This is a genomic window from Haloglomus salinum (assembly GCF_024298825.1).
GTDB lineage: Archaea > Halobacteriota > Halobacteria > Halobacteriales > Haloarculaceae > Haloglomus > Haloglomus salinum.
In genome coordinates, this window is the sequence record NZ_CP101153.1 from 3808406 (window position 1) to 3866076 (window position 57671).

Genomic DNA, 57671 nt, shown 5'->3' on the forward strand with positions numbered 1-57671 from the left:
CACGCACCGAGTGTTCGTCGAGGGGGAACTCCCGAAGCCAGTTGCGGACCGCGGCCGGGCCGCCGTCGGCCAGGCGCTCCAGCAGGTCGCGCTGGAACCCCAGAATCTCCCGCCCGAGGTCGTACGAGAGCGGCAGGCGCTCGGAGAACCAGGAGGGGACCGTCGGCCGCGCGCCCGTCGGGTCGACGTACACCTTCGACCCGCGCCGGTAGGCGTACTCGTAGTTCGACCCGCCGAGGACGAACACGTCGCCGGATTCGAGGGTGTCGAGGTACGACTCGTCCAGCTGCCCGACCCACTCGTCGCCACCGCGGACGAACACGTCGCAGGTAAAGGAGTCCGGGATGGTCCCGATGTTGGTCATGTAGATGACCCGTGCCATCCGGCCCCGCTTGCCCACGAGTGGCGTGCCCGGCGCGTACGCCTCGTAGTGGTGCTCGCCGCCGGGCGCATCGTTCGTGTCGCGCCACACCTTCGCGTAGACGTTCTTCGCCTCCAGGCCCTCGTAATCCGCCGTGAGATACCGGAACAGCTGCTCGAACGCGGCGTCCGAGAGGTTCCGATACGGGTACGCGCTCGTGAGAATCTCGCGCACCTCGGCCTCCGGGCGTGGCCCGTTGATGGCCATCCCGTACACCTGCTGGGCGGCCACGTCCTGGGCGTCCTCCGGGACGAACACCCTGTCGACGAACCCCTCCTCGGCCTTCTTGAGCATCACCGCACACTCGACGAGTTCGTCGCGGTCCAGCGCCACGACGCGGCCGGTGACGGTCTCGCCGAGCTGGTGCCCCGCGCGGCCGACGCGCTGGAGCAGCGACGCGACCGATTTGGGCGAGCCGACCTGCACCACGAGGTCGATGTGGGGCATGTCGATGCCGAGTTCCAGCGAGGTGCTCGTGGTGACCACGTCCACGTCGCCGGACTTGAGCAGCCCCTCGACACGCTCGCGCTCGTCCTTCGAGAGCGAGCCGTGGTGGCAGCCCGAGTTGCTCTCGTCGTAACCGTCGTAGTTCTCGCGCAGGTTGTGGAGCACGCGCTCGGCGCCCGACCGCGTGTTCGTGAACACGAGCGTGTTGGTCGCTCCCTGTATCCACTCGTGGAGCTGGTCGTAGAACCGGTCGTTGACGACCGACGGGTGTGTGTCGATGAGGTCGTCGGTGGGACAGTGGAGTTCGATGTCGAAGTCGCGGACGAACCGCGCGTCGACGAGTTCGTAGTCGCGGAACTCGGGCGCACGGCCGGCGCCCTCGTCCTCGCCCGCGGTCCCGTCCTCGTCGGTACCCCCGTCCGCGTCCGGGTCGCCGGGCGTCTCACAGCCCACCAGGAACTCAGCCATCTTCGACAGCGGCTCGACAGTCGCCGAACAGCCGATGCGGGTCGGTGACTCCTCGGCCATCGCCTCCAGTCGCTCCAGCGAGACGGCCATGTGGGTGCCGCGCTTGTTGTCGGCCAGCGAGTGGATCTCGTCGACGATGACGTACTCGACGGTCTCCAGCTTCCGCTTGAACTTCGGCGAGTTCAGCAGGATGGCCAGCGTCTCCGGCGTCGTGTTCAGGATGTGGGGTGTCGTCTCCAGCATCTTCTGCCGGTCGCTGTCGGAGGTGTCGCCGTGGCGGATGGCGTGCCGGAGGTCCACGTCGGCGTGACCGTTCGCGTCGAGCTTGTCGGTGATGGCGTCGATGGGTTCGGCGAGGTTCCGGTGGATGTCGTTCGCGAGCGACTTCAGCGGCGAGAGGTAGAGGCAGTAGACGGAGTTGTCGAGGTCGTCGGTCTTCGCGCGGCCGAAGAGGTCGTTGTAGATGGCCGCGAAGCTGGCCATCGTCTTCCCGCTTCCCGTCGGCGCACAGACCAGCGTGTTCTCCCCCTCGTCGACGAGTGGAATGGCCTCCTTCTGCGGCGGCGTGAAGAACCCGCCGTTGCCCGGGACGTACTCGCCGAAGGTCTCGGCCCACCACTCCCGGACCTCCGGCTCCAGCCGGGCCAGCACGTCGGCGTCGTCGATGTCGACGGTCGTCGGGTCGAACGGGAGGTCGTCGTGACACGCGCCCAGCAGCTCGCGACCCTCGCCCGACAGGTCGTCGCCGTGGCTCCCCATCCGTGACTCGACGGAGGGCCGGCAGGATGTTAAGGGGTCGCCTCCCGCGGTGGAACTGGTCCCGTCGAGGTGATGCGCTGCCGATGACGCGGGCGTTCGGGGCCGGATTCAAGAGGCTTCGCCGTGGCTACCCGCCATGACCCACGCCGAACGTGCCTCGCGGTGGGCACGCCGGTTCGTCCTGGCGGGTGCCGCGTGGCTCGCCGTCTGGCAGGTTGCCGAGCTGGCCGGTACCACCCGGCGAGCGGCCGTCACGCTCGGGCTGCTCGGGTTCGTCCTGCACACCGTCTTCGGGAAGGCGTACGCGCTGGTGCCGCCCTACTTCGACCGCGACCTCGCGACGACGCGGCTCATGCCGGTCCACCTCGTCTGCTCGGTGGCGGGGACCCTGTTACTGGCCGGCGCGGCGTCCGGAGTGGGCCGGGCGGTCCTCCCGACACCCGCCGTCGAGCTGCTGGCGCTCGCGGGCGCCGCGCTCTGGACGGTCGGCGTGGCCGTCTTCCTCGGGACGCTGGGCTGGACCGTCCGGGGCAACCTCCTCGGCGGCGAGACGGGCACCGGCGAGGTGAACGCGGAGCGCCGACCCGTCGACCGGGCCGCGAACCTCGCGGTGCCGGTCGCGGTGGGCTACCTCGCACTGGGCTCGTACGCGCTGCTGGCGGCCCATGCGCCGCTCCCGACGCTGCTGGACGGCTACGCGCCCCGTGCGTCGCACCTGCTCGGGGCCGGGTTCGCCACCCTCACGCTGTTCGCCGTCGGCTTCCGGCTCCTCCCGCGCTTCCTCGTGGCCCACCCGCCGCGGGTACTCGTCACGGTCGTCCTCCCGGCCGGGGCCATCGGACCGGCACTGCTCGCCGTCGGCCTCCCCGCCGGGCCGGTGTTCCGCCTCGGCGCGGCGGCCGAGGCGATTGCCGTCATCGGGTTCGCGACGGCGCTCGGCGTGACCTTCGCGCGCTCGGACCGGCACCGCGTCGGCCTCGATGCCGTCCTCGTGGCGGTGGCGCTGGGGTCGCTCGCTGCGTTCCTCGGGCTCACGTTCGCGGTCGAGCCCCCGACGGCCGAACTCGTGACGGCTCACCGCCGCCTGAACCTGCTCGGCTTCCTCGGGCTCGCCATCGTCGGCGCGAGCTACCAGTTCTACCCGCCGACCGTCGGGAGTTTCAGGGGCGCCAGTGACCGGACGGCGCTGGCCGTCATCGGCCTCGTCGCGGGTGGCCTGCTGGTCGAGGTCGCTGGCCTGCTCGGTGGGGCGACGTACCTCGTCACGGGTGGCCGTCTCGCCGCCACGCTCGGGGCCACTGTCCACCTCGGGTTGCTGGTCGCCCTGTTCCGCGAACGGTTCGGCTGAGGGCCGTGTCGCCGCCCGCTCCGAAACCCACTAACCCCGCCCCCACCCAGCGATGCCAATGACCGACGGTATCGACGACCCCGGGGACGTCCTCGGCCGTTACGAGCCCCTCGTGGACGATGTCGAGGCGTTCCGCGCGGCGTGTGCCCGGCCGCTCCCGGCGGTCGTCAGAGTGAACGAGATCAAGGCCACGCCCGACGAGGTCCGGGCCGGCTTCGAGGAGGAGGGTATCGCCTACGAAACTGTCGACTGGCACGACGGGCTCCTCCGACTCCCGGACGGCGACCCCGGCCACTCGTGGGCGTACGTCCACGGCTGGGTGTACGGGCAGGAGGAGGTCTCGGCCGTGCCGGCACTCGTCCTCGACCCGGAGCCCGGCGAGCGGGTGTTCGACCCCTGCGCGGCGCCCGGGAGCAAGACCACGCAGCTGTCGGCGCTGATGGAGGATACGGGCCTGCTGGTCGCCAACGACTCGAACCTCGGGCGGCTCTCGGCGCTGCGCTCGAACGCCGAGCGCTGCGGCGTCTCGAACGTCGCCGTCACGAACGCCGACGCCCGGAACTTCTCGCTGAAACCGTTCTCCGAGGGCGACGAGGACGACCCCTTCGACCGCGCCCTCGTCGACGTGCCCTGCTCCTGTGAGGGCACCATCCGGAAGAACCCGGACACGCTGGCCGGGTGGACCCTCGACCACGTCGAGGGCGTGGCCGGCGTCCAGAAGGGCATCCTCGAACGTGCCATCGAGATGACGGCCCCCGGCGGCACGGTGGTCTACTCCACCTGTACGTTCGCCCCCGAGGAGAACGAGGCCGTCCTCGACCACGCACTCCGGAACAGCGACTGTGAACTGGTCGAGGTCGACCTGCCGCTCGAATCGCGCCCCGGCGTCACCGAGTGGGAGGGTGAGGAGTACGACCCGGCCGTCGAACGCGCGCGCCGCATCTACCCGCACCACAACGACACGGGCGGGTTCTTCTGTGCCAAACTGGAGGTGACGACATGAGCGACGACGGCGCGGCTGGTGATGACGCGCCCGCGGAGAACCAGCCCCACCAGTTCGAGCGCCTCCCCGCGACCGCTGCCGAGCGAGACGTGCCCGAGCGCGCCACGCGGGAGGGCGTCGTGGAGTTCTGGGCGGAGCGCTACGGCGTCGACCCGTCTGTCTGGGAGGGCTACACCTTCTGGGAGAAGGGTGCGGGCAAGGTCTGGGCGTTCGCGGACGACCTCCCCTCACCCGTCGAGGTGGAGGCGCTCGGGATGACGTTCCTCCGGACCGGCGGCGAGCACTGGAAGCCGACGACAGACGCCGTCCAGCGCTTCGGCCGCCACGCGACGGCCGACGACACGGTCATCGACCTCTCCCGGGAGCAGGCGACCCGGTTCCTCGCCGGCGAGGACCAGGAACTCGACTGGGACGGGGACTGGGGCTACCTCGTCGTGCGCCACGAGTACGGTGGCGGGTCCGTGACTGGAGCGGTGCCGGACCGGGCCGACGGCCCCCGCCCGGAACCGATCGGCGTGGGGCTGTTCCTGCACGGCGAGTTGCGCTCGCAGGTGCCGAAGGGACGACGGCGGGAGCTCTGACCGGAGTTCGAAGACGGCTCGGCGACCCGGGTCGACTGTCGAGGGGCGCTACGAGCCAGAATCTCCCATACCTTGACCCCATCCAGATGCATTATCCAGCATGTGTGATATATACCAGCCAATACTCTGAAACCAACCGCAATAACAAGGTGCCTAGTACGAACGTCAAATAATTTTCAATGCCGGGGGACGAACGGGAAGTCGTGACCGCTACTCGTACCTCCACCACCGCCGCACCCGGAACCGGACCACGGGAGCGACGACGGCCTCGAATCGTCACGCCCGACAGGTACTGTCGCTGCCCGCGCCCGCCGAGCGTCGCGGACTCCCCCGCAGGATGCCGGGCGGTCCCCGGGGGGGCGGACTGAGATGGCGAACCGGAACGTCGGCTCCGACGGGGCCGGGACCGGCCGTAACCGAGGTGGACCGGTTGCGGTCTGCTGGCGCTGTCGGGACGCGTCGGAGGAGTTCCGGGAGGTCGACCATCCCGACCCGGCTATCGACGGCCGGGTACAGGTCTGTGCGACGGGCTGCTGGCTCCCGGAATCGGCCACCTATCGCTGCCACGAGTGCGACGAGAACCTGCCCCGCGACCGCATCCGCCTCGTACGGGACCCGACACGGGCCGACCTCCGGCCGGAGTGTCTCGCGTGCAACCGGGGCGTGCTCCGCGGAACCGGGTCGGACTGACACGGGACCTGGCGGCCCCGTGTGAGTCCCCGTAGACCAGCTCCCGCCCCATATCCCCTCAACCGATGTATTTTCAGCACCTGTTCCCACGATTTAATAAATGACAGAACTATTCCCCACATATTCCGCGACGATATGAGCTATCTGTCGGTGGCCTGCTCTCCGTCCTCGACCGCCTCCAGCGTCTCGTGGACCGTGTCGCTCGCACGCGTGCTCAGCAGGAGGTACGCCGCCCCGGTCGCGGTGGCGTGGGTGACCCGTCGTGCGACCCAGCGGCGGACCCGGAACCGGGAACAGAGGCCGACGGCGTTGCGCCAGGCGCTGGACCGGCACTCGTCGATGGTGAAGATGGCGAGTCGCTCGTCGGCCCGGCCCATCGACTCGTCCACGTGTTCGAGACCCGGGGCGTACGCCTCGGCGAGGAGGTCCTGGATGTCGTCGACGATGGTCCGGAGGACGTCCGTCACGGCGCGGTGGTCCTCGAGTTTCGCGGTCCGGTCGGCCTCGATGCCCACGTCGGCGAGCGCGAACGCGAGGTCGTAGTTGATGTGAGCGTTCACACCCAGCAGTGCGTCCTGGATGACGAGTGAGTCGGGTGCGGCGGCGGAGTCGAAGGCGAGCTGCCACGGGTCGGCGACGGCCGCCAGGTCTCCACGCTCGTAGTCGTGGGCGGCCTGGCGATACCGGTTCGCGAACGCGACGAGGTAGTCGGCCACCCAGTCCGGGTCCTCGAACTCGTCGCGCTCGATGCGGGCCGCGACGGCTTCCGTCGTCCGAGCGTACACGGCGAGGAAGACCGCGCGGTCGTCCTCACGGGTCGCGAAGACGCGCTGTAGGTCGGTGAGGCGGCGCTCCGACTCCGCGACGGAGTCGTACGGCTCCGCCACCAGGTCCAGAACCTCCTGGTCCCCCGCTGACCCGCCGCTCGTCCCCGGGCGCCCCTCACGGACGCGCTTGCCCACGGCCGTGGCCTGTTTGCGCCACGCCCGACGCGGGCGAGTGTCCGGCTGCATGGCGGTGGGTACCACACCGGTGGGCATAACTCTCACCCGACATCCGGCACTGCCGGCTCACTTCTCCCGGACGGTGCCGCCGGAGAGCCCCTCCCACTCGACGCGGTAGCCTAGCCGCGAGAGCACCGTACTCGTGTCGTCCAGGCCGTACTCGTCGAGCACGCGCTCAGCGTCGTCGAGGGCCATCCCCGCTTCGACACGGTCACCGACGGCCGCCAGCACCGCGGGCCGGACGAGCGTCCGGCCGACACGCTCGTGCTCGGGGAACGCCTTCGTCTCGACCGCGTCTGCCCCAACGCCGTGGCGTTCGGCGAGGTGTTCGAGCGTGATGGCGTCGTCCTCAGGTACCAGTTCATCGGGCAGGTCCGCAGCCGCGTCCGCCACGAGGTCGTCCTCGTACCGTCGGAGGGCATCGACCACGTCCTTCACCCGGACGCTGTCGCGGTAGGGGATGGCGCCGTCGGTCAGCTCCGCGACCGCCTCGCCGACGCCGAGCGACTCGTCGACCGCGACCAGCATCGTCACGTCCTCCAGCGTCTCGAGCCGCGAGAGCTTCTTCTCGACGTACTCCGGGGTCCAGAAGCCCATGATCTCGAAGAAGACGCGGAAGTCCGCGTGCCGGTAGTCGAACGCGAAGTCCGGGATGACGACGTGTGCACCGCTGGCGAGCGGTTCTGGCTCGCGGGCCAGCTCCCAGTCGAGGTCGAGCGACGCGAACCGGGTGGCGAAGTCGCGCTCGACGCCAGAATCGTACGTCGGTTCGACGACGGGCTCGGTCCCCGGCACCGAGACGTCCGCGTCGGTCAGTACCAGTTGACGCTCGGTGCCGCGGTCGTCGACGGTCGCCTCGAGGCGCCACTCGGGCGCTGCCGCGACCGTCCGCAGGAGGCGGGCGAACCGGGTGCCGTAGCGGCGCGAGCGCGAGAAGGGGGCGCTCGGACCAGTGACGACCACCTCGCGGTCGCCCGGGCCGGCGTCGCGCTCGCCTGCATCGACGCGGCGCACCTCGTACATCAGCCGGAGGCGCTTGACCGCGGAGACGAGTTCCTTCGGCTCGACCGAGCGCACCCGCACCTCGACGGCGTCGAACAGCGCGGTCTGTGCCAGCGAGAGGTCGTACTGTGTGACGAGGGATTCGGGGTCGTAGCGCGAGTCGAACGTCGCGAGGACCTGCCGGGATTCGAGGTCGGCATACAGCGAGTCGGCCACGGCGCCGGGTGCAGCGTCGAGCCTCTCGGCCGCCCGCACGAGTGCGCTCTCACGCTCGCCCTCGGTGACGACACCCTCCGCCTCCGCAGCCTCGAAGGCGGCTGCCCGAGCGCGGCGCGGCTCGACTGGCGCTCGCGTCTCGAAGGTCGCCTCACGCTCCAGGAGCTTCGCGAAGCCACGCACGAGTTTGAAGTCGCTCGCCGACCGCTCCAGGTCCGTCAGCGCCGCGTCCAGCGCCGCTCGCTCCTCGTCGACGTGTCCCTGGTAGACCCCGATGACACGAGCCGCCAGCGCCCGGGCGTCGGCGTCGTCGCCGACGAACCGGGGGTGATAGCCGCCCCCGGCTCGCGAGACACGGAGCAGGTCCTTCGTCAGCATCCGGCCGAGTGCTCGGCGAGCGAGCGGTTAAGGGCTCCGTCGCTCGACCGAACCATCGGAATCGGCACCAGCCATGCTAGAGATTTACAGTCTCCCGGGAGGAGTGGCCGGACATGAGCCCACACACGGTCTCGGTCGGCATCCCCATCGCCGGTACCGTCGTCGGGATGGTCATCATGATCCTCGGCGTGCTGCAGGGGGGTATCAACCCGACCCTCCTCGCGGGGACGCTGGTGATGATGGGCGGTATCGGCTATCTGGCCCGCGACCTCATCATCCTCGAGGCGGAGACCGAGCCCGAGAGCCACCACTGAGCCACGGCGGCCGTGAATCCATCGTGTCCGGCCGACGCGCCCCCGGGAACCAGTTAAGTGCCTGCGTGACGCGGGGCCACGATATGCACAGCGGAGGGCGGCGATGAACCAGGACGGCGCGAGCCTCGACCGCGACCGCCTGCAGCGGGCCGTCCACGACTCCCCGGCGGCCGAGGTGGCGACGGCGGCCGGCGACCGGCCCCGAACTTACCCACTGACACCGTTCTACGACCCGGACCGCGAGTCCGTGGTCGTCACCTCCCCGCCGGCGTACGCGGGCAAGGTCGACACCGTCCGTGAGAACCCCAGGCTGTCGGTCCTGTTCTACGGCGCCGAGGAGCCGTTCGTGCTGTACGGGCGTGGCACCGTCCACGACGACGACCTGGAGGCGAACGCGGAGTACGTCCAGGACCTCATCCGGGCCGAGCCCCCGTCGGAGAAGCGCGAGGGGTTCACGAAGACCTCGTCGTTGCTCGACTCCCGCGTCGGGCGGTTCCTCTTCGGCTGGTACGCGCTGCGGCTGGTCGTGGAGGTGGAGCCGGTACGCGTCGAACCACTCGCGAACGCGACGGCCGGCTCGTTACCGGCCTGGCCCGAGCAGGGCGTCGACGCCGGGGAGGCCGCATCCTACGACCGCCTCGCGCTCACCGTCGTCGACGCGGACGGCTGGCCGACGACCCGGACGGTCCGCGATGTCGAGCACCGTGGCGCGGACGCCGTGGTGCTGGACACACCCCTCGCCGTCGAGGACGGTCAGCCCGCGTCCCTCCTCTGCCACTGGCACACGCCGGACCTGTCGAAACTCGGGCAGCGGCTCTTCCGGGGGCGCGTCTCAACCGCCGAGGGGGGGACCCGCGTCCGATTCGAACCCGGCAGCTCAACATCGATGCGGAACGCGACACGGCTGGACCGCCTGAGGTTCATCTGGACCGGGAAGCGCCGGACGCGAGCCTACTTCCGGCAGCAGGATGGCCCCGAAGAGTGAGTGCGCTCTCGACGGCGTTCAGACGCCGTAGATGACCGCGATGCCGAGCGTCACGACGACCGCGAGGACCAACTGCAGCGGGAGTCCGACCCGTGTGAAGTCCGTGAACCGGTAGCCGCCCGGTCCGTACACCATCAGGTTGGTCTGGTAGCCGATGGGGGTCGCGAAGGCGGCCCCGCCGGCGAACAGGACCGCCAGCAGGAACGCGAACCCGTCCGCGCCGACCTGCGAAGCGGTGTCGACGGCGACCGGTACCATCAGGACCGTCATCGCGACGGGGGTGATGAGGGCCGCGACCAGGCCGGAGACGAGGAAGACCAGCCCCAGCAGCGCGAGCGTCGGGACGTAGACGCTGACCTCCGCGAAGAGCGAGGCCACCAGTGCCGCGCCGCCGGTGCGCTGGAGCGCCATCCCGAGCGGGAGAATGCCGGCCAGCAGGAAGATGACGTTCCAGGAGACGGCGTCGTAGGCCTGGCGGGTGGAGAGGCAGTCGGTGGCGAGCATCACGAAGACGCCGGCCAGCGCCGCGATAACGATGGGGAGCAGGTCGAGCGCGGCCAGCAGGATGACGCCCACGAGCGTCCCGAGCGCGACGGGCGTCCGGGGCGAGAGCGGTTCGGGCTCCAGTTCGTCGAAATCGACGGGACGCTTCGGCTCGCGCAACAGCGCCAGGTCATCGGTGTCGGTGAGGTATCGCGCCGCGGCGGGCGTCGTCTGGAGCAACAGCGTGTCGCCGGCCCGGAGGCGGCGCTCGCGCAGGTCCTCGCGGAGCAGTCCCCCCTCGCGCTTGACCGCCAGGACGGTCGTATCCAGGCGCCGGGTGAGGATGCTCTCGCCGATGCGCGTGCCCACGAGGGCCGAGTCCGGGAGGACGACAGCCTCGACGAGTTGCCCGCGCTCGCCCAGCAGGTCCTCCTCGGTCACGACCTCGCGGGGGAACTGCCGGAGCGTGTAGCGCTCGACGAGGCGGTTCAGGTCGCGCAGCGTCGACCGGATGACCAGCGCGTCACCCGCCTCGACGATGCGGTCTGTGGTGGCGGCGATGACCCCCTCGCCCTCGCGCTCGATGCGCAGCAGGTCCGCCCGGATGTCCTCCTCGCCGTCGATGGTCTCCTGGACCTCGTGGACCGACTGCCCGACGAACGGCGAGTCCTCCCGGACCGTCACCAGCGAGAGATGGTCCTCCAGTTCGTACGCCTCCGTCAGGTCGGTGTCGGCCGCCACGCGCTCCGGGACGAGGTACCGCCCGACCGTCAGGAGGTAGGCGATGCCGACGGCGAGGACGACGACACCGAGCGGTGTGAACTCGAACATCCCGATGGGGCCGCGGTCGAGGAGTTCGACGGCGAGGTCGCTGGCGATGAGGTTGCTCGCGGTCCCGACCAGCGTGAGTTTCCCGCCCAGCATCGCCGCGAACGACAGAGGCATGAGCAGCCGCGACCGCGAGATGCCGGCCTGCTCCGCAAGGTCGGTCACCATCGGGATGAACACGGCGACGACGGGGGTGTTGTTGACGAAGCCGGCCGAGAGCCCGGTCGTGGACACCGTCGCCGCCAGCACGCGTCGCTCCTCGCCGCCCGTGATGCGGCCCAGGAACAGGCCCAGCCGCTCGACGATGCCCGTCCGCTGGACCCCCTCGCTGAGGATGTACATCGCGAGGACGGTGAGCGTCGCCGCACTCCCGAAGCCCGAGAGAGCCTCGACAGGGGAGACCTGCGTGAGCGGTTCGAGGACGGCCAGTGCCACCAGGACGCCGATAGCGGTCACGTCGGGCGGGAGCTTCTCCGAGACGAACAGCGCCAGTGCGGCGAACACGAGGCCGAACGTCACGGCCATCCCCGTCGTCACTGGCGGCAGTGCCATACGGGGTGCGCGATGCCACCCGACAAAACGGTTCGCCTCGCCCCGTCGGCCAGGTGCCGGCGGGGACGTACACTCGCGTTCACCGCCGCCGCCGCGCCACCCGCTCCTCGGCGGTCTCCTCCGTGACGAGTTCGTACAGCGTCGCCCGCCCGCCGTCCGCCTTCGGCCGCAGCACCCGCCCGAGCCGCTGGGTGAACTCCCGCTCGCTCCCGCTCCCCGAGAGCACCACCGCGACGTTCGCGTCCGGCACGTCGACGCCCTCGTCGAGGACGTTCGCGGTCACGACGCGCGAGTGGTCGCCCGCACGGAACCGCTCCAGGATCTCCCGGCGCTCGGCCGCGGCCGTCTCGTGCGTGATGGCCGGCATCAGGAACCGCTCGGAGAGCCGGTAGACGAGGTCGGTGTACGCAGTGAAGACGATGACACGGTCCTCGCGGTGGTGGTCCAGCACTCGCTCCAGTTCGCGCACCTTGTTCTCGGCGTTCATCATCACCTCGCGGGCGCGCTGTTTGGCCAGGAGCGCCTCCCGTGCCCGCGGGTCGTTGCCCGAGCGCTTGACCAGTTCCTGGTAGTCGCTACCCGAGCGCAGCTGGATGCCCGACTGCGCGAGGTAGTCCGTGAACGTGCCCTGATACTCATCGTAGCGCTCGCGTTCGTCCTCGGTGAGTTCGACCGCGACCCGCTTGATGTCGAAGTCGGCGAGGTGGTCCCCCGCGAGGTCCTCGGCCGAGAGCCGGTGGACCACAGGCCCGACCAGCTCCTCGATGACCTCGTGGGCGCCGTCGGGCCGCTCGAAGGTCGCCGTGAGCCCCATCCGGGCGGGCGCGGCGAGGAGGCGCGCGATGTCGCGGTACCCCTCGCCGCCGAGGTGGTGGACCTCGTCGAAGACGACCAGTTCGAAGTCACCGCCGAGTTCGTCCGCCCGGAGATAGGCGGAGTCGTACGTGGAGACGGTGATGTCCTCGACGCGCTGTTCACCGCCGCCGAGCCGCCCGATCGGAACATCGAACTCCGCCGCGAGTTCGCGCTCCCACTGGTCCAGCAGGTCGATGGTCGGGACGACCACGAGCGTGGGGGCCGAGCGCGCGGCGATGGCCGCGATGGCGACGACCGTCTTCCCGCTCCCGGTCGGGAGTTCGAGGACACCGCGGCAGTCCGCCTCGCGCCACGCGTCGAGCGCATCCTGCTGGTAGTCGCGGAGTTCGTAGGCCGTCGTCAGGTCCGGCAGCTCGCGCTCGGCGAGGACGGCGTCGTCGACAGCCCCGTCGTGCTCGGCGAGCGCGTCACGGAGGTCGGCGTAGCGGTGGGCGGGGGCACGCCAGGATTCCGAGCGCTCGTCGTACTCGGTGCCGGGAAGGTCAGCGACGACCGACCCGGGACCGGTGATGCGGACCGTGCCCTCGTCGAACGCCAGTCTGAGGGTCCCGGCCTCGTCGGTCACGGCCTGTTCTCCGTGACGGCACGATTTCAATCCCGTGCTACGACCATCGCGCCATGCGTCGCGTTCCATCGATGCCTCCGGGACTCCGGTGCCAGGTGGCCGGTGAAGGCCGTCACGGCTTATATGCCACCGTGACTACGGCAGCAACTACTTGACCGGACAGTCAGCGCCGATGGCTATGGAGGGAACGCCTTCCGGGACGCGACGTGCACTGCTCCGCTCGGCTACGGCCGGAACCGCGGCCGCACTCGGACTCCCGGCGCTCGGCAGCGCGGCCGCCGGAGAAGACCGGGATTCGGTCGTCCTGCTCCACGGGTACATGGACACCGGCGATACGCCGTGGTGGGATGTCCTCACGGGCTACCTCGAGGACGACGGATACGACGCCGACGAGATACATCAGATGAGTCTCGGTGACATCCCCGGGACCACGACGGATTCGCCCTCGGACTACGGCGAGGTGGTCGCGCGGGAACTCGAACGTATCTCCGACGAGGAGGGAGGACCGGTCGACGTCATCGCCCACTCGATGGGTGGACTCGACACCCGCTGGGCCATCGAGAAAGAGGGTGCGGCCGCCCACGTCGACGACCTCGTCACGCTCGGCTCCCCGCACCAGGGAACCTACGTGGCGTACGTCGGTGTCCTCACGGAGGGCGGGCGTGATATGATCCCCGGAAGTACACTTCTGGAGGAACTGAACCAGGACGGCCTCGCATCCGGGGTCAGCTACACTGCGGTCTGGTCACACGCCGACGAACTCATCGCCCCGAGTCCGTACGCGAGCATCCCGGAGTACATGCTCACCGATGCCACGGGTCGTAACATCAACTCCGGCATCCAGGAGCACATCCAGCTCCTCGTCGACCGATCGGTCTTCGACCAGTACATCGGCCACCTCGGTTGACGCGTCGGTGACGAGCTGCACGCTGCCACCGGCCCGACGCACCCGGGCTGATGTGGATATACAACCCTTATCCCCGGCCGTCGCCAACTCGTGGCTATGAGCGAGAAGGACGCCGCGACGGACGACGACGCGGCGGACACCGACGGTGCCGCCGAGGACGATACGCAGGTCGAGCCCGATGCGGACCTCGTCGAACGTGTCGAGGAGTCCGACCCGGAGACCATCGCCCGCGAAATCGCCTCGCTGCGGTCGGCCCGTCACGACGCCGAGGACGCCGCTACCGAGTACGAGGAGCGCGTCGAGGACCTGGAGGAGCAGCTCAAGCGCAAGCAGGCGGAGTTCCAGAACTTCAAGAAGCGGATGGAGCGCAAACAGGAGGAGCAGAAGGCTCGCGCGACCGAGGAACTGGTCGAGCGGTTGCTGGACGTGCGGAACAACCTCGTCCGGGCGCTGGAGCAGGACGAGGACACGGACATCCGCGGCGGCGTGCGGACGACGCTGGACCAGTTCGACCGTGTGCTCGACGCCGAGAACGTGGTCGCCATCGAGCCGGAACCGGGTGAGGAGGTCGACCCCCAGCGCCACGAGGTGCTGATGCGCGTCACGAGCGACCAGCCCGAGGGGACCGTCGACGAACTCCACCGCCCGGGCTACGAGATGGCCGAGAAGGTGCTCCAGGCCGCGCAGGTGACCGTCTCCGACGGCGCCGGCGAGTAACCAGCACGAACCGACACCCCACCTTCTGGTCGGGTACCGACCCACCAGGACCACCCTTTTGCGCTCGGCCCGAGCACGCTCGGGTGATGATGAAGCGCGGCCATGGACGGCCCCGGAGGGCGACGGAGGACGACCGACCGTGAGCGGCGTCGCTCCGCTGCGGGTGATGACGTACAACGTCCGCTACGCGACGCTGGACGACGGCCCCCGGGCGTGGGAGAACCGCCGGGACGCGGTCGCAGCCACGGTCCGTGTCCACCGGCCCGACGTACTCTGCCTGCAGGAGGTCTGGCAGGACCAGCTGCCGGACCTCCGCGAGCGGCTCCCCGACTACGAGTGGGCCACAGAGCGTCAGCAGACGGGAGAGCACACACCCGTCGGCTACCGGCCCGAACGACTGAGGGCCGAGACGGTAGAGCCGTTCGCGCTGGCGCCGGCCCCCGAGAACATCGGCGCGGTCGGGTGGGACGCCTCGGTCCCGCGGGTGGCGACGGAGGTACAGTTCCGGGACCGGGAGACGGACGAGACGTTCGACCTCGTCAACGTCCACTTCGACCACGCGGGCGCGCTGGCACGGCGCGAGAGCGCGCGCCTCGTCCGTGAACGGCTCGACGCCGCCCCGTCACTCCTCGTGGGAGACCTGAATGCCCGGCCCGCCTCCGGCCCGTACCGCTCGCTCGTCGAGACGCCGGGGCCGTTCACCGACGCCCGGCAGGCCGCGGACACGCGGTTCGGCCCCGGCGAGACGTACGTCGGCTTCGACGGCGAGGGGGTCGAGGAGGGCACCGACCACGACCCGACCCGCGACAAGCGCATCGATTACGTCCTCGTCCGCGGCTTCGACGTGGCCCTGTACGCGACGGCCGCGGACGTGGACCAGACCTGGCGCCATCCCTCCGACCACCTGCCCGTCGTGGTCGACCTGTGGGCGACAGCGGACTGACTCACATCCGGTCGGACGGCACGCTTGTGATGCACTTCTGTTTGTACGTGTCGGTCGCGGAGAATCGGCGACGGGAAAACCGCAAGAGGGCGACGGGGCTCCTGCGAGGCGAATCGACCCGATTCAGCAAGGCTTAACGGCGCCAGACTGCTACTCCCGTCCAACAATGGCGAGCAACAAGATCCTCGGCATCGACCTGGGGACCACCAACTCCGCGTTCGCAGTGATGGAGGGTGGCGACCCCGAGATCATCGCGAACGCCGAGGGCGACCGCACCACGCCCTCCGTGGTCGCGTTCACGGACGACGGGGAACGCCTCGTCGGGAAGCCCGCGAAGAACCAGGCCGTCCAGAACCCCGAACACACCATCCAGTCCATCAAGCGGCACATGGGCGAGGACGGCTACACCGTCGACATCGAGGGCGAGGAGTACACGCCCGAGCAGATATCGGCGATGATCCTCCAGAAGATCAAGCGCGACGCGGAGGACTACCTCGGCGACGAGGTCGAGAAGGCCGTCATCACGGTCCCCGCCTACTTCAGCGACCGCCAGCGCCAGGCCACGAAGGACGCCGGCGAGATCGCCGGCTTCGAGGTCGAGCGCATCATCAACGAGCCGACCGCGGCGTCGATGGCGTACGGCCTCGACGACGAGTCCGACCAGACCGTCCTCGTCTACGACCTGGGCGGGGGCACCTTCGACGTCTCCATCCTCGACCTCGGTGGTGGGGTGTACGAGGTCGTCGCCACGAACGGTGACAACGACCTCGGCGGTGACGACTGGGACCAGGCGCTCATCGACCACCTCGCCGACGAGTTCCAGGCCGAGCACGGCATCGACCTCCGCGAGGACCGGCAGGCGCTCCAGCGACTCAAGGACGCCGCCGAGGAGGCGAAGATCGAACTCTCGAACCGAAAGGAGACGACCGTCACGCTCCCGTTCATCGCGGCCGACGACGACGGCCCGAAGGACCTGGAGGAGACCATCAGCCGCGCGAAGTTCGAGTCGCTCACCAGCGACCTGCTGGAGCGGACGGTCGGCCCGACGGAGCAGGCGCTCTCGGACGCCGGCTACGACAAGGGCGACATCGACGAGGTGCTGCTGGTCGGTGGCTCCACGCGGATGCCGCAGGTCCGCGAGAAGGTCGAGGAGATGGCCGGACAGGACCCGCGCAAGTCCGTCAACCCGGACGAGGCCGTCGCGCTGGGCGCGGCCATCCAGGGCGGGGTCCTCTCGGGCGACGTGGACGACATCGTCCTGCTGGACGTGACGCCGCTGTCGCTCGGTATCGAGGTGAAGGGTGGCCTGTTCGAGCGCCTCATCGACAAGAACACCACCATCCCGACGGAGGAGTCGAAGATCTTCACGACCGCGGCGGACAACCAGACGATGGTCAACGTCCGCGTCTTCCAGGGTGAGCGCGAGATGGCCGAGGGCAACGAGCTCCTCGGCGAGTTCCAGCTCACCGGTATCCCGCCGGCCCCCGCCGGCACACCGCAAATCGAGGTGACGTTCAACATCGACGAGAACGGCATCGTCAACGTCGAGGCCGAGGACAAGGGCTCGGGCAACGCCGAGTCCATCACCATCGAGGGCGGCGCCGGCCTCTCCGACGAGCAGATCGAGGAGATGCAGGAGGAAGCCGAGGAGCACGCTGAGGAGGACCAGAAGCGCCGCGAGTTCGTCGAGACGCGCAACGAGGCCGAGTCGGCCGTCCAGCGCGCCGAGACCCTCCTCGAGGAGAACGAGGAGGAGATCGACGCCGACCTCCGGAGCGACATCGAGGCCGAGGTCGAACGTGTCGAGGACGCCCTCGACGAGTACGAGGACGTCGAGTTCGAGGCGATCGACGAGGCCACGGAGGCGCTGGAATCGGCGACAGAGAGCCTGAGCCAGGAGCTTCAGGAGATCGGCAAGCAGATGTACCAGCAGCAGGCCCAGGCCGGCGCCGGCGGTGCCGGTGCTGGCGCCGGTCCCGGCGGCGCCGGTCCCGGCGGCATGGGCGGCGGCCCTGGCGGTATGGGCGGCGGCCCCGGCGGTGCCGGCCCGGGCGCCGAGGCCGACGACGAGGAGTACGTCGACGCCGACTTCGAGGACGTGGACGAGGACGACGAAGAGTAGGACTGCTCGCGAGACGCTGCGGTAATCTGCTGTTTTTCAGCGGTATCCTGCGTAGAACTGAGATACTGAGAACTGTGGCGAGCTATTGCTCGGCCACGGGCGCGTCCGCGGCCCGGGAGAACTCGAAGCCGTCGTAGTCGTCGCTGGCGACGCGGTCGCAGATGTCGCGGTACATGTCGAGGCCGCCCGGGAACGGCGTGAACACCGCCGTCTTGCCGGGGACGTTGTCCCCCCGGTACCAGGAGTCGGCCTCCGAGAACAGCATGTTGTCCGCGAGCATGTTGGTGTTCGTGACCCACTGGGTCTCGGATGCCTCGGTCGGTTCGATGGTGTCGTGGCCGTGTTCGTCCATGTAGTCGATGCAGTCCTCGATCCACTCGACGTGCTGCTCGATGGAGAGCGGCATGTTCGTCAGGACCGAGGGGCTCTGCGGGCCGGTGATGGTGAACAGGTTGGGAAAGCCACGCGTCATCAGGCCGAGGTAGGTCCGGGGGCCGTCGGCCCACTTCTCCTCCATCGTCAGCCCGTCGCGGCCCTCGATGTCCATCGCGAGGATGGCTCCAGTCATCGCGTCGAACCCCGTCGCGAACACGATGACGTCGAGGTCGTACTCCTCGGCCGTGGTCTGGATACCACGGGGCGTGACGCGCTCGATGGGTTCGCCGTCGTCGCTGACGTCGACGAGCGAGACGTCGTCCCGGTTGTAGGTCCGGTAGTAGTCGTTGTAGTCCATCGGCGGCCGCTTCGCGCCGTACGGGTGGTCGCTCGGGACGAGCTTCTCGGCGGTCTCGGGGTCGTCGACCTTCGCGCGGATCTTCTCGCGGATGAACTCCGAGATGACCGCGTTCACCTCGGCGTTCGTGAGGACGTGGCCCGGTTCGAACGCGTGGAGGAAGCGGAAGCCGCCCTGCTCCCAGCGGTCCTCGAGCGTCTCGCGGATCTCCTCCTCGGAGAGGCTGGCGGCGGAGTAGTGTTCGTGGTCGAACGGCATCCCCAGCCGCGAGTCGCGGGCCTGCTCCCAGATATCGTCGTAGTTCGCGCGAATCTCCTCGTACTCGTCGTCCTCCAGCGGCCGGTTACGCGCCGGGACAGCGTAGTTGGGCGTCCGCTGGAACACGGTCAGGTGTTCGGCCCGTCCGCCCGTCTCGGAGATGAACTGGATGCCCGTCGACCCGGTGCCGATGACGCCGACGTGCTTGTCGGAGAAGTCGACACCCTCGTCGGGCCAGCGGGACGTGTGGTGCCACTCGCCCTCGAACTCGTCGAGGCCGTCGAAGTCCGGCTTGAACGGCTCGGAGAGACAGCCGACGCCGGTGATGAAGAAACGCGTCTCGACCACCTCGCCGTCAGCCAGTTCGACCGTCCAGGTGCCCGCGTCCTCGTCGTACGTCGCGGACCGGACCTCGCGCTCGAACTCGATGTCGCGGCGCAGGTCCAGTTCGTCGGCGACGAAGTTCAGGTACTCGAGAATCTCGGGCTGTTCCGGGTAGCGCTCGGTCCACTCCCACTGCTCCCGGATGTCGTCGCTGAACGAGTAGCAGTAGATGTGGCTCTCGCTGTCGCAGCGTGCGCCCGGATACCGGTTCCAGTACCACGTCCCGCCCACGTCCCCACCCTTCTCGAAGACGCGGACATCGTAGCCGCGTTCGCGCAGTCGATGCAGCATGTAGAGCCCCGAGAACCCCGCCCCGACGACGACGGCGTCTACGTCCGTGTTGCTCCCGGCCCGGCCCGTGCGTGCGTCCGCGTCAGACACTCTCAGTCACCGCGCGGATGACGGTGTCAGTTCGCGTTAAATCTGGTGCCTGTCTAGCGAGTGTCGACCATACCGACACGACGGGTCGCCGCCTCAGAGCGTCCACTCCCCCTCGACGATGGCGAGCGCGCGCTCGGCCTGCGCGGGGACACCCTCGCCCATCCGCTCGTACATCGGGTCGTCGACGCCGCCACGCAGGAAGCGGGCGTAGAACATCTCGCCGAGGGCGGCCATCTTGAATGCGGCCAGCGCGAGGTAGAAGCGCGGGTTCGTGAACTCGCGTCCGGAGCGAGTCTCGTACCGGTCGACGAACTCGGTGCGCGTGGGGTAGTCCTCGCCCGCGAGGAACCGTGGCGCGAACCGCTCGGAGACGACCCGTTCCTCGTCGTCCGGGTCGGGCCAGAAGTGGAGCGCGTACCCCAGGTCCGCGAGCGGGTCGCCCAGCGTGCTCATCTCCCAGTCGAACACGCCGGCGATGCGCGGGTCCGCCTCGGGTGCGAACATCACGTTGTCCAGTTTGTAGTCGCCGTGGACGAGCGCGTGGTCGGCCTCGTCGGGCGCGTGCTCGGCGAGCCAGGAGCCGACCTCGTACAGTTCGGGCACCTCGCGCTCCTCGCTGGTCGTGTCGAGGGCCCAGATGACCGCCTCCTGGAACCGCTCGACCTGCCGGTCGAGGTAGCCCTCGGGGTAGCCGAACTCGCCCGCCTCGAGGCCGACGGCGTCGTAGTCGACGTCGTGGACGGCAACCAGCGCGTCGATGAAGGCGTCCGCGAGCGCATCCCGGCGCGCGGGCGTGGCGAACCGCTCGGGTTCCTCGGTGTGGACGACGTCGCCCTCGATGCGGTCCATCACGTAGAACGGCGCGCCGAGCACGGAGTCGTCCTCGCAAGAGGCGACGGTGGGCGCGACGGGTACCTCGGTCCCCTGAAGCGCGTCGAGGATGCGGTACTCCCGGAGGACGTCGTGGGCGGTGTCGGCGGTCTCGTCCGGCGGCGGGCGTCGGACGACCAGCTCGCGGTCGCCCCACGTCACGAACAGCGTCTCGTTGGAGTAGCCGCCGCCCTCACCGGTCACCTCGAGTGTGTCGGCGGGGCCGACCTCGCGGTCGAGGAAGGACCGGAGGGGGGCCGTGTCGAGCGTCGAATCGGCCTGTTCGGACATGGCACGGAGGCGGAGTGGCGTGGGGAAATAGCTTCCCCCGGGAGCCTTCGTCGGGGCCGCGCGCTCAGTCCGCCAGCCCCTCGCGCTCGCGGAGGCTCTGTCGCCGGACCTTTCCGGTCGAGGTCCGGGGCAACTCGTCGACGAACGTGACCTCGCGCGGGTACTCGTACTTCGCCAGGCGGTCCTTCACGTGGTCCATCAGCGCCGTCCGGAGGTCGTCGCTCGCCTCGTGGCCCTCGGCCAGCATGACGAACGCCTTCGGCACCTCGCCGCGCTCCTCGTGGGGGACGCCGATGACGGCCGCGTCGGCGACGGCCTCGTGACTCGCGAGCGAGTCCTCGATCTCCTCCGGGCCGATGCGGTAGCCCGAGGAGATGATGACGTCGTCCTTGCGCGACTCGAAGTAGAAGTAGCCGTCCTCGTCGACCCGGCCGAGGTCCTCGGTCAGGAGCCAGCCGTCCCGTACCTTCGCGACGGTCTTCTCCGGTTCGTTCCAGTACTCCTTGAAGCAGACCGGGTCACCCTCGTACCGGAAGGCGATCTCGCCGACCTCTCCAGGGTCGACGGTCGGCTCGCCCGTCTCCGGGTCGACGATGGCGACCTCGTGGCCCGGCGCGGCCAGGCCCATGCTCCCGGCGCGTTTCTCGGCGAGCGACTCGTTCTCCACGACGGTCACGTTGGCCTCCGTCTGGCCGTACCCCTCGTGGACGAGCGCACCGCCGAAGGTGTCCTCGGCCCACTCCGCGACGGACTCGCCGAGCGACTCGCCGCCACTCCCGATGACCCGCAGGGAGTCCACGTCGTACCCCTCGCTGGGCACCTGCATCATGAACCGGAGCGCGGTCGGCGGGATGAACGCCATCGTGATGTCGTAGCGGTCGAGCAGGTCGAACGCCGTCGCCGGGTCGAACTCGCCGCCGTGGTAGGCCAGCACCGGCCGCCCGTAGAACAGCGCCGAGAAGACGATGTTGAACAGCGAGGCGATCCACGCCCACTCGGCCGGCGTCCAGAAGCGCGTCTCCTCGCCGAACTCGAAGTCGCCGACGGTCTGGATGCCCGGCAGGTGGCCCAGCAGGACCCGATGCGCGTGCCGGACGCCCTTCGGGTCGCCCGTCGTCCCGGAGGTGTAGATGAGCAGGGCGTCGTCCTCTGCGTCGGTCTCGACGGCCTCGTGGTCCGGGGAGCGGTCGGGCACGGCCTCGTCGTACGCGCGCTCGTCGCCCTCGGGGTCGCCGTCGACGACGAGCACGGACGTCAGGCCGATGTCGTAGTCCTCACGCGCCCGGCGGAGCGCGTCGACGTTGCTCCCGTCGACGACGCAGGCGCTGGCATCGGCGTCGGCCAGCCGGTACCCGACGCCGTCCGGACCGAACAGCGTCGAGAGCGGCACGGAGACGGCCCCGAGTTTCCACGCGGCGACGTGGGCGATGGCAGCCTCGGGCTTCTGTGGCAGGTTCACGCCGACCCGGTCACCCCGCTCGACGCCGCTGTCGGCGAGGTGGTTGGCGAGGCGACTCGCCGCGGCCTCGAACTCCGCGAAGGAGTAGGTGTCCGTCGCCCCCGACTCGTCCTCGACGAACAGCGCCGGTGCGTCGGGGGTCCGCTCGGCCCACCGGTCGCAGACGTACGCCGCCATGTTGAACCGGTCGGGCACCTCCCACTCGAACCAGTCGCGGAGCTCCTCGAAGCTCTCCCAGTCGTGCTCGTGGAGGTGGTAGCTGTCCAGCCGTTCAGTGGTTGCCATGTGGTCTGACAGCAGTGGGCGCGGCAAAGGCGTTTGCCTCGGGGCCCCAACGTCAGGTGGGTCCCTACAGCGGCTCCTCCCCCTCGACGATGCGCTTCGCTCGAGCGGCCAGCTCTGGCACGCCCTCCTCCAGCGCGGGATACAGCGGGTCGGAGGCGTCGCCCGCCCGGTAGCGGAAGTACATCGCCTCCGTGGTCGTGACAATCTTGTACGCCGCGAGGCCACGGTAGAACCGCTCGTTCGTGAACTCTTGGCCCGTGCGCTCTTCGTACCGCGCGACGAGTTCCCGACGAGTCGGGTAGTCCTCGTGTTCCATGAAGCGGGGGACCAGTCCCTCGGGGAGCGCGGGCTCCGGGTCGCCCGCGTCCCGCCAGAAGACGAGCATCCACCCGAGGTCGGCGAGCGGGTCGCCGAGCGTCGAGAGCTCCCAGTCCAGCACGCCCGTAATCTCGGGCGGCGTCCCGGGCGCGAACATCACGTTGTCCAGCTTGTAGTCGCCGTGGACGAGCGTGTGAGCGCTCTCCTCGGGGACGTTGTCGGCCAGCCACTCCCCCACCTCCCGGACGTGTGGGACCTCGCGGTCCTGCTCGGTCGTCGGGAGGAACCACTCCAGTTGCTCGGTGAACGTCTCGACCTGCCGTTCGAGGTAGCCCTCCGGGTAGCCGAACTCGCCCTCGCCGAGGCCGACGGCCTCGTGGTCGACCGCGTGGATGTCGGCCAGCGTATCGACCAGTTCCTCGCCGACGGTTCGGCGGCCCGCGGCGGTGGCGAAGCGGTCGGGTTCCTCGGTCCGGAGGACGTCCCCGTCGAGCCGCTCGAGCAGGACGAAATCACATCCCAGCACGTCGAGGTCATCGCAGGTCGCGACCACGTCGGGGACTGGGACCGCGCCGGCGACGGCGTCCATCACTCGCGCCTCCCGGAGCACGTCGTGGGCACCCTCGGCGTGGTCACCGGCGGGGGGCCGCCGGAGGACGAGGTCGCGGTCGCCCCACTCGACGAACAGCGTCTCGTTCGAGAGCCCGTCACCGTGGTACTCGACCGAGAGGTCGGTGTTCGAGTCGCTACCCAGCGTCTCGCGGCAGAAGTCGGCCAGTGCGGCCTCGTCGACGAGCGCGTCGGCGTCGGTCACGTCCGACCACCACACGACGGGTGGCCGACCGCGTCCAATGCGAGCAGTGCCATACCGCGACGTGCTGCCCCGGCCACAAATCGGTTCGGGCGAACGGTAACCGCCCGTGGGTCACCGACGAGGTGAGGCCGTTCAGTCGCCTGCATGCCGCGCCGCAGACGCGGTGTAACCGGCCGGAGCGCGTCCTGCCGGCCGTCCGACGAGGGGGCCCGCCGCCGAACGGACTCACTTGAACCGGAACGTCTCCAGGTTCTTCGGCGCGAACGTCCGCATGTTGAACTCGTGGTAGAGTGCGCTGGAGAGGTCCTGCGCGGAGGATTCGTCGCCGTGGACGCAGAGCACCTTCTCCGGGCGCGGGTTCATGGTGCGGACGAAGTTCTCCAGCCCCTGCCGGTCGGCGTGGCCGGAGAAGCCGTCGACCGTCTCGACGTCGAGGTTCAGCGTGAGTGTGTTGCCGCGGCCGCTGGAACCACGCTCGTTCATCGGAATCTCGTCCCAGCCGTTCTGGATGCGCCGACCCAGCGTTCCCTGGGCCTGGTAACCGACGAACACCATGCGGTTGTTCTCGTCGCCGCCGAGGTGGCGGAGCCAGGACATGATGGGACCACCCGTGACCATCCCCGAGGTCGAGAGGACGATGCAGGGGCCGCCGTCGGCGACATCCATCCGCTCGTCCTCGCCGCCGTCGATGTGGTTGAACTCGTCGGCGAGGAACGGGTTCTCGTCCTCGTGGAAGATGCGGTCGCGCAGGTCGTCGCGGAGGTACTCGGGGTAGGTCGTGTGGATGGCTGTCGCCTCCCAGATCATCCCGTCGAGGTGGACGGGCATCTTCGGGATGTCGCCCTTGCGCATCGCCTCCTCGAGGACGAGCATGATCTCCTGCGAGCGACCGACCGCGAACGCCGGGATGAGGACCTTCCCGTCGCGCTCGTAGGTCTCGTTGATGACGCGCTTGAGGTTGCGCTCGGAGTCCTCCTGGTCTGTCTGGTAGTCGTTGCGGCCGCCGTACGTCGACTCCAGGACGAGCGTCTCGACGCGGGGGAACTCGTTGACGGCTCCGTTGAACAGTCGGGTATCCTCGTAGTGGATGTCACCGGAGAACGCGACGTTGTAGAGGCCGTCGCCGATGTGGAAGTGCGCGATGGAGGAGCCGAGGATGTGCCCGGCGTTGTGCAGCGTGAGCTTGATGTCCGGCGCGATGTCGGTCACGTCGCCGTACTCGATGTCGATGCAGTGCTTGATGGCCTCCCGGACCATCTCGGACTCGTAGGGCGGCGTCCGGCCCTCCTTCGCGGCGACATCGAGGTAGTCCAGCGTCAGGAGGCCCATCAGGTCGCGGGTGGGCTCCGTGCAGTAGATGGGGCCGTCGTAGCCGTACTTGAACAGCAGCGGGATGAGCGCGGAGTGGTCGAGGTGCGCGTGGGTCAGGACGACTGCGTCGAGGTTCTGTGCGCCGGCACCGAGCGCCTCGGGCACCTGGAGGTACGGTACCTCGTCCTCGGCGCCGGGCTTGTCGCCACAGTCGATGAGGATGCGTGTCTCCGCGGTCGAGAGGATGAACGCGGCCCGGCCGACCTCGCGGCAGCAGCCCAGCGTCGTGATGCGGACCCACTGCTCGTCGGCCATCTCCTCACGGTGGATCTGGCGACCCACCCGTTCGAGGATGTCACGGCGGTCGTCGCGTTCCTGCTTGAGGAAGTTCCGGACGTTGGAGACGGTGGAGGACTCGATGGGCGGCGTACGGACGACCTCGGGGGTCCAGCCGACCTCTTTCGTGATCTCGCGGAGCGTGGAACCGTGCCGGCCGATGACCATGCCGGGCTTCTCGGCCTCGATGACGACCTCGCCGGTATCGGCGTGGAAGTCGAGGTCGGTGACGCCGGCCTCCTCGGGGATGATTCCCGTGATGCGCTCGCGGGCATCGTCCGGGCGCGAGAGGCTGTCCGGGTCCGGCCGGACGGTGATACGCTTGCGGAGCTTCGAGGCGAGGCTCCGGACGAGGTCGCCGTTCTCCGCGAACTTCTTGGGGTCCTGCGTGTAGATGACCAGTTCCGGACCCTCGTACTTCACGTCGGAGATCGAGATATCGCTGGGGACCTCGTCCGTGATCGTTTCCTTCAGTTCGTCGAGTTGCCGCTCTACTGCGCTCATAGATACGAGAGCGGGCTCCGGCAACTGCCACCCGAAGCTCGGGACCGACCGTGTCGGTCGTCTCCGTGCAACGACGTGTGCGACGGGATAACTATCATACCCTTGACCGGTCCGGAGCGTATCCGGACGTCTGCGGGACGTGGTGCCGGAAAACCCGCGTGTACCTGCTCCTATCGCCGACTGTTATTAAAAGCCTTCGGGACGACCAGGGAGTATGCGCGTCACACCTGCTGTCGTGGCCGACGAGCACGAGTGGGTTCGCTCGCACGAGCCCGTGGTCGACCTCGTGAACCACGTCCGTGCCGACCTCGGCACGGCGTTCGACACGAGTGTGGACCCCATCACCACCGACCAGTACCGCGCGGAGGTGGACCACGTCTTCGCCGATGGTGACGTGGCCGTCAACGTCGCGGCGCTCGTGGGACTCCTGCGTGAGCTCGACGTGGAGGGCGACTACCCGGGCTTCGTCGTGGACGAGTACCTCGGTCGCGAGCTGGCAGCGACCATCGCCAGCACGAAGGGCCGCCCGTTCTCGATGCTCGCGGAGGCCACCTTCCACGTCGCGGACGTGGGAACCCACGGGGCGCCAGACGAGGTGGCCGGGGCAGACGACCTCGATGCAGCACTCGCGGCGGGCTTCCAGACCCGGCTCCCGGGCTGGGACTGGACCGAGGGTGAGAGCCCGTTCGCCGTCGAGCGAGACGGGGAGTGACCGCGGGGACCGGACCCGGAAAGCCTATGCGCGCCGTCCCCCGACCGCTCGGCCGTGCAGGTCTCCGTCGTCCTCTGTACGCACACGCTGGAGCGCTACGAGTACCTGACCGACGCCGCCGAGAGCGTCCTCACCGGGACGTACGACGACCTCGAACTCGTCTGTGTCAGTGACGGAAACGAGGCGGTGTACGAGCGGATGCAGGAGGACTACGGCGACCACCCCAAAGTCGTCACGACCTGCCTGGACGAGAACAGCGGCCTGCTCACCGCGCGGAACCACGGCGCCGAGGTGGCGTCGGGCGACATCGTGGCCTTCCTCGACGACGACGCCATCGCCTGCGAGGCGTGGCTGGAACTGCTCGTCGATGCGTACGAGGCACACGACGCCATCGCCGTCGGCGGCCGGATGACGCCGCGCTGGGAGGCCGGCGAGCCAGCCGTCCTTCCGGAGGAGTTCTACTGGCTGGTCGGTGTCACTCACCGCGGGTTCGGGCCGGATGGCGACCCCGGCGAGCCGGGGTGGGTCCGGAACACGATGGGTTCGAACATCTCCTTCCGGGCCGAGGTGTTCGCCGAACTCGGCGGCTTCGACGTCGATATCGGCGGGCGGAAGGGCGACAACCACCTCCAGGGCGGGGAGTCGGAGCTCTGTGCCCGGCTGCGCGCCGAGTACGACCAGCGCGTCTGGTACGTCCCGGAGGCGACCGTCGAACACCGCATCTTCGAGTATCGGACGGAACCCGACTGGCTCCTCGAACGGGCGTTCTGGCAGGGCTACTCGAAGCGCGGGATGGAGCGGTTCGTCCCCGAGTCGACGGGTGCGGAGGGGGAGTTCCTCGGCGACCTGCTGGGTTCGTTCGTACCGGACCGCCTCCGGGGGCTGGTGCTCCGCCCCTCGGCGGCCGCCGCGCTCCAGTTGCTGTTCCTGTTCGTCTTTACCGGAGCCGTCGGCGCCGGCTACGGCTACGGCATCGTGAAGTGGGGCTGAACGCGGCAGGCCGCGCTCGGCCCAATCGCTAAGCCTCGCCCGCCCGGAGCGTGTCCCATGTCGTTCGAGCTCACCGCCGAGCAACAGGCCATCTGGGAGGCCGTCCGTGACTTCGGCGAGTCCGAAATCCGGCCGATTGCGCACGAGTACAACGAGGAGCAACGCTACCCCGAACAGCTCCGCCAGCAGGCCGCCGACCTGGACCTCGTGGCCCCGCACATCCCCGAGGAGTACGGTGGCGCGGGGATGGACGGCGTCGCGACGGTCATCGTCACGGAGGAGCTGTGGCGCGCCGACCCCGGCGTCGGCGGCGCCATCGCCGCCGCGGACTTCGGGACGGGCATGATTCTGGAGTACGGCGACGAGTGGATGAAGGAAGAGGTCCTGCCGCGGGTCACGGGTGGCGAGACGCCCATCGCGACCTGCATCTCGGAACCGGCCCACGGCTCGAACGTCGCCGGGATGGAGACGCGCGCCCGGAAGGACACCGCCGAGCAAAGCTCGGCGAGCCCTGCGACGGCGTCGCAGGAGGGAGACGAGTACGTCATCGACGGCGAGAAGATGTGGATAACGAACGGCACCGTCGCGGACGTCTACATCGTGATGGCCAAGACCTCGCCGGAGGACGGACACGCGGGTATCACGGCCTTCCTCACCGAGGCCGACCGCGACGGTATCGAGGCCTCGCGCATCACCAACAAGCTGGGCATCCACGCCCAGGACACCGCCGAGGTCCGATTCGACGGGCTCCGAATCCCGGCCGATAACGTCGTCGGGGAGGTGGACCGGGGGTTCTACCAGCTCATGGAGTTCTTCGCGCCGGCCCGTGCGGACGTGGCCGGGCAAGCCACGGGCGTCGCGCAGGCGGCGCTGGATGCAGCCGTCGCCTACGCCCGCGAGCGCAAGCAGTTCGACCAGCCCATCGCGGAGTTCCAGGCCATCCGACACAAGCTCGCGGAGATGGCCACCGACATCGAGGCCGCCCGGTCGCTGGCCTATCGGGCGGGGTCGGCCATCGACAGCGGCGACACGGACGAGGCGACGCGGCTCGCGTCGATGGCGAAGCTGTTCGCCTCCGAACACGCCGTCGACGTGACCGACGAGGCCATCCAGGTCCACGGGGGCGCGGGCTACGTCGACGACCACCCCGTCGAGCGCTACTACCGCGACGCCCGCGTCACGAAGATATACGACGGCACCTCCGAGATACAGAAGAACATCATCTCGGAGCAATTGCTGTGACATACCACATATCCTCCATCTTAACCAGATAGTCCGGATTTCGGTGCCGAAGAAAGGTAAGTAAGCCAGTAATATCGCCGCCACCCACGTACATACGAGTCGGAATCACCGATGCGTTTAGGCGTGTCAACGAACAACATCCGCGTATGAGATTCGTCGTAGCCGTCGATGGAACGTCCGGGAGCGACCGTGTGCTGGAACACGCGGCGTCGCTGGCGGCGGCGGCGGCGGCCGACCTGGTGCTGGTCCACGCCGTCAACCCCTCGGTGTACGAGGTGATGGACGGCCCAATCCGGGACGGGAGCAACGCCGAGGAGCGGCTCCTGCTGGAGAGTACCGAGGACGCCGAGGAACGCGGCGAGCAGCTCCTGGAGCGGGCCGCCGAGCGGATGGAAGGGGTCGACACGGAGACGGAACTGCTCTACGGCTCTCCCGCGAGCGCCATCGCCGAGTACGCCGAGGAGATCGGCGCCGACGGGGTGTTCGTCGGCCATCGCGACCTCAGCGAGGAGCAAGAGCGGGTGCTCGGCAGCGTCGCGAAGCGGCTCGTCGACAACTCCCCGGCTCCCGTGACCGTCGTTCGCTGACCCCCGCCAGCGCGTCCGTCGCCCCCGAACGACCGCGACCGGTACCGCTTTGGTGCCGGCTCCGGGACGGTCCGGCGTGCCCGAGTCGGTTCCGGACGTCTGTGTGGTCACGCATCCGCTCGCCTCGGCGGGCGAGAACGCGACCCGTAGCCTGCTCGACATCCTGAGCGCCCTGACGACGGTGTCGCTCGTCACGGCCAACCTCCCGGCCGACTCCGAGATCTGGGACCGACACGAGGTGGTCGAACTGACCGAGCGGGGCGCCGGGGACTCGCTCCCGGTCGCTGCCGCCCGCTTCCTTCGCAACCAGCTCCGGATGTGCCGAGCGATAGCCCGGCGCGACGAGGAGGTGGTGCTGTTCTTCGGAGCGACGGCGTACCTCCTCCCGATACTGTTCGCCCGGCTCCGTGGGAAGACCGTCCTGCTCCAGCCCCGCGGGGACGTACCGCTGACGCTCCGACTGAACTGGGAGCAGCGGGTTCCCTCGCCGCTCGCGCGGCTGCTGGCCGGCTCGGTCCGAGCCCTGGAGCGCCTGGACTACGCCATCGCCGACGGCGCCGTCACGTACACCGCCTCGATGGCCGCGGAGCTGGGGCTCGACCCCGACTCGCCGCGCGTCTACCCGAACGGAGCGCGCTACATCCGTGTCGGCGAGTTCCAGCCGCAGACGCCGTTCCCGGAGCGCGAGCGGCGGGTCGGCTTCCTCGGCCGGCTCGACGAGGAGAAGGGCGTCCGGGAACTCGCACAGGTGGCGAAGCGACTGCCCGACGACGTGACGTTCTCGTTCATCGGTGACGGCCGGCTCTCCGGATGGCTGGAGACCGAACTCGCCGACGAGATTGCGGCCGGCCAGGTCGAGCTGCGCGGCTGGGTTGACCACGACGACGTGCCGGCGGAGCTGTCGCGGCTCCAGTTGCTCGTGATGCCCTCCCAGCCGACGGAGGGGCTCCCGACGACCATCCTGGAGGCGCTCGCCTGCGGGACGCCCGTCTACGCCACCCCCGTCTCCGGCGTGCCTGACGTGGTCCGCGCGGACGAGACGGGCTTCCTGATGGACTCGCGCGACCCCGACGACATCGCGGCCGGCATCGAGAGCGTCCTCGCACGCGAGGACCTGGCCGACGTATCCCTGCGTGGGCGCCAGCTCATCGAGACGGAGTTCAGCCTCGACGCAGCAGTCGAGCGGTATCGGGCCATCCTGACGGCAGCTATCGACGACTGAGGGCACGTCCTGACAGCCTACTCCGCAGCCGACCGGGCCAGGTTGCCGAACTTCTCGCGGACCCGTGGCGAGACGCCCAGCAGGCAGCCCACGTACACCAGAACACCGACGAATACCAGTCCAACCGTCGCGAACTGCGAGCCCGGAACGACACGACGAAGCAGTAGCACGGCCCCGGCCATCACGCCGCTCGCGACGACCTGGCGAGCGAACTCCCGGAACGGCAGGTCTGGGACCCCCATGACCGCGACGAGGCCCCAGTAGGAGAGGACGGCGGTCACGCCCGCGGAGACGAGCGTGGCCACCGCAGCGCCGAGCCAGCCGAACGCCCAGACCAGCGAGACATTCAGCACGAGGTTCAGCCCGACGAACGCGAGGTTGACTCGGAAGGCGATTTCGGGGCGGTCGACGGCGTTGACGGCATTGAGGAACTGCTCGCCGTACACCGCCAGCAGCCGTGCGACCACTAGCAGGGCCAGCACGCCGGCGCCTTGGGAGAACTCGCCGCCGTAGATTCGCAGCACCCGCTCCCCGAGGACGACAGCGCCGAACAGCCCCGGGACGAGGAACACACCCGCGAAGACCAGCCCCTCGTTGAGGTAGTGGTGGACGCGGTCGTAGCTCTCCTCGATTCCGTCGAGTTCGCTCATCTCCGGGAACAGCGTCGACTGCACCGAAACCGCCACCAGGGCGAACAGCGAGGCCAGGTTCCACGACACCTCGTACACCCCGACCAGCGTCGGCGAGACGAACGCTGCCAGGACGATGGTGTCCATCCAGCCGAAGGCGCGGGTCTTCAGCGTTCCCAGCCAGGCGTATCGGGCGTAGGAGACGAGGCTGCGGCCACGCTCGCGGCTCGGCCGTCCCAGAGCGGCCGCCGAGAGGAGCGCTCCCACGACGACCGCCAGCAACGTGGCGACGACGTGGCCGGCGACCAGCGCTGCGACCCCCAGCCCGGCGACGATGGCGCCGACGTGGATGCCCGAGCGGACGAGCCGCTCCAGCGCCTTGATGCCGCCCGAGAGCTCGACCCGCTTCTCTCCGTTGAGCACGGAGACGACGGTGACGAGGCCGACGTTGCTGACGACGAGCGCGGCGACCAGGCCGCCGACGGAGGCACCGACGTAATCGTCGACGAGCGGCCGTGCGAGCAACAGCGCGGCCAGCAACACCGCCGCGATGCCGGCGTTCAACAGCAGTGCTGTGGCGACGGCGCCCCGCGAGTCGCCGGGCTCGCTCAGCCGCTTGGTCAGCGCGTCGCCGATGGCCGTGCTGGGGATGTTGAGCCAGAACGTCAGCGCGACGGCGGTCGCGTAGACGCCGAGTACGTCGGCTCCGCCTAGCCGCGCGATGGCGAAGGTGGCGGCGAACCCGGAGACCGAGACAGCGACCTGCGAGAGGAAGTGGAGGAACGCGGTTCGACCCAGCCGCATCTCACTCCACGTATCCGAGGTCGGACAGTTGGCGGCGCATCGCGTCGTCGAACTCCGCGTCGCGGCCCTCGCCGACGGGCTTCCCTTCGGTGGCCAGCCACTCGTCGAGTCGCGCCTCCAGTTCGGCCGCGAGTTCCGGCTCGGACTCGCTCACGTCTGTCGTCTCGCCAGGAAGCGCCAGCAACTCCGTCCGGTCCTCGCTCCGTTGGTAGCGATGGGTCTCCGTACGCAGACCGGTCAGGAGTGACTCGTGGAACCGCGAGGTGTCGAAGGTGGCGTCGTGGTCGAGGTACAGGTCGAAGTTAGCCGGGCCGCGCTGGCTGATGGCGAATTCGCGACCCTCCTCACGGAGGTCGATCCCCTGGACCCTGTCGGTGTCGGCGCCAGCCGCTTCGAGGAGCGTCCGCATCAGGTCCGTGTGCTGGACGAGGTCGTCGTCCTCGACAGCGAGGTCGTCGAGACCCGAAGCGACCAGCGGAACGTTCACGAGTGCGTCGTCGACGACGAGATTGTGGGCCAGGAGGCCGCGGTCCCCGAGCATCTCCCCGTGGTCGGCGGTGACGACGAAGACGGTCTCCCGGTCAGTGTCCAGCCCGCGCACCCGGTCGTGGAGGCGGCCGACGCACTCGTCGGTGTACGCCACCTCCGCGTCGTACATCGCGAGCAGTGCCTCCCGTTCGCGGTCGGTCAACGGGTCACCGCTCGCCACGCGGGCGTGCATGTTCCGGTGGGCGTCCATCGCGATGTCGATGGCCTCCTCGGCCGTCGCGTCGATATCGGAGGTGTACCGGTCCTGCCAGGGGAGCGGTGGCACGAACGGTCGGTGCGGTTCGTTGTAGTGGAGGTAGTAGAAGAACGGCTCCTCGCCGGCGAGGTCGTCCAGCCACCGCTTCGCGATGTCGTTCATCAGGAACGGCGTGGCGTGCTTCGCCGTGTCCGTGGTGAGTCCCGCGGAGTGGCGACGGATGTTGAGGAGGTACTTCGCGAGGGTTCGTGGCCCCGCAGCGGAGAGCAGCGTCGAGGCGGCGATCCACTCGAACCGGTCGAACCCGCGGTCCATCCCGGTCGCACCGCTCAGGTGGCCGTTCCGGGACAGACAGGCGGTTCGGTAGCCGGCGTCGCTGAACCGTTCAGCGACTGTCGGCAGCTCCGGTGGGATGGTCTCCCCGTCGACGCCGACCGTGTTGTGCGATGGGTACGTTCCCGTGAGGATACTCGCGCTGGAGGGCAACGTCCAGATACCGGCGGCGATACAGGTCGAGAACGACCGCCCCGCCCCGGCCATGTGCTGGAGGCGCGGGGTCGTGTCCCGGTCGTGGCCACCCATCGTGGTCCGGTCCTGACGGACGCTATCGAGGGTGACCCAGACGACGTTCGGCCGGCTGTCCATAGCCGGCGTTGACTGCCGGGATTACCAAACCTTTCCATCTCCGCGGCCGGTCCCGTCAGAGTCTTGCCCGCACGCGCCGGACGGCGAGCCATGACGCTCGTCGTCCTCGGGCTGGACGCCCTCGACCCGGACCTCGTCGACCCCGACGAGCACCCGAACCTCGCGCTCGACGCCCGCCGCACAATCGACACAATCGACAGCGTCGCGGGCGAACCGAGCACGCACGAGCTGTGGCCCACCATCATCACGGGACTGCGCCCGTCGGAACACGGTCTCGAACTCGAGGACGGCGTGGCGTGGGGGAACCCGCTGCTGGAGTTCGGGAGCGACGTGGCCGACCGCGTTCTGCCCGACGGTCTCCAGAGCCGCATCGGCGCCTGGCTGCTCACGAACACCGGGACCGACGCCTTCCGGACGCCGGCGACATACTACGCCGAGAACGGTCTCTCGACGGTGTTCGACGGGCGTGACGCGCTCGCCATCGGCGTCCCCAACTACGTGACCGACCCGGACGCCGAGGACCGCGAGCACCAGCTCCGGCGCAACCTCGGCGACCTGTTCGAGCGCGACCCCGATGCCGTCGGCGGGCACGTCTCCTCGGCGCCTCGCGAGTTCTACGAACAGTGCCTCGAGATGCTGATGATACGCGTCGCTCGCACGCGGCGAGGGCTCCGCAGCGGGAACCACGAACTCGTGTTCGGCTACACTAGCGGGCTGGACCTCGTCGGGCACATCGCCTACGAGGAGCCGCGCCTGCAGGACCGCTCGTACGAGGAGGCCGACGCGTTCGTCGGCGAACTCCGTGCGGACCTCGGCGAGGACGACGAACTCCTGCTCGTCTCCGACCACGGCCTGCAGGACGGGGTCCACACCCACGAGGCGATGGTCGCCGGGACCAGCGAGCGGCTGGTCGCGGACATCGACTCCGTGACGGACGTGCGGGCGGCTATCGACACCGAACTGGACGCGCACGACCATACGCCCGCCGACCCGTGGGCCGGGTCGGAGGCGAGCGAGCGCAGCGAGCAGTCCGACGTGGTGAAAGAACAGTTGGAAGACCTCGGTTACATGTAGAGTTCGACTATATCTCCACAACTCGACCCGTTATCAGAATACCGTCTGCTCCCGTACGATAGCTACGCGTATCCGAGGTCCTCCAGCCGCTGCTGAACGTCGTCGTCGACGCTTTCGGTTTCAGTCGTGACACCCGCATCGGCGAGGCCGTCGAACGCGGCAGTCACACGTTCGACCCCCTCCTCGGCTATCGGATACGAGGTGATTGCATCGCGAACGACTGTCTCCACAGCCGAGGACCGCCAGGTCGCCCACTTGTGAACGGCCCCGTCATCACCGTCCTCGTAGAAGACCCGAGTCTCTGCCTCGTACGGGGAGAGGTCGTCACAGTAGTGCTCCGCGTTGCGGCGCATCCGTTCGTTCAGGCCCGACCCGGCAGCCAGCACGGGGCCGGTATCGTCGGCGAGCGGGTCGCCATCGGCGCCACGGAGCGTGGCCTCGACGAGGTCCGGGAACTGCGTGAGGCTGCAGACCGAATCGACGGTTCGACCTCCCTCTCGTCCCGGGTAGTGGACCACGAGCGGGACGTGGAGCAGCACCTCGTGGGCACCCCCGTTCCCGTGCCCGACCGCGCGGGCACCGGGGCGGAGCGTGCTCGGTTCACCGAACCCTTCACCGTGGTCGCCGGTGACGACGACGAGCGTATCCGAGAGGACCCCACGCGTCTCCAGCGTCCGCAACAGTTCCTCCAGCGCGTCGTCCAGCTGGCGGATACAACCATCGTAGAGCCCTTCGAGGGCCCTCCGTTGCCACCAGGGGCGCTGCCCGCCGTTGAACTCCCAGATGTAGCTGTCGATGTCACGCTGGAGCCCACGGAGCCGGTCGCCGCCCCACTGGTCGAACTCGGAGGCCGGCTCGTACGGATGGTGGGCGTCCATCAGGTTGAGACAGGCCGCCCAGCTGTCGTCCGTTCCCGCCTCCCAGTCGAGGAACGCCTCGACGAACCGGTGCCCCGAGGCGTCGGGCTGCACCGCGTCCGGGAGCAGTTCGGGCGCGTCCCGTTCCAGTTTCTCGTAGGCACCGTTGAGCAGGGACCGGACGGGGTACTCGGACGTGAGTGCCGCACGCACGTACCGGCCGAACTGACCGGGGCCGTGTTCGCGGACGAACTCCCGCGGGTCCATCGCCTCCGTGAACGGGAGGTCGACACGCCCAACGGCCGTATCGAAGGCCCGTTCCAGCCCGACCGGGACTGCCGTCAGGAACGGATTGGAGGAGAACACGCCCGTCTCGTAGCCGTGGTCGTCGGCCAGGTGCTCCCAGACCGTCTCTCCGGGCACGAGCTGGCGGTCCCGCGAATCGAGCCCGTGCTCCGGCGGGTGGAGTCCGGTGAACATGCTGACGTGGCTGGGGAGGCTCCAGGTAGAGGGCGCCCGGGCCTGCGTGTACGTGGTTGCCTCGTCGGCGAACGCCTCGAGGAACGGCGTCGTCTCGTTCGCGTGGCCGTGGAGGCTGGTATTGCGGGCCCGGACACTGTCGAGCACCACCAGCAGGACGTTCGGCTGCACAGCCGTACTCTACCCACGCGGCACATATGTCCTGCCATCCCTCCCGGACCGCGGACGACCGCCTGTCGTCGTCCGGAACCGGCTTGTAGCCGGGGGCTGTCCGGTCACGGCATGACGGACGTGGCGCTCGCGACGAAGGTGTTCTCGCGGGCGGACAAGCTGGATGCCCTCCTGAACTCCGCCGGCGCCGCCGGACTGGACGCGGTGTACGTCGCCGACGACGGCGAGCCGAGCGACCGCAAGGAGGAACTGTACGCCGCGGAGTACCCCTTCGACCTGACGGTGCTCGACCTGGAGTACGATGCCGGGCTGGGCCAGGGCCGGAACGCCATCGTCGAGGCCAGCGACGCCGAGTACCTCCTCGTGGTCGACAGCGACCACCGCGTCCCGGGGAACGTGGACACGCTGGTCGCCCAGGCCGAGGCCCGGCCGGACCTGGGCGGCATCAGCGGCCTCCTCTACGAGGACGGGAAGATACGGGGCACCTGCCACGACCTCCACGAGCGCGGGGACCTGCTGCTCCGGGACGTTCGCGAGGACAAGCCCGTCGAGATGGTGGCGGGGGCCCCGCTCGTCGAGTTCGACTTCCTCCCGAACGTCGTGCTCCTCCGGCGCGAGTGCCTCGAGGCGCAGGCCTGGGACGACGAGTACGTCATCGGGAAGGAGCACCTCGACTTCTACGTAGCCCACGCGAAGCGGACCGACTGGCGGTTCGCCGTCTCGCCGACCGTCCTGTTCGAGCACCGGCCCGGCGGTGACGAGGGATACGTCTCGAACCGCGAGAGCGCGGCGAAACTCGAACACAGCAAGGAGTACTTCCTCGAGAAGTGGGACTACCGCCAGGTCCTGCTCGGGCAGACCGACTGGACGGATGCGACGCGCCGGCAGGGCACGACCGACCACCTCGTCGAGTGGGGCATCAAGCGCGCGTTCCTCTCGCTTCCGCCCGCGGTGCAGGCGCCGCTCATGGACGCTCGCGACGCCGTGCGACGACGACGGAACCGGCCGCCGCTCTGAGGCGGCGCCCCGCCGTCTTCCACGCGTGTAACTCCATCCGATACATCACCGAGTGCCACGAAGGCCGTGTGTCCGCGGCGGGCGGTCGGCCCTCCGAGTGACCCGGGACCCCGTCGCGGACGAAGCTTCAAGTGACGGCTCCCCGACTCGGTGGGCATGACCTTCGACGCGGCACTGGACGGCACGCTGATGCTGTCGGACCACTCCAGTATCGACGAGGCCGTCGCGCAGGCGCAGCGATACGAGGACCACGGGTTCAGGCGCGTCTCGATGGGCGAGGTGACCGGGTGGAACATCGTGCCGGTGCTGACGGCCATCGCCCGTGAGACCGGTATCGGTATCTCGAACGACGTGTTCTCGCCGCCGTCTCGCTCGCCGGCGATGCTGGCACAGACCGCACTCACCCTCCACGAGGCCAGCGACGGCGACTACCGGATGGGCCTGGGGCCGTCCTCACCCGCACTGGTCGAGCGGTGGCACTCGGGGGAGTTCGAGCCGGCGCTCCGCCGCACACGGGAGACCATCGACATCGTCCGCGCGGTGTACGAGGGCGGGAAGGTGTCCTACGACGGCGATGTCTACGAGATGGGCGGGATGGGCTACGACCGCCAGGTCCCGGACGACCCGCCGGCCATCGACCTCGCGACGCTCGGGCCGAAGGCGGTGGAGATGACGGGCCGGTTCGCGGACGGCTGGGTCCCGCAACTGTTCACGGCCGACGGTCTCCGCGACCGTCTCGAGGACCTCGAGCGGGGGGCTGACCTCGGGGACCGCGACGCGGACGACGTGCGCGTCGCGCCGCTGGTGCGCACGTTCGCCCACGAGAACGGCGACCACGCGCGGTCGATGGCCCGGCAGATGGTGGCCTTCCTCATCGGCGCGTACGGGCCGTTCTACGGCAACTCCGTGGCCGAGCAGGGGTATCCCGACGCCGTCGAGGAGATACGTGCCGCCTGGGAGGAGAAGGACACGGCTGCGATGGCCGCCGCGCTCCCGGACGAGGCGCTCGAGGGACTCGCCGCCGCGGGGACGCCCGAGGAGGTCCGCGAGCACTACCGCGACCTCGCGAGCGTCGACGGCGTCGACGCCGTCCGTTGCGGGTTCGTCGCCGGGATGAGCCAGGACGACAAGGTGACGACGATGGCCGCGCTCTCCGAACTGTAACGCCCGACCGCCGGGGAGAATCCCGTCCCCGCAGCGGGGTCACTGTCAAACAATACCATTATCCCCCGGCCACCTGAACGTCGCATATGAGTCTCGAGAGGCCGGACCTCGAAGGCAGCACGGCATTCATCACCGGAACCACCCGCGGCATCGGCAAGTCCATCGCGCTGGACCTGGCCGAGCGTGGGTGCAACATCGTCTCGACCGGCAAGACCAGCGAGAACAACGACTACGGCGAGGACAAGGGTCTGGAGGGAACCATCGAGCAGACCGCCCGCGAGTGCGAGGAGAAGGGCGTCGAGGCCCACCCCATCGAACTGAACGTCCGCGACGAGGAGGTCGTCGAGGCTGCCGTCGAGGAGGCCGTCGACCACTTCGGCGAGGTCAACATCCTCATCAACAACGCGTCGGCCATCCAGCCCGCCAACGTCGAGGACCTGCCCGCCAACCGGTTCGACCTGCTGACCGACGTGAACGTCCGCGGGACGTACATCACCTCTCGGGCGTTCATCCCGCACCTCCGCGAGGCCGATGAGGACTCGTGGATCCTCACGAACGCGCCGCCCGTCCGCACCGACCGGAAGACCGGCGGCTCGGCCTACGCGTGGTCGAAGATGGGGATGAGCTTCATCACGCTCTCGCTGGCCGGCGAACTGGCCGGCGACGACATCGGCTGCAACTCCTTTTGGCCAGTCACGGCCATCGATACGCGCGCGACCCGGCACTTCGGCATGGGCACGGAGGACGACTGGCGGACCCCGCAGATCGTCTCGGACACCGTGCTCGGCATCCTGAACGAGGACCCCGCCGAGTTCACCGGGAACGCCGTCTACGACGAGGACTTCCTCGTCGAGAAGGGTATCACGGACCTCTCCGAGTACAACCTGACCGAGGGCGACCCACATCCGATGTCGGCCCAGATGGTCGACCCCGAGTACGAGCGCCCCGCCGAGCTGCAGTAACGTCGGACACGTCGAGGGCACGACCGCCTGAACGTCCCGACCACCACGGCAGCCGACGGCCGGTTTCAGCCGGCCCCTCGATTGTCGGTTACAGGAGTTCGTCGTCGAGCGCTTCGGCGGCATCCACCACCGCGCCCGTGACGAGCCGCGGCTCTCCGTCCGCCGTCTGTTCGGTGATACGCCCGATGTCCCGCACCCACATGTAGGACCCGTCGGCGCGTTCGATGCGGTACTCCACGTCGTACGTCTCGGCATCTCCGGAGTAGTGGTCGCGCATCGCAGTCATGGCACGCTCGTAATCGTCCGGATGGAGCAGGTCGGTGAAGTCCTCGTAGTGTTCGAATCGGTCGGGGTCGTAGCCCAGCATGTGCGCCTTCCGGTCGTCGAACACCACCTCGCCGCTCTGTGCGTTCAGCTCCCAGCAGGCGAGGTCGCCGCTGAACATCGCGGTCTCGAACTGATTCCGGAACCGTTCGAGTCGCTCGCGGTGCTCCCTGCGTTCGGTGACATCACGCGAGATGACCAGCGAGCAGCCGGTCTCCGGTTCCCACGGCGTCACGATGGAGCGGAACCAGACGGCCGAGTCGCGCTCGGTCTGGACCCGGTGCTCCACCTCGTGACTGGAACCCTCGGGAGACTGATAGACGCTGTCGAGGGTCTTCTCGATTGGGAACTCGTCCTCGAGATCGACGAACTCGTCGATGGACCGGCCGAGCGCCGCCTCGGGCGAGATTCCGAAGTACGTCTCGAAAGCCGGACTCACGTATCGGATCTCGTTAGCCTCGCCGAGTACCCAGACGAGGGCTCCAGTGGCCTCGAGCAGCTGCTCCGATATCTGCCGTTCGTCTATCTCCCCTCGCCCACTACCCGAGTCCGCCCCACTCTCTCCCGGAATCGCCATACAGCCGCGTGGGACGCTATCACATAGGCGGTGGAGGTGAAATCGAACTGTGAGCCGGGACCGAGAAACCCCACACAAGTTGCCGCAACCTGCGCCCGTACCTGGCGCCTGGCAGATGCCTGGAGAACCGAAACCGCGGACGCCCTTACTCCCCGTCGAACTCGGGGTCGCGCTTCTGTGCGAACGCCGTGATGCCCTCGAGATGGTCGTCGGTCTGCGCGCAGTCGGCCATCCCCTGTGTCTCGTGAGCCAGTTGCGTCGGCATGTCGTTGGCGTACGACTCGTCGAGCAGTCGCATCGTCCGGCCCAGCGCGACTGTCGGCCCTTCGGCGATGCGGGTGACGACCTCGTCGAGGCGATCGTCGAACTCGTCCTCGGGGACGGCCTCCGTGGCGAGTCCACGCTCGGCGGCGTCGGCCGCGCTGACCTGCTCGTTGAGCAGGACGAGCCGTTTCGCCTCGCGCCGGTTGACCGTGCGCGGGAGGTAGAAGGTGGAGCCACCGTCACCGGTCATCCCGATTCTGGGGTAGCCGTACTGGAAGTAGGCGTCCTCGGAGGCGATGGTGTAGTCGCCGGCGATGGCCAGCGAGAAGCCCGCGCCGACGGCGGGACCGTTGATACCCGTGACGACCGGCACCTCGGCCTGGTGGAGGTGGAGCATCGCGTCGTGGAGGACGGCCGCGCCCTTCCGGAAGCCGCGGGCGGGCGTCGCCGCATCGGCGCTCCCGAGGTCCAGCACGTCGCCGCCGGCGCAGAACACGCCGTCGGAGCCGGTCAGGACCAGACACCGTGGTCGGTCGTCCTCGAGCTGGACGAAGATGTCCGTCAGCTCGTCGATCATCGTCCGGTTCATCGCGTTCATCTTGCTCGTGCTGTCGATGACGACGTGCCGGACGCCGTCCTCGTCGGACACGCGGAAGTTCTCGAATTCGTCGCTCACGACCCGCTGGTCATCCCGAGGATACGTAGCCTTTCGGGGGTCGCCGTCGGCTACTCGCGGAGCCGGAGCGTCCGACTCGCGACCGCGTTGCAGGACGGGCAGGTCCGCTGGTAGCGAACCCGGCCGCCATCGGTTTCACAGCGCCACTCGGCCGCGTCGCTCCCGCACTCCGGACAGCGAGACTCGGTCTCGGTCAGCCGGTCGCGCAGCCGGTCGAGCGCCGTGATTCCGGTCGGGCCTTGCACTGCCATGGGTTGTCATACACAATCGACCGTGATAAATCGAACGGGCGCCCGTATCGACGGGTCGAACCACCGTCTCACAGCCCATATCGGGCGAGGAAGCCAGCCAGCAGCACCCCGACGCCGCCCACCTCCGCAACGACGAGCGCGACCATCGCCCCGGTCACGAGGCGCGGGTCGAGTTCACGCTCACCCAGCACGTGTGGCCGGGCGAACTGGTTGTCCGTATCCTGCAACACGCCGTGGACCACGTACGAGGCGACGGCACCGGCGAAGAACACCTGCGGGAGCGCGACGGCCGCGACGGTGACCGGTTCCGAGAACGGCGCGACGGTGGCGAGTTCGAACAGCACCAGCGCCGCGAACGAGTAGAGCAGCGACGCCCGGTGGGCGATGTCGACGTACGTGGGGGCGCTGGCCGCCCCGTCGGCCGTCGCACGGATGTGAGCGTACTTCCAGACTCCGGTCAGGAGCCCGACCAGCAGGAACGACCCGCTGCCGAACAGAGCGAGTTGTGCCGCGGCGCGCATACCCGACCGTGCGACGACCGCCGCCTCAACCTGCCGGTTCGTACGGCGTCCGTCAACTGCCCGCGCACCGGCTGGCAACCGAACCCGTTTTGTCCGCGCCCGGACCACGGACGGGTATGCCGTTCGTGACTCGGCTCACGCTCCAGTCCGGGGACCGCGAGACACTCGAGCGGGTCGTCACCGACATCAAGGAGCGGGCCGAGCGCAAGGGCGTCGAGCTCCGTGGGCCGAACCCGGAGCCGCAGCGGGACGTGACGGCGCCCCAGTACCGCCGGCTCGACCCCGATGGGGGACGGTTCGAGGGCTGGACCTACCCGGTCTACGTCCGCTCCATCGTCATCGTCGGCTACGACGACTTCGCACGGAACGTGGCCGGCGCCGACTACCCGTCGAGTATCCACATCGAGGCAGACATCGAACAGGTCAGCAATCCCGGCTGAGCCGCCGGGCAGAACCGGGCGACAGGTGCGCGAGTTCGTGACGCCGACAGCGCTCCCACAGCCCCGCGCTCGACGGTTCGCATCGATATCGCCGCCGGCTACCGCTCCGAGCGTTTAACCCCCCAGCCGACCAGCGGACGGGCATGAGCGAGAGTTCCACCGGTCCGGACGGCGACTCACCGGACCCCGGTCCCACGGCCCCCGACCACCTCGTCGCCCTGCGGCGCGACCTCCACCAGCACCCCGAGCCCGCGTGGCGGGAGTTCTACACGACCGCGCGCATCGTCGAGGAGCTCGAACGGATCGGCGTCGACGACCTCTATCTCGGCCCGGACGCCATCGACCCCGAATATCGGGTCCAGGTCCCCGAAGCCGCCGAACTCGCGGAGTGGCGCGAGCGGGCCCTGGACGCAGGTGCCGACCCCGACGTAGTCGAGCGCCTCGGGGAAGGTGTCACCGGCGCGGTCGCGGTCGTCCGACAGGGCGATCACGAGAACGGGCCCACCATCGCGCTCCGCGTCGATATCGACGCACTCCCGCGGGCGGAATCGACCGACGACGACCATCACCCGGCCCGCGAGGGGTTCCGCTCGGAGACGGGCGCGATGCACGCCTGCGGCCACGATGCACACGCCACGTTCGGCATCGGTGTCCTCGAACAGGTCAGGGAGAGCGACTTCGAGGGGACGCTGAAGCTCCTCTTCCAGCCTGCAGAGGAGGTCATCGGCGGCGGGAAGCCGCTGGCGCACTCGGGCCACCTCGACGACGTGGACGATCTGCTCGCGGTCCACGTCGGACTCGACCACCCAACCGGCGAGGTGGTCGCGGGCATCGACGGGTTCCTCGCGGTCACACAGCTCCGGGCCGAGTTCACGGGGGACCCCGGCCACGCCGGCGCGCACCCCGAGGAGGGCCGCAACGCCGTGCAGGCGATGGCGACGGCGGTCCAGAACCTGTACGCCATCCCGCGACACAGTGACGGCGCGACCCGTATCAACGCGGGCCAGGTGGGCGGTGGGTCGGCCTCGAACATCATCGCCGAATCGGCGCACATCCAGGGCGAGGTTCGGGGCGAGACGACCGCCCTGCGGGACTACATGCTCGACCGAGCAGAGCGCGTCATCGAATCCGCGGCGACGATGCACGCCTGCGAGATGGCCATCGAGAACGTGGGCGAAGCGCCGTCGGCGACGAGCGACGAAGCGCTCGTCTCGCTGGTACAGGACGTGGCAGGCGAGGTCGCCGGCGTCGACTCTGTCGTCCACCGCGACGACCTCGGCGGGAGCGAGGACGCGACCGAACTGATGCGGCACGTGCAGGAGCGCGGCGGACGGGCCGCGTACGTCTGTGTCGGCACCGATCACCCCGGCGGGCACCACACGTCGACGTTCGACGTGGACGAGCGCTCGCTCCCCATCGGTATCGACCTGCTGACCGAGTCGGTGCTCCGGGTCGCCCGCGAGCGGCCGCCGGTGACGAACTAGCCTCGGGCGATTCCATCCTGCCCGGACTCGCCCGTGTGGCCCATGCCGTTTTGTGTCGCCCCCCGGAACCAACCGCCATGACGATGGCCGACGCCGAGCAGCTCGCCAGGTTCTGTCTGGAGCAACTCGGCGACGAGGTTCGCGCGGTCGGACTGGTCACCGACGGCGCCGTCGAACCGACCTACATGCGCGACGACCTGCAGCGCCGCTACACGGAGAGCGAGCTGGACGGGCTGGAGGACGCGGCAACGGAGACCGCCGGGGCACTCCACGGCCTCAACACCTACCACACCTCCCTGGGGCAGTCCCACGCCGGCCTGTTCGCCTTCGAGGATGCGTTCATGCTCCTGATTCCCTGCGGTGGCGGGGAGGAGGCCGCCTACGTCTCGCTGGAGCGCTCGGTGAGCGAGGACCTGTCCGCCTTCATCAAGCGGTGCAACGACGAACTGTTCTCCTGACGGGTCCGGGCGTCAGTCGGCCGCCGCGTCCGGTTCGTTCTCCAGTGCCACCAGCTCCTCCACGTCCGGGACCTCGGCGTCCTGCTGGGTGATAATCTCGATACGACGGGTGAGCTTGTCCCGGGAGTAGGAGATCATCGCGCCGGGGTCCGACATGACGGAGTAGTCGTTGTTGTTCTTCGCGACGTGTACCATCAGGCCCTGCAGGGTATCACGGACGACCTGCGGGTCGACGATGCCGTCCTGGACGAGGGTGCGGAGCTTGCGGACGCCCCAGCCGACGTGACGGCCCTCGTCGCTCCGGATGTAGCCGACGCCCTCCAGCACGCCGGGGAGGTGTGGCATCTCGCGGTCGGTGATATCGCTGTCCTGTTCACCGTAGATCTCCTGGAAGGAGTAGTAGCCCGTCTGGGCCATCACGCTCTCGACCACGATGTGGTAGTGGGCGATGGCTCGCGCCATCTGCTCGGGGGAGTCGTTTTCGAGCAGTTCGGCCATGTTGCGCTCGGTCTCGTCGAAGATGTGGGTGTAGGAATCGTTGAAGAACCGGGCACCGGTCGGTGGCGTCACCTCGAATCCCAGCTTTTCCGCCGCCGGGTTCACGACGTTCCGCCAGTAGCGGTCGAAGAAGGCGGTGTGTTTGGCCTCCTCGTAGATCTGGCTGGACAGGAACATCTGGTCGTTGATGTCCTCGAGGACGATACTCATCGGCGCGAGGTCCTCGGTCACGGCCTCCTCGCCGGCGCCGAACTGCGCAAGCAGCTGCCGGAACTCGTCGAACTCGGCCTCGCTGGGTTCGTCGGCTACCAGCCGCTCGAGGTCCGTCTCCAGCTTCTCGTCCGGGATATCCTCGTACGGGTCCCAGTGGTTGTAGACGGCGTGCCGGAAGTAGCCGCCCGCGAACGAGTCCGGGTCCAGCCGCATATCTCGCGTGTCGTCGGCGTACCGTGACATGACACCACGACACACGACCAGAGGAACTATGTAGATACCCCGCCGCGAGCGAGGCCCGTTTATTACTGGCTCTCTCAAGTGTAGTGGCGAACAGGCGGCACCGCTCCTGCGCGCCGGACCGTGGTGCCGCGCTGGCGGAACCGACCAGCAAGTGGCGTGCTGGCTGGTCGGGTCGGCGGTCCGGCGGTGGCTCGTCAGGTCACGCGGGGCGTTGGTCGCGGGTTCGTACTTGAATCTACGTGCTGAGGACACAAGACACCGATTAACGATATTTCTGATTATGATTCAGATTTCGAACTGAAAACATACGACAACCATAAAATGGACAGAATAGCTAGGAATCCGTCGGTTGCATCCGCGAGCGGTTCACCGCTGGCGACCGGAGGGAGCCAGCGGCTTTTTCCGAACGTTTTTTGCGCAAGTGGTTCGCGAAGAGCGCCGTCCCGAAGGCCGGCGCACGAGCGAACCCGCAGCGGAAAAGCTCTTTTAGAAGCCCTTGCCCTGAAGTTCGCGGGCGATGATGTTCTTCTGTATCTCGGTGGTGCCCTCGTAGATCTGGGTAATCTTGGCGTCGCGGTAGAAGCGCTCGACGTCGAAGTCGTTGACGTAGCCGGAGCCGCCGTGGATCTGCACGGCCTCGTTCGCGACATCGACGGCGACACGGCTCGCGTACTCTTTCGCCATCGACGCGAGCTTCGTGACGGGCTCGTCGGAGTTCTCGACGGACCAGGCGGACTTGTAGGTCAGCTGGCGGGCGGCCTCGAGCTTCGTGTGCATGTCAGCGAGTTTGTGCTGGATGGCCTGGAACTCGCCGATGGGCTGGCCGAACTGCTCGCGCTGCTGGCTGTACTCGAGCGCGCGCTCGCAGGCACCCTTCGCGATACCGACACCCTGCGCGGCGACGCCGGTTCGGGTGGCGTCGAAGAACTGCATCTGCTGCAGGAAGCCCATTCCCTCGGTCCCGATGAGGTTCTCCTCGGGGACGCGGACGTCGTCGAAGATGAGCTCCGCCGTGTCGCTCGCGCGGATGCCCATCTTACCCGTGATCTTGTCAGCCTCGAAGCCGTCACGGTCGCTCTCGACGACGATCTGGCTGAAGCCGTTGTAGCGGCCCTCGGCGTCCGGGTCCGTCTTGCACAGCACCGTGAAGAAGTCGCCGACGGTGCCGTTCGTGATCCACATCTTGTTACCGTTGATGACGTACTCGTCGCCGTCCTTCTCCGCGCGCGTGGAGATGGAGGAGACGTCGGAGCCGGTGTCCGGCTCGGAGATAGCCGCGCCCGAGATGGCGTCACCGGAAACGATGTCGGGGAGGAAGCGCTCCTTCTGGTCCTCGGTCCCGAACTCGATGATGTTCTCGGTCCCGAACGAGCAGGCCATGATGGAGAGGCCGATGCCCGGGTCCGCCGCGAACAGTTCCTCGCCGACGAGGATGTTGTCGATGGGGTCGTAGCCCGCGCCACCGTAGTCCATCGGGATGGACATCCCGATGAGGCCCATCTCGGCGGCCTGGTCCACGATGTCGTGTGGGAACTTCTCTTCGACGTCGTACTCGACGGCGTTGGGCCGAATCTCGTTGTCGGCGAACCGCTTGACCTCCTTCTGGAGTTGCTCCTGCTCGTCTGTCAGACCGAAGTCCATAGACACGGTGCAGGGGTACATGGTTGTAAACCCTTCGAGTGCGGTTGACACGCAAGCGGGCTCACGGGGCCGTAGCGGTGCGTCAACGGCGCAGATAGGGTAACCCCACCCTCACACTGGCGGGTGGGGTCGTGGCCCATCGAAAAGGAACGTTGAAACCTGCGCCGTGGGACCACACACCTGTTATGGAGTTCGACGACATCGAGACCATCGCGGTACTCGGCGCCGGGAGCATGGGTCACGGAATCGCGGAGGTGGCCGCGCTCGCGGGATACGACGTGAACCTGCGGGACATCAAGGAGGAGTTCGTCCAGAACGGCTACGAGCAGATCGAGTGGTCGCTCGAGAAGCTGGCCGAGAAGGACCAGATCTCCGAGGACGAGGCCAACAGCGCCATGGACCGCGTCGAGCCGTACGTCGACGTCGAGGCGGCCGTCGGCGAGGCCGACTTCGTCATCGAGGCGGTCCCGGAGAAGATGGAGATCAAGAAGGACGTCTACAGCGACGTCGAGGAGCACCTCCCCGAGGAGGCCATCATCGCGACCAACACCTCCTCGCTCTCCATCACGAACCTGGCCGAGGAGACCGAGCGTCCCGAGCAGTTCTGCGGGATGCACTTCTTCAACCCGCCGGTACGCATGCAGCTGGTCGAGGTCATCTCCGGCGCGGAGACGGCCGACGAGACCCTCGACGCGACCGAGGAACTCGCCGAGGCGTTCGGCAAGACCCCCGTGCGCGTCCGCAAGGACTCGCCCGGCTTCATCGTGAACCGCATCCTCGTCCCGCTGATGAACGAGGCCTGCTGGATGGTCTCCGAGGACGAGGCGACCATCGAGGAGATCGACTCCACCACGAAGTTCGACGTCGGCCTCCCGATGGGCGCGTTCGAGCTGGGTGACCAGGTCGGCAACGACGTCACCTACCACGTCCTCGAGTACATGCACGACGTGCTCGGTGACGCCTACCAGCCCGCGCCGTTCCTCGAGGAGACCGTCGAAGCCGAGAACTACGGCAAGAAGTCCGGCAAGGGCTTCTACGACTACGAGGACGGCGAGGGCGTCGACGTCCCCGTCGACGCTGGTAACGAGGAGATCGAGCACCGCCTGCTCGCCGTGATGGCCAACGAGGTCGGCAACCTCGTCGGACAGGACGTCTCGAACCCGCGAGACATCGACCAGGCCGTCATGCTGGGCGCTGGCTACCCCGAGGGCCCTGCGAAGATGGCCGACGAGGCCGGGCTGGAGACGCTCGTCGAGCATCTCGACGAGAAGTACGAGGAATCCGAGCACCCCCGCTACGAGGTCAGCGATGGGCTCCGCGAGGCCGCCAAGGCCGGCGGCTTCCACGACGCCGACGACGAGGAGGACCTCGAGGAGTTCGAGACCATCGAGCTGGAGTACCCCGGCGACATGGTCGGGCACATCAAGCTGTCCCGCGAGGCCCGCATGAACACGGTCAACCCGCAGATGCTGGAGGACCTCTCCGACGCCGTCGACCTCCTCGAGGACGACGACGAGGTGCGCGCCATCCTCATCACGGGCAAGGGGCGCGCGTTCTCCGCTGGTGCCGACGTCACGGGCATGGCCTCCAACGCCGACCCCATCTCCGCCATCGGGCTCTCGCAGAAGGGCCAGTCCACGTTCGGCAAGCTCGAGGAGTGCTCGATGCCGGTCGTCGCCGGCATCGACGGGTTCGCCCTCGGCGGCGGCTTCGAGATGGCGATGTGTGCCGACATCCGCGTCGCCTCCGAGCGCTCCGAGCTGGGCACGCCCGAGCACAACCTCGGTCTGCTGCCGGGCTGGGGCGGCACCCAGCGCCTGGTCGACATCGTCGGCCTCGGCCGCGCGAAGGAGATCGTCTTCACCGCCGAGCGGTTCGACGCCGAGACGATGTACGACTACGGCTACGTCAACGAGGTCGTCGACAACGAGGAGTTCGAACAGAAGGCCCACGAGTGGGCCGCGGACCTCGCCGGCGGGCCGCCGATCGCCCAGCAGCTCACGAAGCGTGCGATGCTGAAGGGTCTCCACGACCGCGAGGCCGGACTGGAGCTGGAGAGCCAGGCGTTCGGCCACCTCATCAACACGGACGACCTCATGACGGGCATCACCGCCTTCATGGGTGACGAGGAGCCCGAGTTCGAGGGCAAGTAGAGCGCCGACAGCGGACAATCCTGCGTTTCACTTTCACTGCGGCGGGCCCGTGCTTTTTCCATAGACTCCGGACTTGGGGCTATGGCCAAGCGGTCTCACGACCTCGACTGGCTCCGGGAGAAGTACCACGGGGAAGGCATGACCCAGGCCGAAATCGCCGAGGAGTGTGACGTGACCCCCTCGGCAGTCCGGAAGTGGATGAAACGGAACGGAGTCGAGACACGAGACCTGAAGGGCGAGAATCATCCACTTCACGGAGAGGAACGGGACGAATCGGTGAAGGAATCGATCTCCGAAACGCTGCATGACCGCGAGTATCCCGACGAGTGGCGCGAACGTCTCGTAGAGGCGAAGCAGGGCCAGACGATTCCAGCGGAGGTTCGTGAGCGTATCTCCGACTCGCTGAGTGGTTTCACCAGACCAAGAGAGACACGACGGAAGATGAGTGAGTCGAGCAGGGGTGAGAACAATTCGCAGTGGCAAGGCGGGCACGACGACAACTACGGTCCTGGCTGGTATATGGCCAGACAGCGAGTGAAACAGCGAGACGGAGTGTGCCAGAACTGTGGTACTGATGGCAGCGAAGACAGGTTGGAGGTCCATCACATCGTCCCGTTGAGATTGTTCGACCAGTCCGAAGAGGCCGAAAAACGGGACGCGCACGACCTCTCGAACCTGGTCCTCCTCTGCAGACCGTGCCACATGGAGGCCGAACACGGTGACCTCGAATTCGAGTCAGGAATCCACCCACCCGACGGTGTCGGGCAGTCGTGAACCGACGCGATTTTATTACCGGGGGGTGTACCTCGGGGTACGCTCGCTTGGTGTAGCCCGGCCAATCATATTGGCCTTTCGAGAAAATTTGGCGTGTTCGATATCAAACGGCGCGATAACTCGCCAAGTTTTCGAAGAAAGCCGATGACAGGGGTTCAAATCCCCTAGCGAGCATCCCAACTTCCCTACGCTACTCTTCGATCGACAGGTCCTGCCGTCGGATGTAGGTCCGCTCCTCGGTGTCGAACACGGCTGCCTCGGGTACGTCGCCCGAGTCCGCCAGGTCGCGAAGTTTCGAGCTGTCGATGCCTAGCACCGTCTCGCGGTCGACCCCTGCCTCGTCGAGCGCCCCGAAGACCGTCTCGTCGTCCTTCGGCGAGCGGCGGGTCGACCGTGTCCGCCTGATGGTCGCGTACCGCCCGGTGTACTCTTCGTCGGCCGCGACCCGGGTCTCCAGCACCTCGCCGACCTCCTTGCGCCGGTCGTCGAGCAGGCTCTTGACCTGCGAGAGCAGCCCGTAGAGGTCCGTCAGCGTCTCGGTGTCGGCATCGGCGAGCGATGCCTCGTCGTACTCCAGCAGGTCCAGTAGCGGCGCCATCTCCGCCTCTGGCGTGACGACATCCGGGCCGGGCGTCGTGTCGTCGCGGTTGGAAGTCCCGGCGGCTGACCCGGAATCGTCGTCTGTCGGGGCCGCGTCGACCTTGGCACGACCCCCCTTGGCCCCGTCAGGCCTGAGTTCGATCACCTCCCGCTGGGCCTCGTCGGCGGAACGGACCGTCAGGAGCGCGGCGGTGGGGCGGTCGCCGGGGTCGTCGGCCACCTCCGGGTTGGTCGTGCCGGGATAGGAGACGTGGTAGCCGTGCTCGTCGGCGACCCACTCGCGGGGGTCGTCGCTGCCACCGGCGAGGACCCCGTTCAGGTACACGGCACTGTGGTCGGTCAGCTCGAACGGCTGCAGGTCGACGGCGTACGGGTTCAGCGGCGGCGTCAACTCCCGGTGGAGGCAGAGGAGGTTGTGGGTCCGGAGGTCCTCGTCGACCAGGCTGGCGAGGGCCTCCTCCAAGTCGGGACCACGGTCGATACCGTACAGTGCGACGGTGTTCTCGACGTACGTCGGCGTCGCGCCGAGGCGCTCGACGGGCGCACGCTCGGCGAGCATCGCGAGGGAGTCACGCGCCCCGGCGGCCTCCCGGGGGCCGGCGACGACGTAGCAGGGGATGCCGGCTCCGGAGAGCGGTTCGAGCGCAGATGCGACGGTCTCGATATCACCCCCGTCGGGCGTCGGACGGCGGAGCAGGTTCCCCGTGTGGACGACCGCGTCGGCTTCTCGGGCCAGCGCCGCTTCGACCGCCCGGCGGAGCCCCTCGACGGCGGGGGTGTCGGCGGCGACCAGCGAATCGCTCACGTGCAGGATGCGGACCGTCATGGGGAGCCGTCAGTCGGTTCCCGATAAAAAGCCTCGCGTGGGGGCCGAGATGTCCGGGTGGCCAGTGTCGGTAACCCCCGCCCGACAGCCGAGTCAGGTCGGCCCTCGTCAGCTCTCCTCCTCGAGGACGACCGTGATGGTCTCGTCCTGAGCGACGCTGTACGGGATACCCTCGGCGTCCACGGCGTACGTCAGCCCGACGGTGACCGTCTGCTGGTCGGGCGTATCGCCGTCGGACCGGTCCCGGCCGAACCGGGATTGGGAGACAGCCAGGCTTGCGACGGCGAAGCTACCGTTGGGTGCCTCGCGGACATCGAGGGTCTGGATGTCCGCCGTCGAGCGACCGGCACCGATGCCCGCACCGGACCGCAGCGAGCCGGTATCGAGCGCATCGGTCAGTTCGAGATCCAGCCTGAGCGCTGGCTGTCCTCGTCGTTCCGCATCGATTCGGATGGCACGCAGGCCGGCGTCCGTGCCGGCGAGCGTCAGGTCCGTCGTGGCCGTGCCGTTCTGCGGGACGTTCAGTGTCCGGTTCACGGGCGTCAGCGAGACGTTTCGCTCTTCCGTCACGACGACGAGCGTGGCCGTGGCCGGTTCGGTGGCGTCGGCGGTCCGGTTGCCGGTGAGCGTCACCTCGTAGAGTCCGGCCGGGAGCGCACCGGCATCGAGCGTGAGGTTCCGGTCATCACGGAGCTCGACCGTGCCGTACGCACGGTCGCCGACGGTGAAGACGCGGTCATCGTCGACCCGCTCGTCGGCGCCGGGGGCGAGCGCGTCCGCAAGGGTCGCCTGCCCGACACTGGAGCCGTTCATCCGGGTGAGTCCGACGCGGGCGGTCATGTTGGCCGGGTCCGACTCCACGCGAGCGTGCAGGAGCCGGTCGCCGGCGAACGTCTCGAGAACCGACCGCCGGGGCTGGATACGCCAGATGTCCTGCTCCGCGAGCGTGAACGCAGCCGCCCCGGGGTCCTCGACGAGTTCGTAGCGCCCGTCGTCGATACGGTACCAGAAGCTGCCGGGCGCCCGGAACGCGTACTTACCGCTGCGGAGCGTTGCGGTCTCGAACGCCGGGACGCCCTCGGTCGTGGGTCCGACCCGGCGGACGAGACGGGGCTGGTCGAACTCCGTGTACTCGCCCGGGAGCTGATACAGCCCGTACGTGCGGTTCGCGTCTCCGGGGAGCCGGAGGTTCTCGCCCCGGTAGAACGTCCGGTTCGACGTGACCGTGTCGTGAACCGGCCAGTCGGGGGCGGCCGGGCGCGGCAGGTCGACGGTCCGCGCGATACCGGTTGCGGTTCGGTTCTCGCGGTCCAGCGCGAAGCCGTAGAGGTCGACGCTCCCGTCGCCGGTCGGAACCGGACTCGTGAGTCCGCGCTTCGCGGCGACGGCGCCGGTGGCCACCTCACCCTCCGCGGTGACGTGTGTCAGGACCGTCGAGTGCGCGCCGGTTTCGGTGTCGCGCGTCGAGAGCAGCAGGATGCCACGGTCCGTCGCGACCGCGGTTCTGGGGTACTCCCGGTCGGTCGTCCCGTAGGTGCGGCTCCAGCGGACCGTTCCGTCGGCGTCCAGCCGCGCCACCCACGGGTCACTCCCGCTGAATCCACGGACCTCCGCGCTTCCGGCGACGAGCAGGTCACCGTCATCGGCCGGCGTGGCACCAACGATTCGCCGGTCGCCGGTCGCGAAGGTCTCGTTGCGGACGATATCGCCGTCACCGTCGAGTCGGAGGTACCAGCCACGTCGGAACTCCCGCTGCCCGACAACGACCAGTCCGCTGTCGTCCGTCTCGGCCAGCGCACGCGGGACGCCGCCACGATACGTCCGGTCGCCGAGGGGCGTTCCGTCCCGTGCGAACCGGGTCACCCGGGTCGCAGGGGGCTCCGAGTCGACGGTTCGGGCGAGCACCACGCCGTCGTCGGTCGCCAGCAGCACCGGGCCTCGTAGGGCGTTCGTGGCGTTGCCGAGCGAACGCTGCCAGGCCAGGTCTCCATCCGCGGTGATGCGGCGCAGGCGGAGCGTCGGTGGTGTCTCGTCCGAGGCCGGACCGGGGCGGCCGCTCACTTCGAGCAGGAAGGCGCCGGGCGAGTCACCGCTGACGACGGCTGTCACACGGCGGGATTCGTTGGGGCTTCCGAACGAACGGGTCCACCGGACCGTCCCGTTCGGGGCGACCCGGGTGACCGTCGAGTTCGTCTCGCGGAGACCGATGGCTCCGACCAGATACCGGCCGCCATCGGTCGCCGGAGCAGCATCGATGATACCGCCGACGCCGGGGACCGTACGGGTGTCGTTCGCTGCGCCCCCGGCATCCCCAGCGGCACCGCTCCCGCCGGCGCCACTCTCGACGCCACCGGAGGCACTGCCACTGGCACCACCAGAGGCGCTACCGTTCCCAGCGCCGTCCGACCGGGTGCCACCCGCGCCATCACCGCTATCCGGAGGGACCGCCGCCACCGCGGCGACGGGACTCGTGACGAGCAGTACAGCCACGACTACTGCGGGGACCAACCGCCTGAGCATACAAGGAGATTCTGCCGGGCCGTCCGGTATCAGCCTTCCGGTCTCGCGAAACGGAGTCCGTGCGAGCGAGGCTCCGACGGGAAAGTTTGACATACGTTGCCAACATACACGCCGTCATGTCGAAATCCGACCCCGTGACGCCCATCGAGCACCGAGCGGCCGTCTTCATCGAACAGACGGGGGGGTACGTGGATATCGAGCAGGAGTTCGGCGACCACACGAAGTACACGCCCGAGGAGGCACGGGAGATCGCCGAGGAGATCCTCACGGCGGCCGAGGCGGCCGAGGCGGACGGCAGCGTGCGCGTCGACGACCCCTGAGACCGACCACCTGTACGACTCCTACCGAGGATTCGAAATGTACGACGGCCGCATCGGTTCAGAAATTATTGTACGTCTGTTCTCTTCCGACTATCCTGGATAACTTTGAAGAGATATCGGGTCGAGGGAGGATGTATGTCGAAGTCCCGGTCCGTGACCTCGCTCGAGCACCGCGCCCCGATATACATCGACCCACGAGGAGGGTACGTGGACATCACCCAGCCCCGAGGAGACCGGACGAAGTACACGCCGGCGGAAGCTCGGAGGCTCGCAGCCGAGATTCTGGCGGCAGCCGATGAGGTGGAGGCAGACCAGGCGCTCGAGCGGTAGCGACACGGCCGGGAGCAATCAGGGGCGAACTGAGAGTTTTTCCGCTCGTGCCGCGTACGTCGCCACATGAAGATCCGCGGGCAGCGCGAGTGCAAGGACTGTGGCACGCGGTGGGCCTACTACGAGACCGGGAGCGTCGAATGTCCCTCCTGTGGGAGCCTGCGGTCGGTCGGTGTCGAGGACGACCGGACCCTCCACACGGCGACCCCGCGGTCGCTGGACCTCACGCCGGCCCGTGACGAACTGGAGGAGGGGACCCCCCTCAGACAGGTCGCCGAGAGCGCCGCGGACATCGCCCGCGAGTTCACTCGGGGCTATGGCTTCATCGACGCGGGTGCGTTGCAGCCGCTGTCGGACCGTTATCTCGCGGCGATGGAGCTCCGTCACGTCGGAAGCGAACTCTCGCGCCATCGCGCCGTCGACGAACCCGAGGAGTACTACCTCCTCTCGCTGTTGCAGGGCGACGTGTCCGAACGACCCGGGCCGGATGCGGTGCCCGACTCCTTGCGGGCGGCTCGTGGTCTCGCGTACGCCACCGCTATCGAGGCCTACCGCGCCGACCTTCGACAGTACCTCGAGGAGCATCCCGACCCGAACGTGACCGACGTACTCGGGCCGCTGGACACCCACATCAAGCGGGTGCAGGCGCTCGACGGCGCCGTTCCACCGGAGGACGCGGAGGTACTCGTGGTGGTGGCACGGGAACTGTGGCGGTATCTCACGGAGGACGACGAGGCCGCCCTCGTGAACGCCCAGGACCGGCTCCGCCGACTGTCCGAGTGAGCGCCAATCGGGCGACTCACAGCTCCCCCTCCGATGCCAAGTCGCGGACCTCGGCGGCGCGCTCGCGGATGGCCGCGCGTTCGTCGTCGTCCTTGTCGTCCCAGTGGGAGTAGACCAGCCCCATCCGGTGGTTCGAACGCAGGCGGTCCTCGTTGCGCCCCAGGAAGTCCCAGTAGAGCGCGTTGAACGGGCAGGCGTTCTCGCCGGTGGTCTTCGTCTTCGCGTACCGGCAGTCGCCGCAGTAGTCGCTCATCCGGTCGACGTAGTTCGCCGAGGACGCGTACGGTTTGGTGGCGAAGACGCCGTGGCCGAACGACCCCATCTCCACGACGTTCGGCGTCGTCACCCAGTGGTAGGCGTCGACGTACGCGGCGTGGAACCACTCGTTGAGTTGCTGTGGCTCGACCCCGTAGATGAGCGCGAAGTTGGCGAGGACCATCAGCCGCTCGATGTGGTGGCTGTATCCCCGTTCGCGGACCCCATCGACCACATCGGCGAGGCAGGCCATCTCCGTCTCGCCGGTCCAGTACGCGTCCGGCAGGTCCTCGGTCGCCTGGAGCTGGTTGGCGCTCGCCAGTTCGGGCATCGCCTCGCGGTAGGTGTGGCGCATGAACTCCCGCCAGCCGGCGACCTGGCGGACGAACCCCTCCAGCGAGTTCAGCGGCACCTCGGGCGCGTCGTCGTGACGGTACGTCTCGATGGCACGCTCGACGACCTCCGCGGGGTGGAGCAGCCCGAGGTTCATCGCGGCCGACAGCAGGGCGTGGTTCATCGCCCACTCGTCGTCGAGCATCGCGTCCTGATAGGGGCCGAACTCCGGGAGCCGGTCGGTGCAGAACCGCTCCAGCGCGTCCAGCGCCTGGGCCCTGGTGACCGGCCAGCCGAACGAGCCCGGGTCGGCCCACGCCCCACCCCGTGGCTCCGTGTCGTAGGAACCGTCGAACTCGTCCATGACCCAGTCGAGCACCTCCCGCGTCGTCTCGTCCGGTTCGTAGCGGGGTGGGTCCGGCGGTTCGTAACCACTCCCCGGGAAATCGCGGTTCTCGTCGTCGTAGTTCCACTCGCCGCCGAGCGGTTCGTCGCCGTCCTGCGACCCCGTCGCAGGGCTCGCCGAGCGCTGCTCGGCAGTGTCCATCAGGTAGCCCGTCTCGCGGCGGACCTGTCGATAGAACGTCTCATGTCGGTACGGTGGGTCGTCCATCCACTCGTCCCACTGCGCGGGAGTGGTAAGGAACAGATCGTTCCCGACCACGTCCAGCGTGCCACCGCGCGCGGCGACCAGCGAACGGAGTCGGTCGGCGGTGCCGTACGAGGGGGCGTCCATCACCACGAGGTCGTCATCCGGGTACTCGTCGAAGTGGGCATCGAGCGCTCCGCCGAACGTTTCGGCCTGCCGGTAGTCGACCGTGTAGCCGGCTGCCCGGAGTTGGTCCCGGAACTGCCGCATCGCCGAGAACACGAGCGCTAGCTTGTGCGGATGGTAGGCGTGCCGACGGGCGAACCCGTGTGCCTCGACCATGAGCACGCGCGCCTCGTCGGGGTCGGCACGCGCGAGCGGCCCGTGTTGGCGGGTCAACTGGTCGCCGAGGACCCAGACCGTCATGGGAAGGTGTAGGGACACGACGGGTATGAAGGTCAGCGCTGGCGGTCGGTTTGCCGGGAGTCGCCGGTCGGACGATGGCGCACCTGGCGATGACCCGGTACCGCAGAACGCCCGTTCAGGGACTGAGATGGTCGTTTGGACGGGTCTGTCAGAACCCCTTTTGACGTATCGAGGGGAGTATCGGGCAAGCCATGCCAGGGAAGGACGATTCGGAGCTGTCGGACGCAACGCGGCGTGCCGTGCTGAAAGGGACCGCCGGCGCGCTCGGCGTGGGTGCGATGGGGACCGCGAGCGCCCACGACTGGGGAAGCACGAGTACGACCCAGTCGGGAGACTCCAACCGGAACCCGTCGACCGTCGGCGAACACGAGCGGGCCAGCTACGTCGGCTACCACAGCCTCGGCGGGAAGGGTCCCTCGTCGGGACCGGGGGGGCAGCCGGGGAACTCGCACGAGGGTGGCGTGACGGAGATCCGCTCGCACGGAGACTTCGCGTACGTCGGGCTGTTCTCCTCGCGTGGCTCCAGCGGCGGTCGTGGGATGGCCGTCGTCGACATCTCGGCGTACAACAACGCGGAGAGCCGCGAGGACCTCGAGACGGCGGAGATGAGCGTCGTCTCGTTCCTCAGGAACAACAACACCGCGACGGCGTTCATGGACCTGAAGCTCTCCGACGACGGGAACTACGTCTTCGTCGGGACCCAGCCCATCACGGCGCTGTTCAGCGAGGCGACCAAGAGCCCGAAGGTGAACCTCGCGGACAGCAGCACGTCTGGCCCCAACACCGGGGGTGTGCTCGCTGTCGACGTCTCGGACCCGTACAGCCCGACACTGGTGGACGCCGAGGAGACGTTCTCGACCGGCATCCACAACCTGTTCCACCACCGCATCGACGGCCAGGACTACGTCTTCGCCTGCAAGGACATCGAGTCGGACAACACGGCCGGGGTCTACGTCTTCCGGTTCGACCGGTCGCTCGGCCAGCTCACGCTGGTCAACCGATGGACGGCGACCGGTGGGAACAACGCGGCCGGGGAGTTCACCCCGACCGGCGGGATGGACTTCTACTGCCACGACGTCGAGGTGCAGGACGACCCCGTCACGGGCCGGCCGACGGTGTACGTCGCCTACTGGAACGCCGGGGTGCGGGTGCTGGACGCCACGGACCCGACGGCGATGGAGGAGATCGGCCACTTCCCGATGCGGCAGGGCCACTTCACCACGCCCGCGCCCGACCTGGTCGACGGGAAGCGTGTACTCATCGCCAGCCACGAGGAGCCGTCGAGCGATACGGACGGCTCCACCAGCGGGGAGGCCGT

At 68.5% G+C, this 57671-nt stretch carries 50 protein-coding genes and 1 tRNA gene (2 of these 51 running past the window's edge); 29 read left to right on the forward strand and 22 right to left on the reverse strand.

Translation table 11 applies throughout. From position 1 onward, the window contains the following. Positions 1-2095 carry the 5' portion of an ATP-dependent helicase gene (locus NL115_RS18655; RefSeq protein WP_254830828.1) on the reverse strand. It extends 767 nt beyond the left edge of the window, so the window shows 2095 of its 2862 coding nt (coding positions 1-2095); its start codon is at positions 2093-2095; the stop codon falls past the left edge of the window. A 136-nt stretch (positions 2096-2231) separates the two neighbouring features. On the opposite strand from NL115_RS18655, the gene NL115_RS18660 reads away from it, so the two are divergent. The 4 genes from NL115_RS18660 to NL115_RS18675 all read left to right on the forward strand — a co-directional run bounded on the left by NL115_RS18660 (position 2232) and on the right by NL115_RS18675 (position 5717). Further along, the gene (locus NL115_RS18660) at positions 2232-3443 is read left to right on the forward strand and encodes a hypothetical protein (protein ID WP_254830829.1); all 1212 of its coding nucleotides are present in this window, start codon (positions 2232-2234) and stop codon (positions 3441-3443) included. 58 nt (positions 3444-3501) lie between these two features. Next, on the forward strand, positions 3502-4446 hold the full coding sequence (locus tag NL115_RS18665; protein ID WP_254830830.1) for an RsmB/NOP family class I SAM-dependent RNA methyltransferase: 945 nt from the start codon (positions 3502-3504) through the stop codon (positions 4444-4446). Next, positions 4443-5027: a DUF7122 family protein gene (locus NL115_RS18670; protein WP_254830831.1), complete on the forward strand. Its 585-nt coding sequence runs from the start codon at positions 4443-4445 to the stop codon at positions 5025-5027. The genes NL115_RS18665 and NL115_RS18670 overlap by 4 nt, the downstream gene beginning before the upstream one ends. Before the next feature lie 369 nt (positions 5028-5396). Further along, positions 5397-5717 carry a hypothetical protein gene (locus NL115_RS18675; protein WP_254830832.1) on the forward strand — a complete coding sequence of 107 codons (321 nt, stop codon included), beginning with the start codon at positions 5397-5399 and terminating at the stop codon, positions 5715-5717. Positions 5718-5857: 140 nt separating this feature from the next. Here NL115_RS18675 and NL115_RS18680 read toward each other — a convergent pair whose 3' ends face one another. Both NL115_RS18680 and NL115_RS18685 read right to left on the reverse strand, forming a co-directional pair. Beyond that, entirely contained in the window at positions 5858-6730 is an 873-nt protein-coding gene (locus tag NL115_RS18680) for a DUF5995 family protein (protein ID WP_254830833.1), read from the reverse strand. Positions 6731-6787: 57 nt separating this feature from the next. Beyond that, a complete protein-coding gene (locus NL115_RS18685) occupies positions 6788-8317 on the reverse strand; it encodes a DUF790 family protein (protein ID WP_254830834.1) in 1530 nt (509 codons plus the stop codon). Between the two features lie 113 nt (positions 8318-8430). Here NL115_RS18685 and NL115_RS18690 point away from each other — a divergent pair, with 113 nt between their 5' ends. Both NL115_RS18690 and NL115_RS18695 read left to right on the forward strand, forming a co-directional pair. Next, a complete protein-coding gene (locus NL115_RS18690; protein ID WP_254822436.1) occupies positions 8431-8631 on the forward strand; it encodes a hypothetical protein in 201 nt (66 codons plus the stop codon). Positions 8632-8734: 103 nt separating this feature from the next. Continuing rightward, a complete protein-coding gene (locus tag NL115_RS18695; RefSeq protein WP_254830835.1) occupies positions 8735-9616 on the forward strand; it encodes a pyridoxamine 5'-phosphate oxidase family protein in 882 nt (293 codons plus the stop codon). 18 nt (positions 9617-9634) lie between these two features. On the opposite strand, the gene NL115_RS18700 is transcribed toward NL115_RS18695, so the two are convergent. Beyond that, complete coding sequence (locus NL115_RS18700; protein WP_254830836.1) at positions 9635-11479, reverse strand: SLC13 family permease; 1845 nt, start codon at positions 11477-11479, stop codon at positions 9635-9637. A gap of 79 nt (positions 11480-11558) precedes the next feature. After that, positions 11559-12920: a DEAD/DEAH box helicase gene (locus tag NL115_RS18705; protein WP_254830837.1), complete on the reverse strand. Its 1362-nt coding sequence runs from the start codon at positions 12918-12920 to the stop codon at positions 11559-11561. Between the two features lie 178 nt (positions 12921-13098). On the opposite strand from NL115_RS18705, the gene NL115_RS18710 reads away from it, so the two are divergent. The 4 genes from NL115_RS18710 to dnaK all read left to right on the forward strand — a co-directional run bounded on the left by NL115_RS18710 (position 13099) and on the right by dnaK (position 17609). Beyond that, positions 13099-13827, forward strand: a complete 729-nt coding sequence (locus NL115_RS18710; protein ID WP_254830838.1) for an esterase/lipase family protein — start codon at positions 13099-13101, stop codon at positions 13825-13827. 96 nt (positions 13828-13923) lie between these two features. Beyond that, a complete protein-coding gene (locus NL115_RS18715) occupies positions 13924-14544 on the forward strand; it encodes a nucleotide exchange factor GrpE (RefSeq protein ID WP_254830839.1) in 621 nt (206 codons plus the stop codon). Between the two features lie 139 nt (positions 14545-14683). After that, entirely contained in the window at positions 14684-15487 is an 804-nt protein-coding gene (locus NL115_RS18720) for an endonuclease/exonuclease/phosphatase family protein (RefSeq protein ID WP_254830840.1), read from the forward strand. Between the two features lie 166 nt (positions 15488-15653). After that, positions 15654-17609 (forward strand): molecular chaperone DnaK, encoded by a 1956-nt coding sequence (dnaK, locus tag NL115_RS18725; RefSeq protein ID WP_254830841.1) that lies wholly within the window; start codon positions 15654-15656, stop codon positions 17607-17609. Positions 17610-17691: 82 nt separating this feature from the next. On the opposite strand, the gene NL115_RS18730 is transcribed toward dnaK, so the two are convergent. From NL115_RS18730 to NL115_RS18750, 5 genes are all read right to left on the reverse strand, one after another. Further along, on the reverse strand, positions 17692-19365 hold the full coding sequence (locus tag NL115_RS18730; RefSeq protein WP_254830842.1) for a flavin-containing monooxygenase: 1674 nt from the start codon (positions 19363-19365) through the stop codon (positions 17692-17694). A 93-nt stretch (positions 19366-19458) separates the two neighbouring features. Then, a complete protein-coding gene (locus tag NL115_RS18735) occupies positions 19459-20526 on the reverse strand; it encodes a phosphotransferase family protein (RefSeq protein ID WP_254830843.1) in 1068 nt (355 codons plus the stop codon). Between the two features lie 64 nt (positions 20527-20590). Beyond that, positions 20591-22270, reverse strand: coding sequence for an acetate--CoA ligase (locus tag NL115_RS18740; protein ID WP_254830844.1), 1680 nt, complete (start codon positions 22268-22270; stop codon positions 20591-20593). A 64-nt stretch (positions 22271-22334) separates the two neighbouring features. Next, on the reverse strand, positions 22335-23402 hold the full coding sequence (locus NL115_RS18745; protein WP_254830845.1) for a phosphotransferase family protein: 1068 nt from the start codon (positions 23400-23402) through the stop codon (positions 22335-22337). Positions 23403-23627: 225 nt separating this feature from the next. Then, a complete protein-coding gene (locus tag NL115_RS18750) occupies positions 23628-25553 on the reverse strand; it encodes a beta-CASP ribonuclease aCPSF1 (protein ID WP_254830846.1) in 1926 nt (641 codons plus the stop codon). A gap of 214 nt (positions 25554-25767) precedes the next feature. Between NL115_RS18750 and NL115_RS18755 the strand changes: the two genes are divergently transcribed. The 5 genes from NL115_RS18755 (at position 25768) to NL115_RS18775 (ending at position 30306) form a co-directional block, all read left to right on the forward strand. Further along, on the forward strand, positions 25768-26265 hold the full coding sequence (locus NL115_RS18755; protein WP_254830847.1) for a DUF7984 family protein: 498 nt from the start codon (positions 25768-25770) through the stop codon (positions 26263-26265). A gap of 54 nt (positions 26266-26319) precedes the next feature. Then, positions 26320-27255: a glucosyl-dolichyl phosphate glucuronosyltransferase gene (gene aglG, locus NL115_RS18760; protein ID WP_254830848.1), complete on the forward strand. Its 936-nt coding sequence runs from the start codon at positions 26320-26322 to the stop codon at positions 27253-27255. Positions 27256-27312: 57 nt separating this feature from the next. Then, positions 27313-28497 (forward strand): acyl-CoA dehydrogenase family protein, encoded by a 1185-nt coding sequence (locus tag NL115_RS18765; RefSeq protein ID WP_254830849.1) that lies wholly within the window; start codon positions 27313-27315, stop codon positions 28495-28497. A 146-nt stretch (positions 28498-28643) separates the two neighbouring features. After that, a complete protein-coding gene (locus NL115_RS18770; RefSeq protein ID WP_254830850.1) occupies positions 28644-29084 on the forward strand; it encodes a universal stress protein in 441 nt (146 codons plus the stop codon). Between the two features lie 76 nt (positions 29085-29160). Next, a complete protein-coding gene (locus NL115_RS18775) occupies positions 29161-30306 on the forward strand; it encodes a glycosyltransferase family 4 protein (protein ID WP_254830851.1) in 1146 nt (381 codons plus the stop codon). 17 nt (positions 30307-30323) lie between these two features. On the opposite strand, the gene NL115_RS18780 is transcribed toward NL115_RS18775, so the two are convergent. Together NL115_RS18780 and NL115_RS18785 are read right to left on the reverse strand one after the other, a co-directional pair. Further along, positions 30324-31739, reverse strand: coding sequence for an oligosaccharide flippase family protein (locus NL115_RS18780; RefSeq protein WP_254830852.1), 1416 nt, complete (start codon positions 31737-31739; stop codon positions 30324-30326). Between the two features lies 1 nt (position 31740). Then, positions 31741-33129, reverse strand: coding sequence for a sulfatase (locus NL115_RS18785; protein WP_254830853.1), 1389 nt, complete (start codon positions 33127-33129; stop codon positions 31741-31743). Positions 33130-33219: 90 nt separating this feature from the next. On the opposite strand from NL115_RS18785, the gene NL115_RS18790 reads away from it, so the two are divergent. Next, complete coding sequence (locus NL115_RS18790; protein ID WP_254830854.1) at positions 33220-34203, forward strand: alkaline phosphatase family protein; 984 nt, start codon at positions 33220-33222, stop codon at positions 34201-34203. Between the two features lie 62 nt (positions 34204-34265). Here NL115_RS18790 and NL115_RS18795 read toward each other — a convergent pair whose 3' ends face one another. Then, positions 34266-35711 carry a sulfatase family protein gene (locus tag NL115_RS18795; protein WP_254830855.1) on the reverse strand — a complete coding sequence of 482 codons (1446 nt, stop codon included), beginning with the start codon at positions 35709-35711 and terminating at the stop codon, positions 34266-34268. A gap of 111 nt (positions 35712-35822) precedes the next feature. Between NL115_RS18795 and NL115_RS18800 the strand changes: the two genes are divergently transcribed. The 3 genes from NL115_RS18800 (at position 35823) to NL115_RS18810 (ending at position 38854) form a co-directional block, all read left to right on the forward strand. Further along, positions 35823-36728, forward strand: a complete 906-nt coding sequence (locus NL115_RS18800) for a glycosyltransferase family A protein (RefSeq protein WP_254830856.1) — start codon at positions 35823-35825, stop codon at positions 36726-36728. A 156-nt stretch (positions 36729-36884) separates the two neighbouring features. Beyond that, complete coding sequence (locus NL115_RS18805) at positions 36885-37892, forward strand: TIGR04024 family LLM class F420-dependent oxidoreductase (RefSeq protein WP_254830857.1); 1008 nt, start codon at positions 36885-36887, stop codon at positions 37890-37892. A gap of 86 nt (positions 37893-37978) precedes the next feature. Next, the gene (locus NL115_RS18810) at positions 37979-38854 is read left to right on the forward strand and encodes an SDR family oxidoreductase (protein WP_254830858.1); all 876 of its coding nucleotides are present in this window, start codon (positions 37979-37981) and stop codon (positions 38852-38854) included. Positions 38855-38942: 88 nt separating this feature from the next. Here the strand turns inward: NL115_RS18810 and NL115_RS18815 are convergent, their stop codons facing one another. From NL115_RS18815 to NL115_RS18830, 4 genes are all read right to left on the reverse strand, one after another. After that, positions 38943-39755: a PAS domain-containing protein gene (locus NL115_RS18815; RefSeq protein ID WP_254830859.1), complete on the reverse strand. Its 813-nt coding sequence runs from the start codon at positions 39753-39755 to the stop codon at positions 38943-38945. Between the two features lie 145 nt (positions 39756-39900). Further along, positions 39901-40695 carry an enoyl-CoA hydratase/isomerase family protein gene (locus tag NL115_RS18820; protein WP_254830860.1) on the reverse strand — a complete coding sequence of 265 codons (795 nt, stop codon included), beginning with the start codon at positions 40693-40695 and terminating at the stop codon, positions 39901-39903. 50 nt (positions 40696-40745) lie between these two features. Continuing rightward, a complete protein-coding gene (locus NL115_RS18825; protein ID WP_254830861.1) occupies positions 40746-40946 on the reverse strand; it encodes an HVO_0649 family zinc finger protein in 201 nt (66 codons plus the stop codon). Between the two features lie 68 nt (positions 40947-41014). Further along, positions 41015-41467, reverse strand: coding sequence for a hypothetical protein (locus NL115_RS18830; protein WP_254830862.1), 453 nt, complete (start codon positions 41465-41467; stop codon positions 41015-41017). A gap of 116 nt (positions 41468-41583) precedes the next feature. Between NL115_RS18830 and NL115_RS18835 the strand changes: the two genes are divergently transcribed. The 3 genes from NL115_RS18835 (at position 41584) to NL115_RS18845 (ending at position 43849) form a co-directional block, all read left to right on the forward strand. Then, on the forward strand, positions 41584-41907 hold the full coding sequence (locus NL115_RS18835; protein WP_254822466.1) for an uS10/mL48 family ribosomal protein: 324 nt from the start codon (positions 41584-41586) through the stop codon (positions 41905-41907). 143 nt (positions 41908-42050) lie between these two features. Continuing rightward, positions 42051-43391 carry an amidohydrolase gene (locus tag NL115_RS18840; RefSeq protein WP_254830863.1) on the forward strand — a complete coding sequence of 447 codons (1341 nt, stop codon included), beginning with the start codon at positions 42051-42053 and terminating at the stop codon, positions 43389-43391. 77 nt (positions 43392-43468) lie between these two features. After that, the gene (locus NL115_RS18845) at positions 43469-43849 is read left to right on the forward strand and encodes a DUF7522 family protein (RefSeq protein ID WP_254830864.1); all 381 of its coding nucleotides are present in this window, start codon (positions 43469-43471) and stop codon (positions 43847-43849) included. A 12-nt stretch (positions 43850-43861) separates the two neighbouring features. Here the strand turns inward: NL115_RS18845 and NL115_RS18850 are convergent, their stop codons facing one another. Together NL115_RS18850 and NL115_RS18855 are read right to left on the reverse strand one after the other, a co-directional pair. Continuing rightward, positions 43862-44803 carry a ferritin family protein gene (locus NL115_RS18850; protein WP_254830865.1) on the reverse strand — a complete coding sequence of 314 codons (942 nt, stop codon included), beginning with the start codon at positions 44801-44803 and terminating at the stop codon, positions 43862-43864. A gap of 486 nt (positions 44804-45289) precedes the next feature. Further along, complete coding sequence (locus tag NL115_RS18855; RefSeq protein ID WP_254830866.1) at positions 45290-46444, reverse strand: acyl-CoA dehydrogenase family protein; 1155 nt, start codon at positions 46442-46444, stop codon at positions 45290-45292. 185 nt (positions 46445-46629) lie between these two features. On the opposite strand from NL115_RS18855, the gene NL115_RS18860 reads away from it, so the two are divergent. The 3 genes from NL115_RS18860 to NL115_RS18870 all read left to right on the forward strand — a co-directional run bounded on the left by NL115_RS18860 (position 46630) and on the right by NL115_RS18870 (position 49545). Continuing rightward, positions 46630-48597 carry a 3-hydroxyacyl-CoA dehydrogenase/enoyl-CoA hydratase family protein gene (locus NL115_RS18860; RefSeq protein ID WP_254830867.1) on the forward strand — a complete coding sequence of 656 codons (1968 nt, stop codon included), beginning with the start codon at positions 46630-46632 and terminating at the stop codon, positions 48595-48597. An 81-nt stretch (positions 48598-48678) separates the two neighbouring features. Next, positions 48679-49371, forward strand: a complete 693-nt coding sequence (locus NL115_RS18865) for an HNH endonuclease (RefSeq protein WP_254830868.1) — start codon at positions 48679-48681, stop codon at positions 49369-49371. A 41-nt stretch (positions 49372-49412) separates the two neighbouring features. Beyond that, positions 49413-49545, forward strand: a tRNA-Glu gene (locus NL115_RS18870). Between the two features lie 16 nt (positions 49546-49561). Here the strand turns inward: NL115_RS18870 and NL115_RS18875 are convergent. Beyond that, positions 49562-50797 (reverse strand): metallophosphoesterase family protein, encoded by a 1236-nt coding sequence (locus NL115_RS18875; protein ID WP_254830869.1) that lies wholly within the window; start codon positions 50795-50797, stop codon positions 49562-49564. Between the two features lie 108 nt (positions 50798-50905). Beyond that, complete coding sequence (locus tag NL115_RS18880) at positions 50906-53317, reverse strand: hypothetical protein (RefSeq protein ID WP_254830870.1); 2412 nt, start codon at positions 53315-53317, stop codon at positions 50906-50908. 11 nt (positions 53318-53328) lie between these two features. Here NL115_RS18880 and NL115_RS18885 point away from each other — a divergent pair, with 11 nt between their 5' ends. The 3 genes from NL115_RS18885 (at position 53329) to NL115_RS18895 (ending at position 54750) form a co-directional block, all read left to right on the forward strand. Then, positions 53329-53637, forward strand: coding sequence for a DUF3631 domain-containing protein (locus NL115_RS18885; protein WP_491536944.1), 309 nt, complete (start codon positions 53329-53331; stop codon positions 53635-53637). A 135-nt stretch (positions 53638-53772) separates the two neighbouring features. Then, on the forward strand, positions 53773-53967 hold the full coding sequence (locus tag NL115_RS18890) for a hypothetical protein (protein WP_254830871.1): 195 nt from the start codon (positions 53773-53775) through the stop codon (positions 53965-53967). Positions 53968-54033: 66 nt separating this feature from the next. Beyond that, a complete protein-coding gene (locus NL115_RS18895; protein WP_254830872.1) occupies positions 54034-54750 on the forward strand; it encodes a DUF7117 family protein in 717 nt (238 codons plus the stop codon). Positions 54751-54766: 16 nt separating this feature from the next. On the opposite strand, the gene NL115_RS18900 is transcribed toward NL115_RS18895, so the two are convergent. Further along, the gene (locus tag NL115_RS18900; protein ID WP_254830873.1) at positions 54767-56353 is read right to left on the reverse strand and encodes a cryptochrome/photolyase family protein; all 1587 of its coding nucleotides are present in this window, start codon (positions 56351-56353) and stop codon (positions 54767-54769) included. Positions 56354-56544: 191 nt separating this feature from the next. Here NL115_RS18900 and NL115_RS18905 point away from each other — a divergent pair, with 191 nt between their 5' ends. Next, a protein-coding gene (locus NL115_RS18905; RefSeq protein WP_254830874.1) for an LVIVD repeat-containing protein crosses the window boundary here: on the forward strand, positions 56545-57671 show its 5' portion. Its footprint extends 1009 nt past the window's final position; only the first 1127 of its 2136 coding nucleotides appear in the window; the start codon lies at positions 56545-56547; its stop codon lies beyond the right edge, outside the window.

What these genes read in the sequence shown, in the direction of transcription:
- NL115_RS18880 (WP_254830870.1), bottom strand. Translation starts at nt 53,317, where the DNA reads ATGCTCAGGCGGTTGGTCCCCGCAGTAGTCGTGGCTGTACTGCTCGTC.
- NL115_RS18805 (WP_254830857.1), top strand. Translation starts at nt 36,885, where the DNA reads ATGACCTTCGACGCGGCACTGGACGGCACGCTGATGCTGTCGGACCAC.
- NL115_RS18810 (WP_254830858.1), top strand. Translation starts at nt 37,979, where the DNA reads ATGAGTCTCGAGAGGCCGGACCTCGAAGGCAGCACGGCATTCATCACC.
- NL115_RS18660 (WP_254830829.1), top strand. Translation starts at nt 2,232, where the DNA reads ATGACCCACGCCGAACGTGCCTCGCGGTGGGCACGCCGGTTCGTCCTG.
- NL115_RS18875 (WP_254830869.1), bottom strand. Translation starts at nt 50,797, where the DNA reads ATGACGGTCCGCATCCTGCACGTGAGCGATTCGCTGGTCGCCGCCGAC.
- NL115_RS18785 (WP_254830853.1), bottom strand. Translation starts at nt 33,129, where the DNA reads ATGGACAGCCGGCCGAACGTCGTCTGGGTCACCCTCGATAGCGTCCGT.
- NL115_RS18680 (WP_254830833.1), bottom strand. Translation starts at nt 6,730, where the DNA reads ATGCAGCCGGACACTCGCCCGCGTCGGGCGTGGCGCAAACAGGCCACG.
- NL115_RS18825 (WP_254830861.1), bottom strand. Translation starts at nt 40,946, where the DNA reads ATGGCAGTGCAAGGCCCGACCGGAATCACGGCGCTCGACCGGCTGCGC.
- NL115_RS18790 (WP_254830854.1), top strand. Translation starts at nt 33,220, where the DNA reads ATGACGCTCGTCGTCCTCGGGCTGGACGCCCTCGACCCGGACCTCGTC.
- NL115_RS18850 (WP_254830865.1), bottom strand. Translation starts at nt 44,803, where the DNA reads ATGTCACGGTACGCCGACGACACGCGAGATATGCGGCTGGACCCGGAC.
- NL115_RS18750 (WP_254830846.1), bottom strand. Translation starts at nt 25,553, where the DNA reads ATGAGCGCAGTAGAGCGGCAACTCGACGAACTGAAGGAAACGATCACG.
- NL115_RS18830 (WP_254830862.1), bottom strand. Translation starts at nt 41,467, where the DNA reads ATGCGCGCCGCGGCACAACTCGCTCTGTTCGGCAGCGGGTCGTTCCTG.
- NL115_RS18780 (WP_254830852.1), bottom strand. Translation starts at nt 31,739, where the DNA reads ATGCGGCTGGGTCGAACCGCGTTCCTCCACTTCCTCTCGCAGGTCGCT.
- NL115_RS18715 (WP_254830839.1), top strand. Translation starts at nt 13,924, where the DNA reads ATGAGCGAGAAGGACGCCGCGACGGACGACGACGCGGCGGACACCGAC.
- NL115_RS18695 (WP_254830835.1), top strand. Translation starts at nt 8,735, where the DNA reads ATGAACCAGGACGGCGCGAGCCTCGACCGCGACCGCCTGCAGCGGGCC.
- NL115_RS18665 (WP_254830830.1), top strand. Translation starts at nt 3,502, where the DNA reads ATGACCGACGGTATCGACGACCCCGGGGACGTCCTCGGCCGTTACGAG.
- NL115_RS18800 (WP_254830856.1), top strand. Translation starts at nt 35,823, where the DNA reads ATGACGGACGTGGCGCTCGCGACGAAGGTGTTCTCGCGGGCGGACAAG.
- NL115_RS18755 (WP_254830847.1), top strand. Translation starts at nt 25,768, where the DNA reads ATGCGCGTCACACCTGCTGTCGTGGCCGACGAGCACGAGTGGGTTCGC.
- dnaK (WP_254830841.1), top strand. Translation starts at nt 15,654, where the DNA reads ATGGCGAGCAACAAGATCCTCGGCATCGACCTGGGGACCACCAACTCC.
- NL115_RS18815 (WP_254830859.1), bottom strand. Translation starts at nt 39,755, where the DNA reads ATGGCGATTCCGGGAGAGAGTGGGGCGGACTCGGGTAGTGGGCGAGGG.
- NL115_RS18900 (WP_254830873.1), bottom strand. Translation starts at nt 56,353, where the DNA reads ATGACGGTCTGGGTCCTCGGCGACCAGTTGACCCGCCAACACGGGCCG.
- NL115_RS18670 (WP_254830831.1), top strand. Translation starts at nt 4,443, where the DNA reads ATGAGCGACGACGGCGCGGCTGGTGATGACGCGCCCGCGGAGAACCAG.
- NL115_RS18895 (WP_254830872.1), top strand. Translation starts at nt 54,034, where the DNA reads ATGAAGATCCGCGGGCAGCGCGAGTGCAAGGACTGTGGCACGCGGTGG.
- NL115_RS18770 (WP_254830850.1), top strand. Translation starts at nt 28,644, where the DNA reads ATGAGATTCGTCGTAGCCGTCGATGGAACGTCCGGGAGCGACCGTGTG.
- NL115_RS18710 (WP_254830838.1), top strand. Translation starts at nt 13,099, where the DNA reads ATGGAGGGAACGCCTTCCGGGACGCGACGTGCACTGCTCCGCTCGGCT.
- NL115_RS18890 (WP_254830871.1), top strand. Translation starts at nt 53,773, where the DNA reads ATGTCGAAGTCCCGGTCCGTGACCTCGCTCGAGCACCGCGCCCCGATA.
- NL115_RS18765 (WP_254830849.1), top strand. Translation starts at nt 27,313, where the DNA reads ATGTCGTTCGAGCTCACCGCCGAGCAACAGGCCATCTGGGAGGCCGTC.
- NL115_RS18860 (WP_254830867.1), top strand. Translation starts at nt 46,630, where the DNA reads ATGGAGTTCGACGACATCGAGACCATCGCGGTACTCGGCGCCGGGAGC.
- NL115_RS18865 (WP_254830868.1), top strand. Translation starts at nt 48,679, where the DNA reads ATGGCCAAGCGGTCTCACGACCTCGACTGGCTCCGGGAGAAGTACCAC.
- NL115_RS18835 (WP_254822466.1), top strand. Translation starts at nt 41,584, where the DNA reads ATGCCGTTCGTGACTCGGCTCACGCTCCAGTCCGGGGACCGCGAGACA.
- NL115_RS18845 (WP_254830864.1), top strand. Translation starts at nt 43,469, where the DNA reads ATGACGATGGCCGACGCCGAGCAGCTCGCCAGGTTCTGTCTGGAGCAA.
- NL115_RS18735 (WP_254830843.1), bottom strand. Translation starts at nt 20,526, where the DNA reads ATGTCCGAACAGGCCGATTCGACGCTCGACACGGCCCCCCTCCGGTCC.
- NL115_RS18700 (WP_254830836.1), bottom strand. Translation starts at nt 11,479, where the DNA reads ATGGCACTGCCGCCAGTGACGACGGGGATGGCCGTGACGTTCGGCCTC.
- NL115_RS18840 (WP_254830863.1), top strand. Translation starts at nt 42,051, where the DNA reads ATGAGCGAGAGTTCCACCGGTCCGGACGGCGACTCACCGGACCCCGGT.
- NL115_RS18685 (WP_254830834.1), bottom strand. Translation starts at nt 8,317, where the DNA reads ATGCTGACGAAGGACCTGCTCCGTGTCTCGCGAGCCGGGGGCGGCTAT.
- NL115_RS18740 (WP_254830844.1), bottom strand. Translation starts at nt 22,270, where the DNA reads ATGGCAACCACTGAACGGCTGGACAGCTACCACCTCCACGAGCACGAC.
- NL115_RS18675 (WP_254830832.1), top strand. Translation starts at nt 5,397, where the DNA reads ATGGCGAACCGGAACGTCGGCTCCGACGGGGCCGGGACCGGCCGTAAC.
- NL115_RS18690 (WP_254822436.1), top strand. Translation starts at nt 8,431, where the DNA reads ATGAGCCCACACACGGTCTCGGTCGGCATCCCCATCGCCGGTACCGTC.
- NL115_RS18855 (WP_254830866.1), bottom strand. Translation starts at nt 46,444, where the DNA reads ATGGACTTCGGTCTGACAGACGAGCAGGAGCAACTCCAGAAGGAGGTC.